The organism is Pseudomonas sp. SJZ131, assembly GCF_007828705.1.
Taxonomy (GTDB): domain Bacteria; phylum Pseudomonadota; class Gammaproteobacteria; order Pseudomonadales; family Pseudomonadaceae; genus Aquipseudomonas; species Aquipseudomonas prosekii.
Window position 1 is genome coordinate 740,528 of record NZ_VIVC01000003.1, and the last position, 56,021, is coordinate 796,548.

The 56,021-nt window shown below is 60.2% G+C and carries 53 protein-coding genes (1 of these 53 cut by a window edge); 24 read left to right on the forward strand and 29 right to left on the reverse strand.

Annotation, left to right across the window (positions count from 1 at the left end; all coding sequences use genetic code 11):
• Nucleotides 1–119: 119 nt before the first annotated feature.
• Together choX and betC are read right to left on the reverse strand one after the other, a co-directional pair.
• Complete coding sequence (gene choX, locus FBY12_RS17605; protein WP_145254375.1) at nt 120–1,040, reverse strand: choline ABC transporter substrate-binding protein; 921 nt, start codon at nt 1,038–1,040, stop codon at nt 120–122.
• Between the two features lie 16 nt (nt 1,041–1,056).
• Nucleotides 1,057–2,565 carry a choline-sulfatase gene (gene betC / locus FBY12_RS17610; protein ID WP_092275619.1) on the reverse strand — a complete coding sequence of 503 codons (1,509 nt, stop codon included), beginning with the start codon at nt 2,563–2,565 and terminating at the stop codon, nt 1,057–1,059.
• Between the two features lie 114 nt (nt 2,566–2,679).
• Between betC and FBY12_RS17615 the strand changes: the two genes are divergently transcribed.
• Nucleotides 2,680–3,630 carry a LysR family transcriptional regulator gene (locus FBY12_RS17615; protein ID WP_145254378.1) on the forward strand — a complete coding sequence of 317 codons (951 nt, stop codon included), beginning with the start codon at nt 2,680–2,682 and terminating at the stop codon, nt 3,628–3,630.
• 6 nt (nt 3,631–3,636) lie between these two features.
• Here FBY12_RS17615 and FBY12_RS17620 read toward each other — a convergent pair whose 3' ends face one another.
• Nucleotides 3,637–4,302 carry an NAD(P)-dependent oxidoreductase gene (locus FBY12_RS17620; RefSeq protein ID WP_145254381.1) on the reverse strand — a complete coding sequence of 222 codons (666 nt, stop codon included), beginning with the start codon at nt 4,300–4,302 and terminating at the stop codon, nt 3,637–3,639.
• Nucleotides 4,303–4,397: 95 nt separating this feature from the next.
• Here FBY12_RS17620 and FBY12_RS17625 point away from each other — a divergent pair, with 95 nt between their 5' ends.
• Nucleotides 4,398–4,724 carry a DOPA 4,5-dioxygenase family protein gene (locus tag FBY12_RS17625; protein WP_145254385.1) on the forward strand — a complete coding sequence of 109 codons (327 nt, stop codon included), beginning with the start codon at nt 4,398–4,400 and terminating at the stop codon, nt 4,722–4,724.
• Here the strand turns inward: FBY12_RS17625 and FBY12_RS17630 are convergent, their stop codons facing one another.
• Nucleotides 4,725–5,126, reverse strand: a complete 402-nt coding sequence (locus FBY12_RS17630) for a GFA family protein (protein WP_145254388.1) — start codon at nt 5,124–5,126, stop codon at nt 4,725–4,727. It lies immediately after the preceding gene.
• A 387-nt stretch (nt 5,127–5,513) separates the two neighbouring features.
• Here FBY12_RS17630 and FBY12_RS17635 point away from each other — a divergent pair, with 387 nt between their 5' ends.
• The 8 genes from FBY12_RS17635 to FBY12_RS17670 all read left to right on the forward strand — a co-directional run bounded on the left by FBY12_RS17635 (nt 5,514) and on the right by FBY12_RS17670 (nt 15,276).
• Nucleotides 5,514–6,821: a CitMHS family transporter gene (locus tag FBY12_RS17635; protein ID WP_145254391.1), complete on the forward strand. Its 1,308-nt coding sequence runs from the start codon at nt 5,514–5,516 to the stop codon at nt 6,819–6,821.
• Nucleotides 6,822–7,184: 363 nt separating this feature from the next.
• A complete protein-coding gene (locus FBY12_RS17640; RefSeq protein ID WP_121732579.1) occupies nt 7,185–8,843 on the forward strand; it encodes a Na/Pi cotransporter family protein in 1,659 nt (552 codons plus the stop codon).
• Between the two features lie 174 nt (nt 8,844–9,017).
• Entirely contained in the window at nt 9,018–10,406 is a 1,389-nt protein-coding gene (locus FBY12_RS17645) for a pitrilysin family protein (RefSeq protein WP_145254393.1), read from the forward strand.
• A gap of 275 nt (nt 10,407–10,681) precedes the next feature.
• Entirely contained in the window at nt 10,682–11,710 is a 1,029-nt protein-coding gene (locus FBY12_RS17650) for a DUF5924 family protein (RefSeq protein ID WP_121732577.1), read from the forward strand.
• Nucleotides 11,711–11,764: 54 nt separating this feature from the next.
• On the forward strand, nt 11,765–12,913 hold the full coding sequence (locus FBY12_RS17655) for an ABC transporter permease (RefSeq protein ID WP_145254396.1): 1,149 nt from the start codon (nt 11,765–11,767) through the stop codon (nt 12,911–12,913).
• 29 nt (nt 12,914–12,942) lie between these two features.
• Nucleotides 12,943–13,725 carry an ABC transporter ATP-binding protein gene (locus tag FBY12_RS17660; protein WP_145254572.1) on the forward strand — a complete coding sequence of 261 codons (783 nt, stop codon included), beginning with the start codon at nt 12,943–12,945 and terminating at the stop codon, nt 13,723–13,725.
• Between the two features lies 1 nt (nt 13,726).
• Nucleotides 13,727–14,665, forward strand: a complete 939-nt coding sequence (locus FBY12_RS17665) for an MlaD family protein (RefSeq protein WP_145254400.1) — start codon at nt 13,727–13,729, stop codon at nt 14,663–14,665.
• Nucleotides 14,662–15,276 carry an ABC-type transport auxiliary lipoprotein family protein gene (locus tag FBY12_RS17670; protein ID WP_145254403.1) on the forward strand — a complete coding sequence of 205 codons (615 nt, stop codon included), beginning with the start codon at nt 14,662–14,664 and terminating at the stop codon, nt 15,274–15,276. Before FBY12_RS17665 ends, FBY12_RS17670 begins: the two co-directional genes overlap by 4 nt.
• Nucleotides 15,277–15,418: 142 nt before the next feature.
• On the opposite strand, the gene FBY12_RS17675 is transcribed toward FBY12_RS17670, so the two are convergent.
• From FBY12_RS17675 to FBY12_RS17700, 5 genes are all read right to left on the reverse strand, one after another.
• On the reverse strand, nt 15,419–16,648 hold the full coding sequence (locus FBY12_RS17675) for a nucleoside recognition domain-containing protein (protein ID WP_121732573.1): 1,230 nt from the start codon (nt 16,646–16,648) through the stop codon (nt 15,419–15,421).
• 212 nt (nt 16,649–16,860) lie between these two features.
• Complete coding sequence (gene gltP, locus FBY12_RS17680) at nt 16,861–18,192, reverse strand: glutamate/aspartate:proton symporter GltP (RefSeq protein ID WP_092275575.1); 1,332 nt, start codon at nt 18,190–18,192, stop codon at nt 16,861–16,863.
• Nucleotides 18,193–18,967: 775 nt separating this feature from the next.
• Nucleotides 18,968–19,432, reverse strand: a complete 465-nt coding sequence (locus FBY12_RS17690; RefSeq protein ID WP_145254406.1) for an inhibitor of vertebrate lysozyme family protein — start codon at nt 19,430–19,432, stop codon at nt 18,968–18,970.
• Between the two features lie 2 nt (nt 19,433–19,434).
• A complete protein-coding gene (locus FBY12_RS17695; protein ID WP_003177151.1) occupies nt 19,435–19,599 on the reverse strand; it encodes a DUF1328 domain-containing protein in 165 nt (54 codons plus the stop codon).
• Nucleotides 19,600–19,683: 84 nt separating this feature from the next.
• Complete coding sequence (locus tag FBY12_RS17700; RefSeq protein ID WP_121732571.1) at nt 19,684–19,971, reverse strand: hypothetical protein; 288 nt, start codon at nt 19,969–19,971, stop codon at nt 19,684–19,686.
• Nucleotides 19,972–20,411: 440 nt separating this feature from the next.
• On the opposite strand from FBY12_RS17700, the gene algB reads away from it, so the two are divergent.
• Together algB and FBY12_RS17710 are read left to right on the forward strand one after the other, a co-directional pair.
• Nucleotides 20,412–21,758: a sigma-54-dependent response regulator transcription factor AlgB gene (gene algB, locus FBY12_RS17705; protein ID WP_092275566.1), complete on the forward strand. Its 1,347-nt coding sequence runs from the start codon at nt 20,412–20,414 to the stop codon at nt 21,756–21,758.
• A gap of 10 nt (nt 21,759–21,768) precedes the next feature.
• Nucleotides 21,769–23,559 (forward strand): KinB sensor domain-containing domain, encoded by a 1,791-nt coding sequence (locus tag FBY12_RS17710; protein WP_145254409.1) that lies wholly within the window; start codon nt 21,769–21,771, stop codon nt 23,557–23,559.
• A 6-nt stretch (nt 23,560–23,565) separates the two neighbouring features.
• On the opposite strand, the gene FBY12_RS17715 is transcribed toward FBY12_RS17710, so the two are convergent.
• The 7 genes from FBY12_RS17715 to FBY12_RS17750 form a co-directional block, all read right to left on the reverse strand.
• The gene (locus tag FBY12_RS17715; RefSeq protein ID WP_145254412.1) at nt 23,566–25,179 is read right to left on the reverse strand and encodes an EAL domain-containing protein; all 1,614 of its coding nucleotides are present in this window, start codon (nt 25,177–25,179) and stop codon (nt 23,566–23,568) included.
• A gap of 75 nt (nt 25,180–25,254) precedes the next feature.
• Nucleotides 25,255–26,034 (reverse strand): N-acetylmuramoyl-L-alanine amidase, encoded by a 780-nt coding sequence (locus FBY12_RS17720; protein WP_121732568.1) that lies wholly within the window; start codon nt 26,032–26,034, stop codon nt 25,255–25,257.
• A 103-nt stretch (nt 26,035–26,137) separates the two neighbouring features.
• Nucleotides 26,138–28,216 (reverse strand): diguanylate cyclase, encoded by a 2,079-nt coding sequence (locus FBY12_RS17725; protein WP_145254415.1) that lies wholly within the window; start codon nt 28,214–28,216, stop codon nt 26,138–26,140.
• Complete coding sequence (locus FBY12_RS17730) at nt 28,213–29,091, reverse strand: endonuclease/exonuclease/phosphatase family protein (protein ID WP_121732566.1); 879 nt, start codon at nt 29,089–29,091, stop codon at nt 28,213–28,215. Before FBY12_RS17730 ends, FBY12_RS17725 begins: the two co-directional genes overlap by 4 nt.
• Nucleotides 29,092–29,105: 14 nt before the next feature.
• Nucleotides 29,106–29,747, reverse strand: a complete 642-nt coding sequence (locus tag FBY12_RS17735) for a thiol:disulfide interchange protein DsbA/DsbL (protein WP_092275548.1) — start codon at nt 29,745–29,747, stop codon at nt 29,106–29,108.
• Between the two features lie 214 nt (nt 29,748–29,961).
• Nucleotides 29,962–30,573, reverse strand: a complete 612-nt coding sequence (locus FBY12_RS17745; protein ID WP_145254418.1) for a cytochrome c — start codon at nt 30,571–30,573, stop codon at nt 29,962–29,964.
• Nucleotides 30,574–30,619: 46 nt separating this feature from the next.
• Complete coding sequence (locus FBY12_RS17750) at nt 30,620–30,910, reverse strand: cytochrome c5 family protein (protein WP_008002190.1); 291 nt, start codon at nt 30,908–30,910, stop codon at nt 30,620–30,622.
• Nucleotides 30,911–31,101: 191 nt separating this feature from the next.
• Between FBY12_RS17750 and yihA the strand changes: the two genes are divergently transcribed.
• Nucleotides 31,102–31,743, forward strand: a complete 642-nt coding sequence (gene yihA, locus FBY12_RS17755; RefSeq protein WP_092275538.1) for a ribosome biogenesis GTP-binding protein YihA/YsxC — start codon at nt 31,102–31,104, stop codon at nt 31,741–31,743.
• A 309-nt stretch (nt 31,744–32,052) separates the two neighbouring features.
• Here yihA and polA read toward each other — a convergent pair whose 3' ends face one another.
• Complete coding sequence (polA, locus tag FBY12_RS17760; protein WP_145254421.1) at nt 32,053–34,830, reverse strand: DNA polymerase I; 2,778 nt, start codon at nt 34,828–34,830, stop codon at nt 32,053–32,055.
• A 74-nt stretch (nt 34,831–34,904) separates the two neighbouring features.
• On the opposite strand from polA, the gene FBY12_RS17765 reads away from it, so the two are divergent.
• Both FBY12_RS17765 and FBY12_RS17770 read left to right on the forward strand, forming a co-directional pair.
• Nucleotides 34,905–35,201, forward strand: a complete 297-nt coding sequence (locus tag FBY12_RS17765; RefSeq protein WP_092275532.1) for a DUF2782 domain-containing protein — start codon at nt 34,905–34,907, stop codon at nt 35,199–35,201.
• Nucleotides 35,202–35,261: 60 nt separating this feature from the next.
• Entirely contained in the window at nt 35,262–36,212 is a 951-nt protein-coding gene (locus FBY12_RS17770) for a homoserine kinase (RefSeq protein ID WP_145254425.1), read from the forward strand.
• Nucleotides 36,213–36,305: 93 nt separating this feature from the next.
• Here the strand turns inward: FBY12_RS17770 and FBY12_RS17775 are convergent, their stop codons facing one another.
• Nucleotides 36,306–37,244, reverse strand: coding sequence for a zinc ABC transporter substrate-binding protein (locus FBY12_RS17775; RefSeq protein WP_145254429.1), 939 nt, complete (start codon nt 37,242–37,244; stop codon nt 36,306–36,308).
• 57 nt (nt 37,245–37,301) lie between these two features.
• Between FBY12_RS17775 and zur the strand changes: the two genes are divergently transcribed.
• The 4 genes from zur to FBY12_RS17795 are packed head-to-tail and all read left to right on the forward strand — an operon-like array spanning nt 37,302 to nt 40,104.
• Complete coding sequence (gene zur, locus FBY12_RS17780; RefSeq protein WP_145254431.1) at nt 37,302–37,784, forward strand: zinc uptake transcriptional repressor Zur; 483 nt, start codon at nt 37,302–37,304, stop codon at nt 37,782–37,784.
• On the forward strand, nt 37,784–38,569 hold the full coding sequence (znuC, locus tag FBY12_RS17785) for a zinc ABC transporter ATP-binding protein ZnuC (RefSeq protein ID WP_145254434.1): 786 nt from the start codon (nt 37,784–37,786) through the stop codon (nt 38,567–38,569). Before zur ends, znuC begins: the two co-directional genes overlap by 1 nt.
• Nucleotides 38,562–39,350 carry a zinc ABC transporter permease subunit ZnuB gene (gene znuB / locus FBY12_RS17790; protein WP_121732559.1) on the forward strand — a complete coding sequence of 263 codons (789 nt, stop codon included), beginning with the start codon at nt 38,562–38,564 and terminating at the stop codon, nt 39,348–39,350. The genes znuC and znuB overlap by 8 nt, the downstream gene beginning before the upstream one ends.
• A gap of 37 nt (nt 39,351–39,387) precedes the next feature.
• Nucleotides 39,388–40,104: a PA5502 family lipoprotein gene (locus FBY12_RS17795; protein ID WP_145254437.1), complete on the forward strand. Its 717-nt coding sequence runs from the start codon at nt 39,388–39,390 to the stop codon at nt 40,102–40,104.
• A 133-nt stretch (nt 40,105–40,237) separates the two neighbouring features.
• Here FBY12_RS17795 and katE read toward each other — a convergent pair whose 3' ends face one another.
• A complete protein-coding gene (gene katE, locus FBY12_RS17800; protein ID WP_145254440.1) occupies nt 40,238–42,376 on the reverse strand; it encodes a catalase HPII in 2,139 nt (712 codons plus the stop codon).
• 262 nt (nt 42,377–42,638) lie between these two features.
• Here katE and FBY12_RS17805 point away from each other — a divergent pair, with 262 nt between their 5' ends.
• From FBY12_RS17805 to FBY12_RS17815, 3 genes are all read left to right on the forward strand, one after another.
• Nucleotides 42,639–43,646, forward strand: a complete 1,008-nt coding sequence (locus tag FBY12_RS17805; RefSeq protein WP_145254443.1) for a methionine ABC transporter ATP-binding protein — start codon at nt 42,639–42,641, stop codon at nt 43,644–43,646.
• Nucleotides 43,646–44,320, forward strand: a complete 675-nt coding sequence (locus FBY12_RS17810; RefSeq protein ID WP_092275508.1) for a methionine ABC transporter permease — start codon at nt 43,646–43,648, stop codon at nt 44,318–44,320. The genes FBY12_RS17805 and FBY12_RS17810 overlap by 1 nt, the downstream gene beginning before the upstream one ends.
• An 89-nt stretch (nt 44,321–44,409) precedes the next feature.
• Entirely contained in the window at nt 44,410–45,183 is a 774-nt protein-coding gene (locus tag FBY12_RS17815; protein ID WP_121732556.1) for a MetQ/NlpA family ABC transporter substrate-binding protein, read from the forward strand.
• A 149-nt stretch (nt 45,184–45,332) separates the two neighbouring features.
• On the opposite strand, the gene FBY12_RS17820 is transcribed toward FBY12_RS17815, so the two are convergent.
• Genes FBY12_RS17820 through FBY12_RS17840 form a run of 5 tightly spaced genes read right to left on the reverse strand, consistent with a single transcriptional unit; the run spans nt 45,333 to nt 49,258 of the window.
• Entirely contained in the window at nt 45,333–45,968 is a 636-nt protein-coding gene (locus FBY12_RS17820) for an SCO family protein (RefSeq protein ID WP_145254446.1), read from the reverse strand.
• A gap of 13 nt (nt 45,969–45,981) precedes the next feature.
• Complete coding sequence (gene cyoE / locus FBY12_RS17825; protein ID WP_145254449.1) at nt 45,982–46,881, reverse strand: heme o synthase; 900 nt, start codon at nt 46,879–46,881, stop codon at nt 45,982–45,984.
• The gene (locus FBY12_RS17830) at nt 46,869–47,948 is read right to left on the reverse strand and encodes a heme A synthase (protein WP_145254452.1); all 1,080 of its coding nucleotides are present in this window, start codon (nt 47,946–47,948) and stop codon (nt 46,869–46,871) included. The genes cyoE and FBY12_RS17830 overlap by 13 nt, the downstream gene beginning before the upstream one ends.
• Before the next feature lie 10 nt (nt 47,949–47,958).
• Nucleotides 47,959–48,552 carry a hypothetical protein gene (locus tag FBY12_RS17835; protein ID WP_121732553.1) on the reverse strand — a complete coding sequence of 198 codons (594 nt, stop codon included), beginning with the start codon at nt 48,550–48,552 and terminating at the stop codon, nt 47,959–47,961.
• On the reverse strand, nt 48,518–49,258 hold the full coding sequence (locus tag FBY12_RS17840; RefSeq protein WP_145254455.1) for an SURF1 family protein: 741 nt from the start codon (nt 49,256–49,258) through the stop codon (nt 48,518–48,520). Before FBY12_RS17840 ends, FBY12_RS17835 begins: the two co-directional genes overlap by 35 nt.
• Nucleotides 49,259–49,328: 70 nt before the next feature.
• Here FBY12_RS17840 and FBY12_RS17845 point away from each other — a divergent pair, with 70 nt between their 5' ends.
• Entirely contained in the window at nt 49,329–49,538 is a 210-nt protein-coding gene (locus FBY12_RS17845; protein ID WP_121732552.1) for a twin transmembrane helix small protein, read from the forward strand.
• A gap of 35 nt (nt 49,539–49,573) precedes the next feature.
• Here the strand turns inward: FBY12_RS17845 and FBY12_RS17850 are convergent, their stop codons facing one another.
• From FBY12_RS17850 to coxB, 4 genes are all read right to left on the reverse strand, one after another.
• Complete coding sequence (locus tag FBY12_RS17850) at nt 49,574–50,461, reverse strand: cytochrome c oxidase subunit 3 (protein ID WP_145254458.1); 888 nt, start codon at nt 50,459–50,461, stop codon at nt 49,574–49,576.
• Nucleotides 50,462–50,486: 25 nt separating this feature from the next.
• On the reverse strand, nt 50,487–51,038 hold the full coding sequence (locus tag FBY12_RS17855) for a cytochrome c oxidase assembly protein (RefSeq protein ID WP_145254461.1): 552 nt from the start codon (nt 51,036–51,038) through the stop codon (nt 50,487–50,489).
• 117 nt (nt 51,039–51,155) lie between these two features.
• Nucleotides 51,156–52,742 (reverse strand): cytochrome c oxidase subunit I, encoded by a 1,587-nt coding sequence (gene ctaD, locus FBY12_RS17860; protein WP_092275481.1) that lies wholly within the window; start codon nt 52,740–52,742, stop codon nt 51,156–51,158.
• 82 nt (nt 52,743–52,824) lie between these two features.
• Nucleotides 52,825–53,952, reverse strand: coding sequence for a cytochrome c oxidase subunit II (gene coxB, locus FBY12_RS17865; RefSeq protein ID WP_092275478.1), 1,128 nt, complete (start codon nt 53,950–53,952; stop codon nt 52,825–52,827).
• Nucleotides 53,953–54,322: 370 nt separating this feature from the next.
• On the opposite strand from coxB, the gene FBY12_RS17870 reads away from it, so the two are divergent.
• Complete coding sequence (locus FBY12_RS17870; protein ID WP_145254464.1) at nt 54,323–54,973, forward strand: hypothetical protein; 651 nt, start codon at nt 54,323–54,325, stop codon at nt 54,971–54,973.
• A 454-nt stretch (nt 54,974–55,427) separates the two neighbouring features.
• Here the strand turns inward: FBY12_RS17870 and FBY12_RS17875 are convergent, their stop codons facing one another.
• Nucleotides 55,428–56,021: the 3' end of a SulP family inorganic anion transporter gene (locus FBY12_RS17875; protein WP_145254468.1), read on the reverse strand. 933 nt of this gene lie beyond the right edge of the window; only the last 594 of its 1,527 coding nucleotides appear in the window; its start codon lies beyond the right edge, outside the window; its stop codon occupies nt 55,428–55,430.

The following is a 56,021-nucleotide window of genomic DNA, read 5'->3' on the forward strand; positions in this document are numbered from 1 at the left end:
GAGTCGAACTCAGGATTTGAAAAGCGTGGAGATCTGCTCCCTTTCCCCCTCTCCCCTCTGGGGAGAGGGCTGGGGTGAGGGGGCGATCTCCAGCCATACCAAAATCCAGGATCACCCAATCAAAGCTTGGCCTTCACCGCCCCCAACGCGTCTTTGCCGTCCAGCGTTTTCACGCCGTCCAGCCATTTATCCAGCACCGCCGGGTTGGCCTTGATCCACGCCTTGGCCGCTTCGGCGTTGCTGATCTTCTTGTTCACCACCTCAGCCATGATGCTGTTTTCCATGTCCTGGGTGAAACTCAGGTTCGTCAGCAACTTGCCAACGTTCGGGCACGCCTGTGCATAACCTTTGCGGGTCAATGTATAAACGCTGCCGGTGTCGCCGAAGTACTTCTCGCCACCCTTCAGATAATGCATTTTCAGTTGCACGTTCATCGGGTGCGGCGTCCAGCCGAGGAAGGTCACGAACTTCTGTTTCTTAACCGCGCGGGACACTTCTGCCAGCATCGCTTGCTCGCTGGATTCGACCAGTTTCCATTGGCCGAGCTCGAAATCGTTCTTCTTGATGATGTCCTGCAACGAAATATTCGCCGGCGCGCCGGAGCCGATGCCGTAAATCTTCTTGTCGAACTTGTCGGCGAATTTGTTCAAGTCGGCGAAATCATGCACGCCGGCGTCCCAGACGTAATCCGGCACCGCCAGGGTGAACTCGGTGCCGTCGAGGTTTTTCGCCAGTTGCGTGACATCGCCATTCGCCACGAACTTGTCGTAGAAGCCCTGCTGCGCCGGCATCCAGTTACCCAAAAACACATCGACCTGGCCGTCCTTCAACCCGCCAAAGGTGATCGGCACGGCGAGCGTGTCGACTTTGGCCTTGTAGCCCATGCCGTCCAGCAGAAACCCGGTGATGGCGTTGGTGGCGGCAATGTCGCTCCAACCCGGATCCGCCATTTTCACCGTCTCGCAGCTCTGATCGGCATACGCCGAAGCGCTGCCCAGAGCCAGCAGCCCGACCGTCACGACTGTGGATAACCTTTGCATGGACTTCCCCTTCACATTATTGGTTTTGGCAGGGTTGTGGATAACGTGCTTTGCGCTCCAGATCATCCAGGTCGATGTGGTTGCGCATGTACTGCTGACTGGCGTCGACCAGCGGCTGGTGATCCCAGCTCTTCAGCTTGCCGATGGTCAGGGCCTCGGCGACGAAACGCCGGCGCCGTTGGCTCTGCAGCACTTGTTGATGAATCTGCGGAATGTTCCATTTGGCCCGCGCCTCGGCGAGAAACTCGTCGAACAATGGCCGATGCGACTGGCTGAGTTCTTCCTGTTCGCGCGGGTCGTTGTGTACGTCGAAGAGTAGGCAAGGGTCGTCTTCGCTGTAGATAAATTTGTAAGCGCCGCGCCGAATCATCATCAACGGGCTGATGGTGCCTTCGGCCATGTACTCGCCAAACACTTCGTCATGCCCGCCCTGCCCTTGCAGATGCGACACCAGCGAACGGCCATCGAGCGGCAAACCCGGCTCCAGTGAACCGCCGGCCAACTCGACAAACGTCGGCAACAGGTCGGCGGTAGACACCGCAGCGCTGACCCGGCCCGCGCCGAACTGCCCCGGCGAGCTGATCAACAGCGGCACACGGGCGGCCATTTCGAACCAGTGCATTTTGTACCAGAGGCCGCGCTCGCCCAGCATGTCGCCGTGATCGCCGGAGAACACGATGATCGTGTCATCGATCAGCCCGGTTTCCTCAAGCGTTTGCAGGAGTTTGCCGACGTTGCTGTCGATATAGCTGCATGCGCCGAAATACGCGCGGCGCGCATCGCGAATCTTATCCACAGGCAATGGCTTATCCCACAGGTCGTAAACCTTGAGCAGGCGCTGCGAGTGCGGGTCGAGTTCGGATTGCGGCGGCGTTGTAGGCAAAGGGATGTCGGCGTCGTCGTACATATCCCAGAACGGCTTGGGAATCGTGTACGGATCGTGTGGGTGAGTCATCGACACGGTCAGGCAAAACGGCTGATCGCCATCCTCGCGGATGTGATCGAACAAGTATTGCTGCGCTTTGAACACCACTTCTTCGTCGAAATCCAGTTGATTGGTGCGCACGCACGGCCCGGCTTGCAGCACCGAGGACATGTTGTGGAACCAGGTCGGGCGTACGTCCGGTTCGTCCCAGTTCACCGACCAACCGTAATCGGCGGGATAGATGTCACTGGTCAGGCGTTCTTCATAACCGTGGAGCTGGTCCGGGCCGCAGAAATGCATCTTGCCCGACAGCGCCGTGCGGTAGCCGAGGCGGCGCAGATAGTGCGCGTAAGTCGGGACGTCGGCGGGGAAATCGGCCGCGTTGTCGTAAGCGCCGATCTTGCTCGGCAACTGACCGCTGACCAACGTAAAACGCGACGGCGCGCACAACGGGCTGTTGCAATACGCGGCGTCGAACACCACGCCTTCGGCGGCGAGGCGGCTGAGATTCGGCAGTTTGATAGGCGAAGGACCGTAGAACGGCAACATTGGCGCGGCCATCTGATCGGCCATGATGAAAAGAATATTCTTGCGCTTCATGTGATCGCGGCATTCCATAGTGAATATTTATGCGAGAGTGCTGCGACCGAGCATGGAGGCCATGCGATTTACGGTAAAGCCCACGCCAAGCAATGACTAGGATAAGCACAGCTTATGTATGACGCCCTCGGTGATTTGTCCCTCGACCTGCTGCGCGCCTTCGAAGCGGCGGCCCGTCAGCGCAGTTTTACCGCCGCAGCGGTGGAGCTCGGCACCACGCAACCGGCGATCAGTCAGCAGATCAAACGGCTGGAAGAGCAGCTCGGCACACGGCTGTTTGATCGGATTTACCGTGGCATCGAACTGACTGAATCCGGGACCATCCTGTTCGAGCAAGTTCAGCTCGGTTTGCAGAATATCGACGCAGGACTCACCGCGATCAGCGCGCAGCACTCCCACGAAGTGCTGCAAGTGGCCACCGATTTCGCCTTCGCCGCGTATTGGCTGATGCCGCGTCTGCACCGCTTTCACCAGGCCAATCCGCACATTGATGTCAGCCTCGTCACCAGCGAACGCAATCACAACATGCTGCGCACCGACATCGACGTCGCCGTGCTCTTCGGCGATGGCCGCTTCAAACAGGGCGAAAGTCATTGGTTGTTCAGTGAGGAAGTGTTTCCAGTGTGCAGCCCGCTGTTGTTGAAGGACCGCGCCCTGCCCTTGCCAGTGCCGGCGCTGCTCGACTTGCCGCTGCTGCATTTGCGCGGCGAAAACAGCAGTAACTGGTTCGACTGGAGCGGCGTGTTTCGCGAGTTGGGGATCACCTCTGCACCGGCGCCGGGGCAGTTGCGTTTCGACAATTACACCTTGCTGATCCAGGCTGCGATTGGCGGTCAGGGCGTCGCTATCGGCTGGCGGCACCTTGTGGATAACTTGCTGGCGCAAGGTTTGTTGTGTCGGCCAATCGCCGACACGCTGATTTCCCGATTGGGTTATTACGTGGTGTTGCCGCAACGCAAACGGCGCGGCGAGTTGATCCAGCAGTTTCTCGATTGGCTGATGGAAGAGCAGGCGACCAGCGCGCAATCGCTGACTGGCCTGCCCTTCCCGTCGATTGCGGTGTGAACGTTTCTAGTAATCCGTCGCCGCGACGAAGTTCACGTGTTCAGCGACGTGCAGATTCAATCGCAGCTCATCGGCGATGCCGACCGCCACGCGATTCAAGCGCTCAAGCGGTTCGGCCAGGCCCGGTTCCAGCGAGCTGCTGACCTGGCTGAAATGCTCGATGGTCAACCCGGCCACGCCACGCGGCGCGTCCACTAGCGTCCATTGCAAACCGCTGCCCTGCAGGGCTTCGAGGATTTCTTCGGCGGCGTGCAGTTGCAGGTTGTCCTCCACCTCCGGCTCGTCGAGCTCGGCGAAATCTCCTACGACAAACACTCGGGAAATACCGGCGGCCTGCATGCCGTCAATGAGCGCATCGACCGCCAGCACTTGCTCGACCGGGCCGGGGACGATGGTTTTTTCCACATGTTCGCTGCTGATCGGCAGCCCCGGCGCGTCCAACAGGCAAATCACCGCCGAACTGCCGGCGACACTTTGCTTGACCCGTTCGGAGTCAAACAGATCACCGTTTTTGGTGCGCAGACCGGGGCGTGGCGCGAGCGCCGTCAGGTCATCGAGAATCGCGATCACTTCATGCTGGCGCCGCAGCATTTCAGCCATCAGCGCACTGCCCAAGCTACTCATGGCACCATAGAGCACCACTTTGACCGTCGGGGTTTCGGCATTTTTCATGGCTGATCTCCTTATTCCTTCTTATAAGTTGTACGTATATGGCGTGTGACCTGTAGGAATCGGCGAGGGTTCGAACGAGTTTCCGAGAGGTGCAGATGCAACAGATCACCGGCTACCACGCCCACGTTTATTTCGACGCCCGCACCATCGATCAGGCGCGCGCCTTGTGTGAGCAAGCGGCTGCGCTGTTTGCGCTGAAAATGGGTCGCGTCCACGAACGCCCGGTCGGGCCGCACCCGGACTGGAGCTGCCAATTGGCCTTTGGGCCAGAGTTGCTTGGCCAGGTGCTGCCATGGCTGGCGCTCAATCGCCGCGGTCTGGTGGTGTTCCTGCACCCGGACACCGGCAATGATTTGCTCGATCACACTGAGCACGCGATCTGGATGGGCGCGGTCCGACCGCTGAACCTGTCTATTTTCTGATCAGATTTTTTCTTCGGCTTCGCTGGGCAAATGCTCGTCGAGGTGCAGCCACGGCAAGCGACTGTCGCTCCAGATATGCCGCTCGGCCGGGGCCTGTTCAGGGTGATCGAGGGTGGCAATGGTCACATCGATGCTCTGTGGGCTGAGCTGCGTGATCAGCGCGACTTGCGCCCCACAGGTCGGGCAGAAATATCGCACGCAACTCGCGGACGAGTCGTACCGCGATGGCGTCCCGCCCAGCCAGGCAAAGTCTGCTGCGGGCACGGTGATCCAAGTGGTGACAATGCCGCCGCTGACCCGCCGGCAAATCGAACAATGGCAATGCGCGATGTCGTGCAGCGGCCCGCTGAATTGATAGCGCAAGTGTCCGCAGTGGCAGCCGCCGGTGTGAATGTTTGCCATGTATTTCCCTCCTGATGCGTTCAGAGAGCAGGCTCGTTCCCGCACAACTGTGCGCGCCGCCGCTTCAAGGTAGGTCTGAGCCTACGCCTCATCCTCAATTGCCCACCTCGGCGCAGTCCGACGACCGGTGCCACAACCGCTCAATGCTTTCACCAGCGAAAGGTAGCTGAAAGCTTGGCCGATTAGGATCGCCCCACTGCCGGCAACAGACCGGTTGGCCATGCGCATCGTTCGCACGGTCCAATTAACAACAACAATGGTGATTCTGATGTCTTTCGTTACCCGCCCCCTCGCTACACCTCCGCCCGTACGCCTCGCGCCTCCCGTTCTGCGCTGACCCGACCCGGTTCGCCCATTCCCTAGCCGCGCTACGCCTGGAGTATTCCCATGCTGACTTTCCTTGGCTTCGCCATGGTCATCACGTTCATGTTCCTGATCATGACCAAGCGCTTGTCCGCGCTGATTGCCCTGATCATCATCCCGATTCTGTTTGCGCTGTTCGGTGGTTTCGCGCCGAAAATCGGCCCGATGATGCTCGAAGGCATCACCAAACTTGCGCCGACCGGTGTGATGTTGATGTTCGCCATTCTGTATTTTGCGCTGATGATCGATTCCGGCCTGTTCGACCCGGCCGTGCGCAAGATCCTCAAACTGGTCAAGGGCGACCCGCTGAAAGTGTCCGTCGGCACCGCTGTGCTGGCGCTGGTGGTTTCCCTCGACGGTGATGGCGCGACCACTTACATGATCTGCGTGGCCGCCATGCTGCCGCTGTACAGCCGCATCGGCATGAGCCCGCGAATCATGGCGGGCCTGATCATTCTGGCGGGCGGCGTGATGAACATGACGCCGTGGGGCGGCCCGACCGCACGTGCTGCGAGTGCGCTGCATGTCGACCCGTCGGACATTTTCGTGCCGATGATTCCGGCGATGCTCGCCGGCGTGGTGGCGATCCTGGCGATTGCCTATTTCTACGGCAAACGCGAACGTGCGCGTCTCGGTGAATTGCACTTGGCGGGCGATGAAGTGGATCACAGCGAGATCAGTGTTTCGCAGTTCCCGGATGCGCGCCGTCCGAAGTTGATCTGGTTCAACGGCCTGCTGACGCTGGGCCTGATGTGCACGTTGATTGCCGGCCTGCTGCCACTGCCAGTGCTGTTCATGGTGGCGTTCAGTATCGCGATGATCGTCAACTACCCGTGCCTGCAACAACAGAAGGACCGCGTGGCGGCGCATGCCGGCAGCGTGTTGGCGGTGGTCGGGTTGATCTTCGCGGCGGGGATCTTCACTGGCATTCTGTCGGGCACCGGTATGGTCGACGCGATGTCGAAAAGCTTGCTGGCGGTGATTCCGGAATTCCTCGGCCCGTACCTGGCGGTGATTACTGCGCTGGTAAGCATGCCGTTCACCTTCTTCATGTCCAACGACGCGTTTTACTACGGCGTATTGCCGGTGCTCGCCGAGGCCGCCAGCCACTACGGCATTACCCCGATGGAAATGGCCCGCGCCTCGATCGTCGGTCAGCCCGTGCACCTGCTGAGCCCGCTTGTGCCATCGACCTATCTGCTGGTCGCGCTGGCCGGAATCGAATTCGGCGACCATCAGCGCTTCACCCTCAAATGGGCCGTGCTGGTGTGCCTGTGCATCATGGTTGCCGCGTTGCTGATGGGGATCTTCCCGCTATTCAGCACCCTGTAAATCAGCGCACATACCCAGCCACCACCACGACCCTGTAGCAGCTGCCGAAGGCTGCGTCCGGCTGCGAAGCAGTCGCCAAACCTGACGACGCGGTTCTTCAGCGAGACCGCGTTGAATGGATCAGCGACTGCTGCGCACTCGAACGCAGCCTTCGGCAGCTGCTACATGGAGCGAGTCGTGGCATCTGGGTTTGTATCGGCGCATCAAGCTGTTTTTATGACAGTTTTGTTTCAATCACTTATTCAGCTATGCGATGCTGGCGCCCAGACCGTTAGCCAACTACAGCTTAAGTACAGAACGTAGATCGTTGCGCGGCACCGTCAATTTGCCTTTTTGGGGCGCTACCACCACAGGGGGCCGAGCATGCTGACCCTGCTCAATTTGCTATCCGCCGTGACCTTGCTGATCTGGGGCACGCACATCGTTCGAACCGGCATCCTGCGGGTTTACGGTTCCAATCTGCGCCACGTGATTGGCCAGAACATGTCCAAACGCGGCTTGGCGTTTATCGCCGGCATCGTCGTTACCGCCATGGTCCAGAGCAGCAACGCCACGGCCATGCTCGTCACTTCCTTCGTCGGCCAGGGCCTGATGGCACTGACCCCCGCGCTGGCGACCATGCTCGGCGCCGACGTCGGGACCGCGCTGATGGCGCGGGTGCTGACGTTTGATCTGTCGTGGCTGTCGCCGCTGCTGATCTTCCTCGGAGTGATATTTTTCCTCTCGCGCAAACAGACGCGCATCGGCCAGATGGGCCGGGTCAGCATCGGCCTCGGGCTGATTATTCTGGCATTGCAACTGATCGTCGAAGCCGCCGCACCGATCACCCAGGCGCAAGGCGTGAAGGTGATTTTCGCCTCGCTGACCGGCGACATCCTCCTCGACGCCCTGGTCGGCGCGCTGTTCGCGATGATTTCCTATTCCAGCCTTGCCGCCGTGCTGCTGACCGCGACCCTGGCCGGCGCCGGCGTGATCAGCCTGCCGGTAGCGATTGGCTTGGTGATCGGCGCCAACATCGGCAGCGGCATTCTGGCGTTCATGAGCACCAGCATGCAGAACGCTGCGGGTCGCCAAGTGGCGCTGGGCAGCCTGCTCTACAAGCTGATCGGGCTGCTGCTGATTATTCCAGTGCTCGACCCGTTGGTGCACTGGATCGACAGCCTCGATTTCAGTCCGCAGGAAATGGTCATCGGTTTCCACCTGCTCTACAACACCGCGCGTTGCCTGATCCTGCTGCCGAGCGTGGGGCCGATGGCCAGACTCTGCGCCTGGCTGCTGCCCGAGCGGCCGGAACTCAACGGCATGGCCAAACCGCGTCATCTCGATGCGACGGCGCTGGTCACCCCCGGCCTCGCGCTGGCCAACGCCGCTCGGGAAACCCTGCGCATCGGCGACCTGATCGACAACATGCTCGAAGCGATGCTCGACGTTCTGCGCGGCAAACAGACCGCCGTCACTCAGGAAATGCGTCGCCTCACCGATGATGTCGAAGCGCTCTACAGCGCGATCAAACTGTACCTGGCGCAGATGCCGCGCGAAGACCTCAGCGAGCAAGACAGTCGGCGCTGGGCGGAAATCATTGAGCTGGCGATCAACCTCAAACTCGCCAGCGACCTGATCGAACGCATGCTGCGCAAAGTGCAGCAGCAGAAGACTTCGCAACGCCGCTCGTTTTCCGAAGTCGGCCTGGAAGAGCTGGCGGGGCTGCACAGTCAGCTGATTTCCAACCTGCGATTGGGCTTGTCGGTGTTCCTCAGCAGCGATCCGGAAAGTGCCCGACAGTTGCTGCGCGAGAAACGTCGTTTCCGCGCGCAGGAACGCCGTTTGGCTCACGCGCATGTCAGCCGTTTGCAACGCAAGATTGTGCAAAGTATCGAAACCAGTTCGCTGCACCTTGAGCTGATTGCCGACATGAAACGCCTCAACTCGCTGTTTTGCAGCAGCGCCTACGCGGTGCTGGAAACCGCCGACACCGGCGCGCTGGCGGCGGACGATTTGGCCGACATCACGCATTCGCCTTGAACGTCTGGGTGCGTGGCCAGTCAGTAACAGAGGTTCTGGTTCAAGATCATCGCGAGCACGCTCGCTCCCGCAGGTGATTGGCGTCGTAGACGAAACCAATGTGGGAGCGAGCTTGCTCGCGATGGCTGCCTGGAAAGCGCCACGGATCTCCAATCAGCCGTATGGAAGCCTGTTATGCGTTGTCTGTTATTCGCCTGTCTGTTGCTCGGTTCATTGCCCGCGTTTGCCCTGGATCGTTTTCAGGTCGAAGGCTATGCCCTGCCCAATGGCCTGCAATTGCTGCTCAAACCCGGCACCGACCGTGGGCATGTGGCGATTCGGCTGGTGGTTGGCGTCGGCCTCGACGACTTCCGTTGCGAGGAAAAGGAGCTGCCGCACCTGCTCGAACACTTGCTGTTCAGCGGCATCGACGCCAGTGGCGAAGGTGGTCTGGAAGAACGCATGCAGGCCTTGGGCGGTGAATGGAACGCCTTCACCAGCAACGCCGACACCACATTCGTGATCGAAGCCCCGGCGAAAAACCAGCGCAAAGTCCTCGACCTGCTGCTGGCGCTGCTGACCCAGACCCAATTCGACGACAACGCGATCAACGCCGCCAAGCAAGTGGTGGAGCGCGAGGACGGCGGCCATTATTCGCACTTGCAACGCTGGATGGACCGGCAGGACCTCGGGCACACCGCGAGCAATCAATTGGCGGTGGAGCTGGGCCTGAAATGCCCGCAACGCGCCGAAGTCGATGGCCTGACCCGCGAGCAACTGGATAAGGTGCGCAAGGCTTGGTACGCGCCGAACAACATGACGCTGATCGTCGTCGGCGACCTCGACAAATTGCTCCCGGCGTATCTGGAACGGGCCTGGGGGCCGCTGGAACCGGTCGATCCCACCGAGCATTTGGCGTTGCCGGAAGTCAACGCCAGCGCCGCGCATGAGCGCAGTCTGATTCACGGATTTGTCGGCGGCGGGGCGAAGCTGCACTGGCTGGTGCCGGAGCCGGTGCTCGAAGATGTGCCGGACCAGACGTTCGACCTGCTCAAGGATTATCTGGATTGGGCGCTGTATCGGCAGATGCGCCTGAATCACGGTTTGTCCTATGGGCCGTGGGCCGAGCGCGAGTTGTTTGGCAGCGTCGGTTTCATGAGCCTGAACGCTGACCTTGAGCGCGAGAATATCGATGAGGCCAAGCAGGTGCTGGAGGATTTGAAGGCTGACCTGCTGAAGAATGGCCTCGATGTCGACACCTTCGACCGCCTCAAGCAAGCCGCCATCGCCCGCCAATCCTGGGCCGTGCAGGGCAACAGTGCGCTGGCCGACTATTATTGGAGCGCGCTGGGCGATTATCAGGACGGGCGCTTCACCAACCCGGCCAGGGAACTGCAAGGCGTGACGCTGGCAGAAGCCAACAAAGCCATGCGCGAGTTGTTGTTGCAGCCGGGGTATCTGCGCATCGAGAAACCGCTGCTCAGCGATGATCAGTTGTTGTGGGTGCTGGGCGGAGTGTTGGGCTTGATCGTGCTGGGCTTGCTGGCATTGCGCGCCCACCGAAAACCCACCGCGCCCGTGTAGCAGCTGCCGAAGGCTGCGTTCGGCTGCGAAGCAGTCGTCAAACCTGGCGATGCGGTTTTTCAGGAAATACCGCGTTGCCCGGACCAACGACTGCTGCGCAGCCGAACGCAGGCTTCGCCAGCGGCTACAAAGGTTCTTTGGGATTCGGGAAGGTTTTGCGGGTTTCGGGAGTTGTTACAAGGGTTTCGCGGAATTGAAATTTGCTCCACGCTTCTCCGGTTCTCGCCAGCGTTAGCCTGTCGAGGCTTTTTCCCACGACTAATGTGAATCGCCGAATGCCGACCCTGACCGTTTTTGTCCAGCGCATCATTGACTTGATGAAACGCTATCCGGGGGTTATCGCGCTCGGTGGTTTTGTCTCCGGGGTCGGCAGTTTCATGCTGGTCGATCGTCAGCAAGGGCTGGCGACGTGGATCACCATCATCATGCTGATCAGTTGGGTCTGGCTGATGCTGGAAAACAGCCTGACCAAGCTCTTCGCCCGCATCTTCAAACGCGAAATCCCCCAGCCGCTGCTGCGTTACGCCACGCAGATGATTCACCAGGAAAGCCTGTTTTTCGTCCTGCCGTTTTTCTTCATCACCACCACCTGGAACAGCGGCCAACTGTTCTTCACCGGGCTGCTGAGCATCGCCGCGCTGATCTCCATCACCGACCCGCTGTACTACAAATGGCTGGCGCCGCGCCGTTGGGCGTTTCTCGCGTTGCACACGCTGACGCTGTTCGCCGCGCTGCTCACCGCCCTGCCCGTGATCCTGCACCTGACCACCTCGCAGAGTTTCAAACTGGCGCTCGGCATCGCCATGGTCCTGTCGTTCCCGAGCCTGGCGTCGATCTTCCCGATCCGAACCGTGCGCAACGCGCTGGCCATCCTCAGCATCACGCTGGGCATCGGCGCGCTCGGCTGGGTGCTGCGTTCGTGGGTGCCGCCGGCGACGTTGTGGATGACCGATGTGGCGATCAGCACACAAATGCAGGACCGCACGCCGGGCAAAAGCCTCGACGAAGTCAGCGCCGAGCAGATTCGCGGTGACGGGCTCTACGCCTACACCGCGATCAACGCGCCGCGCGGTCTGGACGAGCGGATTTATCACGTGTGGAAATTCAACGGCAAAGAGGTCGACCGCATTGCGCTGGATATCCACGGCGGGCGCAAGGAAGGCTATCGGGCGTGGACGCACAAGCAGAACTTTCCCGGCAATCCGGCGGGCAAATGGCAGGTCCGGGTGCTGACCGAGGACGGCCAGGTGATCGGCGTGCTGCGTTTTGTGATCACCGACAGCACACCGACCAAAGAAAAGTAATCCGCTTCGTGCTATTACGTAGCGCTGCGAAATAGCCGAACAAGCACGGAGCTTATGAGCAGCAGCACGATGGCCGGCACTGCCCGACTGGACACTTCCAGCACCCCCGCGAATTTGCGCGTGACGGGTGACTGGACGCTCGCCCATTACGCCGACCTCAAGCGGCTGGGCGACAGCCTTCGCGGCCAATACGACGACAGCACCGCGATCGACCTCAATGGCCTCGGCGCGCTGGACACCGCCGGTGCCTCGCTGCTGGTCGAGCTGCTCGGCTCCGAACGCCTCGGCAAGTCCGCCGAACACCCTGACTGCACGCTGTCCGGCGCTGATCGCGCGTTGCTGCAAACCGTCTATTGCTCGATGACCGACTTCTGCGTGCCGATCAAAGAGGCCGAAGTCGGCGTCGGCATCCAATTGCTCACGCGCATTGGCCGCGCCGTCGACACCGTGTGGCAAGACACCCTGCAACTGCTGGGTTTCGTCGGGCTGATCCTCGAAACCATCGCGCGCGGATTGCTCCGGCCGAAACGCTGGCGCATCACGCCGATGGTCGCGCACATCGAGCAAACCGGCCTCGACGCCGCGCCCATCGTGGCGTTGCTGACGTTCCTGGTCGGCGCCGTAGTCGCGTTTCTTGGGGCAACGGTGCTCGCCAGTTTTGGCGCGAGCATTTTCACCGTAGACCTCGTGGCGTTCTCGTTCCTGCGCGAATTCGGCGTGTTGCTGACCGCGATCCTCATGGCCGGGCGCACCGCCAGTGCGTTCACCGCACAAATCGGCTCGATGAAGGCCAACGAAGAGATCGACGCGATTCGCACCTTGGGCCTCGACCCGATGGAATTGCTGGTGGTCCCGCGCGTGTTGGCGCTTTTGGTGGCGCTGCCGATGCTGACCTTTCTGGCGATGCTTTCCGGGATTATCGGCGGCGGCGTGGTTTGCGCCGTATCGCTGGGAATTTCCCCGGCGATGTTCCTGTCGCTGCTGCAAACCGACATCGGCGTTCAGCATTTTCTGGTGGGGATCGTGAAAGCGCCGATCTTCGCATTCCTCATCGCCGCGATTGGTTGCCTCGAAGGCTTCAAGGTCAGCGGCAGCGCGGAATCGGTCGGCGCGCACACCACGTCGAGCGTGGTCCAGTCGATTTTTGTGGTGATCGTTCTCGACGCCGTGGCCGCGTTGTTTTTCATGGAGATGGGCTGGTGAGTGGTTTACCCCGAGCGCCCGACGCGGCGATGACCGACGCGGTGATCGAAGTCCGTGGACTGTGCAACCGTTTCGGCAGCCAGAGCGTGCACGAGAACCTCGATCTGGATTTGTACAAGGGCGAAATCCTCGCGGTGGTCGGCGGCTCCGGCAGCGGCAAATCGGTGTTGCTGCGCAGCATCGTCGGTTTGCGCCAGCCCAGCGAAGGCGTGGTCGAAGTCTTCGGCAAGAACCTGCCGACGCTGTCCGAGCATGAGCGTTCGCTGGTCGAACGGCGCTTCGGTGTGCTGTTCCAGAAAGGCGCGTTGTTCTCGTCGCTGACCGTGACCGAAAACGTCGCCCTGCCGCTGATCGAACACGCCGGCCTCAGCCGCGCCGACGCCGAGCACCTGGCGGCGGTGAAACTGGCGCTGGCCGGTTTGCCGCTGTCGGCGGCGGACAAATACCCGGCGTCGCTGTCCGGCGGCATGATCAAGCGCGCCGCACTGGCGCGAGCGCTGGCGCTGGACCCGGACATCCTGTTTCTCGACGAACCCACCGCTGGCCTCGACCCGATTGGCGCGGCGGCGTTCGATCAACTGATCCTGACCCTGCGCGATGCGTTGGGCCTGAGCGTATTCCTCGTGACCCACGACCTCGACACCCTCTATACCATCACCGACCGCGTGGCAGTGCTGGCGCAGAAAAAAGTGCTGGTGGCCGACGCCATCGACGTCGTCTCGGAAACCGATGACGCGTGGATTCACGAATACTTCCATGGCCCCCGTGGCCGCGCGGCGCTGACGGCCGCTCAACAGCTAAACGAGGTCTGACATGGAAACCCGAGCCCATCATGTATTGATCGGCCTGTTCACCGTGCTGGTGGTGGCGGGCGCCCTGCTCTTCGGTTTGTGGCTGGCCAAGTCCAGCGTCGACACCGAGTTCAAGGATTACGAAATCGTCTTCAACGAGGCGGTCAGCGGTTTGTCCAAGGGCAGCGCCGTGCAGTACAGCGGGATCAAGGTCGGCGACGTCGTGACCCTGCGCCTCGACCCCAACGACCCGCGCCGGGTGCTGGCGCGGATTCGCCTCGGCGGCGAGACGCCGATCAAGGAAGACACCCGCGCGATTCTGGCGCTGACCGGGATCACCGGCACCTCGATCATTCAGCTCAGCGGTGGCACGCCGCAGAGTCCGACGCTCAAGGGCAAGGGCGGCGATCTGCCTACAATCGTTGCATCGCCCTCGCCCATCGCCCGTTTGCTCAACGACAGCGGCGACTTGATGGCCGGGGTGACCGCGTTGATGCACAACGCCAATCAGATGTTTTCGCCGGACAACGTCGAACGCATCAGCAAGACCCTCGAACACTTGGAGCAGACCACCGCGACGATTGCCGATCAGCGCGGCGATATTCGTCAGGCGATGCAGCAATTGGCCTCGGTCGGCAAACAGGCCGGCGCCATGCTCGAACAGACCTCGGCGCTGATGCGTAACGCCAACGGCCTGCTCAACGATCAGGGCAAACAGATGTTCGGCAGCGCCGAGCAGGCAATGAAGTCGCTGGAACAGAGCAGCGCGACCATCAACAGCCTGCTGACGAGCAATCAGGATTCCCTCAACAACGGCATGCAAGGCCTCAATGGCCTGGCCCCGGCGGTGCGTGAATTGCGCGAAACCCTGAGTTCGCTGCGGGCGATTTCCCAACGCCTGGAAGCCAACCCCAGCGGTTATTTGCTGGGCAGCGACAAGAACAAGGAATTCACTCCATGAAACTGAATCACCTCGCCCTCCTCGCTGGTTTTGCGCTGCTCGGTGCCTGCTCGATCTTGCCCAAGTCCGAGCCGTCGGATGTTTATCGTTTGCCCTCGGCGCAGAGCGGCGCGGCGGGCAAAACCGGCGCAGCGCAAGCGTGGTCGCTGCGTCTGGCCAAACCGCAGGCCAGCGAAATATTGAACAGCCCGAAAATCGCGGTGATCCCGCAGGGTGATGTGATCAGCAGCTACAAGGCGTCGCGCTGGAGCGATCCGGCGCCGGTGCTGCTGCGCAACCGCTTGCTTGATGGTTTCCAGCGCGATGGCCGGGTGACGTTGTTGAGCACCGACGACAGCAATTTCCAGGCAGATCTGGAGTTGGGCGGCAATCTGCAGGCGTTTCAGACCGAATATCAGGGCACTGCGGCCAGTGTGGTGATTCGGCTGGACGCGTTGCTGGTGCGCGGTTATGACCAGCGCATCCTCGCCAGTCGCCGCTTCGAAGTGCGCCAGCCGCTGAACGATGTGCAAGTCCCGGCGGTAGTCACCGGGTTTGGCCAGGCCAGCGATCAACTGACCGCGCAAGTGGTGAACTGGGCGGTTGAGCAAGGGCAGAAAACCCAACCGTAATACCGGCACACATCCCAGTGTAGGAGCGAGGCTTGCCCGCGAATGCGAACTGTCAGCCAAGTTGATTTTGGATCTGCCTGCCCCTTCGCGGGCAAGCCTCGCTCCTACAAGGGGATCTTTGTTCGCAAGTGAATTGCTGGGGTTAACCAAAGAACCAGTAGCAAACAAAAATCGCGCCCACCACGCCAGCAAGCTCCGCCAACAACGCACACCCCACCGCGTGCCGTGCGCGCTGGATGCCGACTGCGCCGAAGTACACCGCGAGCACGTAGAACGTGGTTTCGGTGCTGCCCTGAATCGTCGCCGCGACCAGTGCCGGGAAGCTGTCGACCCCCGAGGTCTGCATCGTTTCAATCAGCATCGCCCGCGCGGCGCTGCCGGAGAACGGCTTGACCATCGCCGTCGGCAGCGCGTCGACGAAGCGCGTGTCCCAACCGGCCCACTCGACCAGATGCCGAATGCCGTCGAGGCCGAAATCCAGCGCGCCCGAGGCCCGCAACACGCCTACCGCACAGAGCATCGCCACCAGATACGGCAGCAGATTCCTGGCGACGTCGAAGCCCTCCTTCGCGCCTTCGACAAACGCTTCGTAGACCTTCACTTTGCGCAGCGCGCCGATCAGCAGAAACAGCATGATCAGCCCGAACAGCGTCAGGTTGCCGAGGATCGAGGACAACCCCGCCAGCGCCGTGGCTGAGAGCGTCGCCAGCAGCGCCATGAAGCCACCCAATGCCAGCGCACCGGGAATCAGATACGCAAGCACCACCGGGTCCCACAGGCGCAGGCGTTGCATGAACGCCACCGACAGCAGCCCGACCAGCGTCGAACAACTGGTGGCGAGCAGGATCGGCAGGAACACCAGCGTCGGGTCGGGCGCGCCTTGTTGCGCGCGGTACATGAAAATCGTCACCGGCAGCAGGGTCAGCGACGAGGCGTTGAGCACCAGAAACAGAATCTGCGCGTTGCTGGCGATGGTAGGGCTGGGGTTGAGCTCTTGCAGCGCCTTCATCGCTTTCAGGCCGATGGGTGTTGCAGCGTTGTCCAGACCGAGGCCGTTGGCGGCGAAGTTGAGGGTGATCAGGCCGATGGCCGGGTGTCCGGCCGGGACTTCCGGCATCAGCCGCAGGAACAGCGGGCCCAAGGCCTTGGCCAGCCAATCGACAATCCCGGCCTTCTCGGCGATCCGCAGAAAACCCAGCCACAGGGTCAGCGTGCCGAACAGCAGGACCATGACTTCGACCGACAACTTGGCCATGGCGAAGATGCTTTCGACCATCGCCGCGAAGATCCCGGCATTGCCGCCGATCAGCCACTGCGCCATTGCCGACACGGCTGCGACGATAAAGAAGCCAAGCCACAGGCCATTGAGCATCAGTTAAATCCCCCGAAGAATGCGGCGAATGATAGCGGGGTCGCCAGAAACGACAAACCCCGGATTTCTCCGGGGTTTGTTTTAACGCGCGCTGGTAGCACCTGAACCCTGTAGGAGCGAGGCTTGCCCGCGAAGAGGCCGGAACATTCAACATTTATGTTGATTGATACACCGCCTTCGCGGGCAAGCCTCGCTCCTACAAGGGCAAAGCATCAGTTTTTGGAAATCTCGCCGGCCGGCAATTTTTCCTTGCTGCGCCAGTGCGGCAGCGAGTTCCAGTAGCGCTCGCCCTTCGCGTCGTCGTACATGCCTTCCCAGCGCGAAATCACCAGCACTGCCAAGGCATTGCCGATCACGTTCAACGCGGTACGCGCCATGTCCATGATGCGGTCGACACCGGCGATGAACGCCAAGCCTTCCAGCGGAATCCCGACGCTGCCCAAGGTTGCCAGCAACACCACGAACGACACGCCCGGCACGCCGGCAATGCCTTTGGACGTGACCATCAACGTCAGCACCAGCAGCAATTGCTGGCTGATCGACAGGTCGATGCCGTAGAGCTGGGCAATGAAGATCGCCGCGATGCTCTGGTACAGGGTCGAACCGTCGAGGTTGAACGAGTAACCGGTCGGCACCACGAAGCTGCAAATCGCTTTCGGTGCGCCGTAGGCTTCCATTTTCTCGATCACGCGCGGCAGCACGGTTTCCGAACTGGCGGTGGAGTAAGCCAGCACCAACTCATCCTTGAAGATGCGCATCAGCTTGATCACCGAGAAACCGAACAGCTTGGCAATCAAACCCAACACCACAAAAGCGAAGAACGCGATGGCGAAGTACACCAGCACCACCAGCTTGGCCAGCGGCAGCAGCGAGGCAAAACCGAAGTTGGCCACGGTCACCGCGATCAGCGCGAACACGCCGATCGGCGCGTAATTCATGATCATGTGGGTGACTTTGAACATGCTCTCGGAAACGCCCTGGAACATCTTCACCAGCGGCTCGCGCAGGTCCGATTGCAGGCTCGACAGACCGAGACCGAACAACACGGAGAAGAAGATGATCGGCAGCATTTCGCCGCGGGCCATGGCCGCGAAGATGTTCGACGGGATCAGGTTGAGAATGGTTTCGATGAACGCGTGTTCATGCTGAACCTCGGCGGCAGTCGCCTGGTACTTGGAAATATCCACCGTACCCAGCGTGCTCATGTCGATGCCGGTGCCCGGATGGACCACGTTGGCCAACACCAGACCGACCAGAATCGCGATGGTGGTGACGACTTCGAAGTAAAGGATGGTTTTGAGGCCGATACGACCGAGTTTTTTCGCGTCACCGACGCCGGCGATACCGACGATCAGCGAAGAAATCACAATCGGGATCACGATCATCTTGATCAGACGGATAAAGATGTCACCCGCCGGTTGCAGGACGTTGGTGATCCACCAGGCTTTTTCGGCGCTGAAATGGTTCAGCAGCGCACCGATTGCTATCCCCAATACCAGACCGATGAGGATCTGCCAGGCGAGGCTAAGCTTTGCCTTCTTCATATCTTTACCCTTACTTCAGTTTGACTCGGGCAGGTGCGCGAACTGGAACGCTCAGTGGCGGAAAAGTCTGTGCATCTGCCCCCGTATAAGGTGCCCCGAAAGCGCTGATTTACGGCTCTTCGGCAGGCGAAAAAAGGCGCAACTATTCCGATGCAAGGAAGCGACGTCTAATGCCGTAAACGCCTACCCTATGCCGAATCGGCATGAGCTTTTTTAAATGAAACCGGCGTCCCAACCGGTTCGAATACGACATTTCGGCAGGCATAAGTGCCGTGAACCGGCCATTTCAGAGCAAGTTGGTTGTTTTTTGAACAGGTGATTTCGGGGTGAAACTTGGGAAATTGCCTACGAATGCCTCGGAAAATTCCTCAACAAAAACAAAGTGCTTTCTCGATATACGGTCGCGAAGAAACACCGCGAAACGGTTTTGCGGGGAATATGCAGCAGAGGGGATTCAGCGAAGTGCTCTGGATCAACGTTTTGCGCGTTGAGGCATTAGCAGGAGATAGCAGCAGATACGCTTCTTGGGAGGAAGCTCTTCGCAAGTCCGTCGAGCCGCTATGGATCGGCGAACTTGCGTCGCAGCTTTTTACCTACCTGACCCGGCCCTTGCGCAAGCACTCCATGTGCCCGTAGGTCACTCCGACTCTGAAGCAGTCAGAACGTCCCGACCCCCTGGTCATGCGCCGGCCCTCCTCGAGTGGCGCACTGGAAAGAAGCAAGGCTGCTCCTTTCTTGTTTCAAACTTATGTCTGCAACGCAGAACCACTTTGGATCAGTACCAATGTGGATCTTTTTTCAGCGTTTCCATCAGCAGCTTTTGCATGCCTTCATCAGGCTTGCCGAGGAAACGGTAATCAGCGTGGCGCGTCGGGGACTTGTCGGCGGGCAGACCCGCTGGCACTTGCACCCACATCGCGTACGCGTCTTCCTTGTCGAAACTGAAAGCTACGATCAAGCGATTGTTCAGGCAGGTTTCCTGTTTTTCGCACAGTTGCCCGACCAGATACTTGTCGCCATCTTCAGTCACAGCAGTCATTTGTTCGGAGGTGCCGCTCAGGTTCATCACCCATTCCGGCAATCGCTCTTCCTTTTTGACGACTTGAGTCCATGTTTCACGATACTGCGGGTCAGCGTTAAGCAACTCGCTGGCCCGCGTCTGGCCATCATTGGCCGCCATCGTCATGGCACTGCCGCCCATAAGCAGGGCGGCCGCCATCGTCTTGAACAAGACGTTCATGGTCAGCCTCGACCGCGACGGCCGAAGAAGAACGAAGCGATAAACATCACCAGGAACACAACGAACAGGATCTTGGCGATACCCGTAGCGGTGCCCGCGATACCACCGAAGCCCAGAACAGCGGCGATGATGGCGATAATCAGGAAAGTGATTGCCCAACTCAACATGGTGATTCTCCTTACTTCTATTTAGGGGTCGTGTCCGTAGTGCTTTTTACGGCGCTGCAAACACGCCGTTACAAGTGTGATGCTTTAAAACACCCAACGTTCCTGACGCGGCATCTGATCCACAGGCTGAGCCTGGTCGACGTCCATCATGCGCATTGGGGCGCTGTCAGCCTGGTTGCTGCTGACGGCACTGAAATGAGTCTGGGTGGCGTGTTGAATCGACAAACGCGGCGCTTCCGGCTGCTGGCTTTGTTCCCAACGTGCATATTGCTGCCCGCCGATCAAAGTGATCGAAAGAGCGAGCATGGCGAACAAACCTTGCTGGATGTGCAGAGGCGAGATACGCAGTTGTGCGGCACGTTGACGATTCATCCTGTAGCTCCTCCACCTGGGTGGTCATCTTGTTGAGGACGCTCATTCCATGAATGCCCTGCGTTAACGAGACTATTGCAGCCTGCGTGCCAGCTTTTTCGAAGAAAAAAAACCAGCAAAATCAACAAGTTACAGATGCGATGAAAATCACTTCGGACGCATCCTGCACGATGGGTCTCTGAGGGTCGTGCGTAATGCACGATAAATTCGTAGGAAATTTCAAACTTTTTGAATTGAATGGAGGTCGCGGATGTCAGACATTCACGTAGGCAATCGCCCAAACGTTCAGTTTCCTGTAAAAAACCAACAAAATCAGTTCATTAGCAATCAGGCCTGTAGATAACTACCCGGCCGGTGCTGGAATGGACCAGAATAAACCATGCAACTTGCCCGATTTATCCGGGACTAACCTAATATCTTTCAGTAAGGAGCGTAGGAAAATGGAATCAGCCACTGAGCAACAAGGCCGAATTCTGCTGGTGGACGACGAATCCGCCATCCTTCGTACCTTCCGCTATTGCCTCGAAGACGAGGGCTACACCGTCGCCACTGCCAACAGCGCCGCCCAGGCTGATGCATTGTTGCAGCGTCAGGTGTTCGACCTGTGCTTCCTGGATTTGCGTCTGGGCGAAGACAATGGCCTCGATGTACTGGCGCAAATGCGCATTCAGGCGCCGTGGATGCGTGTCGTAATAGTCACTGCGCATTCGGCCGTGGACACCGCCGTCGATGCGATCCAGGCTGGCGCCGCCGATTACCTGGTCAAACCGTGCAGCCCCGATCAATTGCGTTTGGCCACCGCCAAGCAACTGGAAGTGCGCCAACTCTCGGCACGTCTGGAAGCGCTCGAAGGTGAAGTGCGCAAACCCAAGGATGGCCTGGACTCGCACAGCCCGGCGATGAAAGTCGTGCTGGAAACCGCCCGCCAAGTCGCCGGCACCGACGCCAACATCCTGATTCTCGGCGAGTCCGGTACCGGTAAAGGTGAGCTGGCCCGCGCCATTCACGGCTGGAGCAAACGCGAGAAAAAATCCTGCGTGACAATCAACTGCCCGTCGCTGACCGCTGAATTGATGGAAAGCGAATTGTTCGGCCACAGTCGCGGCGCGTTCACCGGCGCCAGCGAAAGCACTTTGGGCCGCGTCAATCAGGCCGATGGCGGCACACTGTTTCTCGACGAGATCGGCGACTTCCCCCTGACATTGCAGCCCAAATTACTGCGCTTTATTCAGGACAAGGAATACGAACGCGTCGGCGACCCGGTCACGCGCCGCGCTGACGTGCGTATTTTGGCTGCGACCAACCTCAATCTCGAAGACATGGTCCGCGACGGTCGCTTCCGTGAAGATTTGCTCTATCGCCTCAACGTCATCACCTTGCACCTGCCGCCATTGCGCGAACGCACCGAAGACATCCTCACCCTCGCGGATCGTTTTCTTGCGCGTTTCGTCAAGGAATACGCCCGACCGGCACGCGGGTTCAGCGACGAGGCGCGCGAAGCGCTGCTCAGCTATCGATGGCCGGGCAACATTCGTGAACTGCGCAACGTGGTCGAACGGGCGAGCATTATCTGCCCGCAGGAACGCGTGGAAATCAGCCACTTGGGCATGGCCGAACAACCGGCCAACAATTCGCCACGGGTCGGCGCTGCGCTGAGCCTGGACGAGTTGGAAAAAGCCCACATCGGCGCCGTTCTGGCCACGGCGGGCACCCTTGATCAGGCGGCCAAGACGCTTGGCATCGACGCTTCGACGCTGTATCGCAAACGCAAGCAGTACAACCTGTGAGCGATGTCCGATGAAATTGGCGATGAAGTTGCGGACCCGGCTGTTTCTGAGCATTTCCGCACTCATCACGGTGGCGCTGCTCGGGTTGATGTTGGGTTTGGTCAGCGTCATGCAAATGGCCGGCAGCCAGGAAGCCGTGGTTCGCAGCAACTTCGTCAACCTCGACCTCGGCCTCAAGCTGCGCCAGACCCTGGGCGATCAGCTGATCATCATGCTCAGCGAAAAGCCTGATCCGGCTGCGTTCGAGGCGTCCAAGCAGCATTATTTCCAGTTGCTCGACGAAGGCATCGCCCATGAACAAGTGGGCGACGCCGTGCAATACGGTTTCAGTCAGGCGAAAAAGGATTACCTGAGTTTCCTCCAGGCGTTCAGCGATTCACGCGAGCCAACGCATGTGTTGAGCGGCAATCAGGTGCTGACGGAGAAATTCAACGCGCTGCGCAACGGTTTGATCACCGAACACAAACGCGCACTCGACAACATCAACAACACTCAGCGCAAGGCCCGGGATCGCGCGTTGCTGATCGCCGGTCTGCTTGGATTTGTCGGGCTGGCGGTGCTGATCATCGGTTTCATCACGGCGCACGCGATTGCCCGGCGCTTCGGCGCGCCGATCGAAGCCTTGGCACAAGCGGCGGACAACATCGGCCAAGGCAATTTCGAAGTGACGCTGCCGATTTCCTCAGCTGCAGAAATGAACCAGCTGACCCGCCGTTTCGGCATCATGGCCGAAGCCTTGCGCGAGCATCAGGCGACCAACGTCGACGAGTTGCTCGCCGGTCAGCAACGCCTGCAAGCGGTGCTCGACAGCATCGACGACGGTTTGCTGATGATCGATCGCGCGGGTCATCTGGAGCACCTGAACCCGGTGGCGCAACGACAATTGGGTTGGGACAGCGATCGACTCGGCCAAGGTTTGGGCACCGCACTCGAACGGCCGGAACTCGATGAACAACTGCAATTGGTGCTGCGCGGCGGCACGCTGGAGCGCGCGCCCGAAGATCTGGCCATCGAAGTCGATGGCGAGTCGCGGTTGCTTACGTACAGCCTGACTCCGGTCAGCCACACCCAAGGGCACATCCTCGGCGCAGTGATGGTGTTGCACGACGTTACCGAGCAGCGCGCGTTCGAGCGGGTGCGCAGCGAGTTTGTGTTGCGCGCCTCGCACGAATTGCGCACGCCGGTCACCGGCATGCACATGGCGTTCGGCTTGTTCCGCGAGCGGGCGAAGTTTCCCGAGGATTCGCGCGAAGCCGATCTGCTCGACACGGTTAATGAAGAAATGCAGCGCTTGATGCAGTTGATCAACGACTTGCTGAATTTCTCGCGTTACCAGAACGGCCTGCAAAAACTCACGCTGGCGCCGTGCTCCATCGAAGATTTGCTGGCGCAGGCACAGGACCGATTTGCCGCAACGGCAGCCGAGAAGGGCATCGAGTTGCTGGTCGAAGTGCAGGGGCCATTGCCGCGCTTGCAGGCAGATCAGGCGCAATTGGATCGCGTGCTCGACAACCTGATCGACAACGCCATGCGCCATACCGCCGAGCAAGGGCAGATTCGCTTGCAGGCGCGGCGCCACGGCGAGCGGGTGATTATCAGCGTCGAGGACAATGGCGAAGGCATCGCCTACGGCCAGCAAGGACGGATTTTCGAGCCGTTTGTGCAGGTCGGGCGGAAGAAGGGCGGCGCCGGGCTGGGCTTGGCGTTGTGCAAGGAAATCGTGCAGCTGCACGGCGGGCGGATGGGCGTTTATTCGCGGCCGGGGCAGGGCACGCAGTTCTACATGGCGCTGGCAGTCTGAGCGGATTTACGCTTCGTCATCGATGCGGCGACCGTTTTGTCGTCGACCACGGGTGATCAGTTCGATGAACTGCACCGCGCTCAGCGCATGGGCGAACAGCCAGCCCTGACCGTATTTGACGCCTTCGCTGCTGAGAAACTGCGCCTGCGCTTCATGCTCGATGCCCTCGGCAATCACCTTCAGTTGCAGGGCCTGGGCCATGTGAATTATGTGCGGCGCGACCCCGCTGCTGGCAGCGTCATGGCCCAGCGCATCGATAAACGCCTTGTCGATTTTCAGGCAATCCACCGGCAGGGTTTGCAGGTAGGCGAGGCTGCAATAGCCGGTGCCAAAATCGTCGATCAGCACCTGATGGCCAACATTGCGCAGCGCTTGCAGGTTTTCCCGCGCCACCACCACGTCAATCAATCCGCGTTCAGTCACCTCAAAAGCAATCTGCCTGGCCGCGACCCGGTGCACCGTCAGCAGGCGCGCCATCACTTGGCCGATGCGCGGCACCATGACGTCGCAGGCGGCCAGATTGACCGAAATATAGAGTTGCGGGTTGGCCCGTAGCAACTGACCGAGCTGTTCCAGCAGCCGTTGCAGGACGAAGTCGGTCATTTGCCGGATCTGCCCGGTGTTCTCGGCCATCGGGATAAACAGGTCCGGACTGGTCAGCGTGCCGTCCGGCCTGCGCCACCGCAGCAGGGCTTCGGCACCCACGCAGTTACGGCTGTCGAGGTCGAAGATCGGTTGATACAGCACTTGCAACTCGCCACGGCGGATCGCGCCTTGCAGTTCGGCGTCCAGCGACTGGCGCTGGCGCACCAGCAGAAACACCAGGAAACCGACGAAAATACCCAGCACCAGACTGCCCGGCAGCAGCCACCACCAAGCGGCGGGCACATGCGTGCCGGTGCGCGGAGTGATCAGCACCAGTTGGTATTCCGGATTATCGGTCGGCATGCGGTAGATCAGGCGAGTGTGGGTGACTTGCAGCGCGTCGCGGCTTTTTGGTGGCCACGGTTCAGTAGGCGGCCAGATTTGCTCCAGGCCCAATACCGGAATCGCCCGTTGCCCGTGGTCGAGCACCACCAGCAGGCTGCTGCCGGGCGAGAGGTCGACCATGTCGGTCAAATGCCCGCGCGAGGTCGCCACGCGAAAATTGCCGCGACCGAGCATCAACGCGGCGCGGTTTTCATCCGGTTCGGTGGTGGTGTTCAGCCAATAACTGTAGGTCGGGCCTTTGATGTCCGGCGGGCGAATCAGCGACAAGCCTTCCTGGCGCGGCCGGTTCGAGCAAATGCGGCTGGCGTCCATATAAGCGGCTTCATACACGAAGCGATAGCTGAAGCTGACTTGCTGCAACGTCGCGATCATTTCGTCATCGCAGCCGCGCAATGGCTGCGCCTCCAGATCGTCGAGGCTTTCGCGTAGCTGGCCGAAGAGTTGTTCGAGGCGGGCGAGAAAGCGTTCACCCTGAGCGTTCATTTCGCGGCTTTCGTTCTGCTCAACCTGATGCAGCGCGATGAACAGACTGGCGGCCATCAGCAGCGTTGCACTGAAGACAGCAGCGAGCATCGCCAAAAACCAAGGGCGATAGAACCAACTTCGCAACCTCTCGCGCGTAGCAGCCATTTGGGAACATCCGAAGAATTACCAATGAGTTATAGCTGCTGTTTGAGAAAAAGCGCGACCGTCGGGCGGGCGTCATTATTTTGTCTGATTGAGTACCAATAACATCGCCGCAGTCTGCGCGTCCGGCGTGCCGTCGAAACGGCTAGGGCGGTAATGCATCTGGAAAGCCGCGATTACGTGGCGAGTAGCGACATCCAGTTCACCGGTTTGCGGCGTCGCGTAACCGAGGCGCGCGAGCTGTTCCTGGAACCAGCCGACGGTGGGCAGGTGCTCGGTGTATTGCGCCTGCCGGGCGGCGACCGCCTGTTCGTTGGGCCATGCGCCCAGGCCGGCGGCGGCCAGGCGTTTCCACGGGAACAGCGGGCCGGGATCGAGTTTGCGCAACGGCGCGATGTCACTGTGGCCGATGATGTGTCGAGGGCTGATGCCGTGGCGTTTGCTGATGTCCTTGAGCAGCACGATCAGCGCTTGAATCTGATCTTCGCTGTACGGATACCAGAGGCGCCCGGTCGGCGTGTCGCGGAAACCCGGATTGACGATTTCGATGCCGATCGAGCTGGAGTTCAGCCAGGTCCGGCCTTGCCATTCGCTTTCACCGGCGTGCCAGGCGCGCATATTTTCATCGACCAGTTTGTAGATGGTCGCGCCTTTGTCGTCACCAATCAGGTAATGGCTGCTGACCTCGCCGTGGGTCAACAATTGCAGCGAGCGCTCCAGCGACGCCGAGGTGTAATGCAGCACCACAAACGGCGTGCGGCTGTCGAAATTGGCGGAAGGATGGCTGGTGTCGAAACGCGGACCGCTGGCGCAACCGGCCAGCAGCAAAAAACAGGCAACGAAGGTGAGAAATTTCATGGCAGATGGCAATACACGATGGACGATAATGCAACAGTGTAACGTAATCGCCCGAATGATGACGGCGACGGCGCTGGATTAAACAAAATGGAACAATTGGCTCTCAGGCCAATTCCACCCGGTTTCGCCCGGCATGTTTGGCTCGATATAACGCCTGATCGGCTCTTTTAAGCACCATATCGCTATGTTCGCCGGGTTTGAATGCCGCCAGTCCCATGGACACGGTGATGGTCACGCGTTCGCCCTTGAAGTGGAAAGGGCAGGCTTCGATCGCTGCGCGCAGGGTTTCCAGCAGTTTCGCGCCGACGGCCGGCACGGTGGCAGGCATCAACAGCACAAATTCTTCGCCGCCGAATCGAGCGATGAAGTCCGAGCCGCGCAGGCGTTTGCGCAACACGCTGGCGATGATCTTCAGCACTTTGTCGCCGGCGAGGTGGCCGTAGTTATCGTTGATCCGTTTGAAATGGTCGAGATCGAGCATGGCCAGCATCAGCGTGTTGCCGTGTTGCTGCCACTCGCTGATCTCGTGTTCCAGCCGTTCGCTCCAGGCTGCGCGGTTGGGCAGGCCGGTCAGCGGATCGATCAGGGCCTTCTGCCGTTGTTCTTCAAGGTGCTCGCGATAGCCCATGGCTTCCTGCTCCATGTGCGCGACCCGTTCGGCCAGGCTGTGCAGGCGCGCGGCGACTTCCTGTTCACGTTCGTCGCGCTGTTTTTGGTGCTGGTCCATGGTCCCGAGCAAGCCTTCGAGATGGTTTTCGAGGACGTGCTTGAGGTCGTCGAGGTCGGCGGCGTCCTGCATGCTGGTGTGCAAACCGTCGACCTGCTCGCGGATCTGCGTGTCCATCTCGCGCGCGGCGGAGCGGTTGTCTGCGTGCCCGGCGCTGGCGGCTTGCAGATTGCTCTGGAACGACTCGAGACGTTCGTTGAGCTGCTGCAAATACGCTTCAAACTCATGCTGGCCGCTGTCGGTGATCGCCAGCATCAACGTCGCCAGATCGTCGAGGATCGGCAGCAATTCGTACCAGTTCAAGCCATTCTTCAAGCGTTCGCGCATCGCCTCGGCCTGCGGGCGATGGCGTTCGGGCAGGGTCAGGTCATCGAGCAGACCCAGCAGCGTTTGCTCGATGTGCGCGGCCACGGAACTGTAAGACGGCTCGGGTGAGTCCGGCAGCGCGTAGAGAATGTCTTGCTCGGGGTGTTCCGGATCGATGGCCGCCAGTGCCTGGGCCATGACGGCGGGCAAGGGCAGGGTGTCGAGCAATAGTGGCGTTTCGGGTGGCGGCGCCGGGGTCAGTTCATCTGGATTGAAGATAGATTGGGCGGGCGGCTCGGGCGCGATGACTTGCGCTTGAGGTAGTTCGGGAGCGGATTGCGCGATGGGGGCGCTTTCGACTTGCGGCTCCAGGCCCGGTGGGGCGAATGCCACGACTTCCGGGAGCGGTGCTGCATCAACGGGTGCTTCGAGGATTGGTGTTTCTGAGATTGGTGTTTCGGGAATTGACGCTTCAGTAGCTGGTTGCTCAATAACCGGTGCAGAAGTTTGCGACGCGACGGGTGCTGGTTTTTCGGCCTCGGCGATTGATACTTCGGCAGCGGGCGCTGGTTGTATCGGTGCCTGCACTGTCGGCGCAACGTCTTGTGCTGCCGATTCCTCTGCCTCGCGGCTACCAAACAACCGCTGCAGCAAACCCGGGCGCCCGGGCTCGGCGGGGCTCTCGAGTTGGTGCAGGGCTTTGCCTTGCAGGCCGCTCAGTTCGCTGAGCAGCAAGGGAATCTCGCGGGCCTGGCCGACGCGTCCATCGAGTTGTTTGGCGAAGGCCTTGAGCGGTTTGCTGACCTCTCGCGGCAATGGCAATGCCTGCAACTGCGAGACCAGCGCATTCAGCGCGGCGCTGACTTGATCGACCCGGGTTTCGCGGCGCTGCTCGGAGTCGAGCACGGCTTTTTCCAGGCGTGGCAGAAGGGCGGCGAGGCCTGCGTCCATGTCATCGGTGCGCACTACTTCGCGCATTTCCTTCATGCACAAGTCAACAGCGCGGTCGGTACCTTCGGCCGCCAATGTGCTGCGCACCAGCCCACGGCGCAGCAGGTCGAGCCGGGCGTCCCAGCGACGCTCGAGTTTTTCCTGTTGTTCGATGCTTTTAAGGTATTTCTCTTTCCAGCGCTGTGCTTCGTCGCTCATTCATCGGGTCCGCGAGGGTCGGGTCTCAACGCGGGTAATGAATCGGCCGTGAGCGAACCCGGCAAACGAATCTCTACCGCGACGGGCAGGTGATCGGAAATCGGTTGTGCCAGCACTTCGACTCTTTCCAGGGTCAGGGTCGGGCTGAGCAGAATGTGGTCGAGGCAGCGTTGCGGGCGCCAGCTGGGGAAGGTTGCTTCGAGTTGCGGCGCCAGCAGGCCGAGGTCACGCAACGGCGAGTTTTGCAGCAAGTCGCTGGCGTGGGTATTCATGTCGCCCATCAGAACCTGATGCTTGTAGCCGCCGATCAATTCGCGGATATAGGCCAATTGCATGCTGCGGGTACGAGCGCCGAGCGCCAGGTGCATCATCACCACGATCAGCGCTTCCGGACCTTCGCCAAAACGCACCAGGATTGCCCCGCGCCCCTTGGGTCCCGGCAGCGGATGATCTTCAATCGCCCACGGGCGCAGGCGGCTGAGCACGCCATTGCTGTGCTGGCCGAGGCGACCGAGGTTGCGATTGAGTTGTTGATACCAGTAAGGGAAGGCCCCGAGCTGGGCCAGGTGTTCGACTTGGTTGACGTAGCCTGAACGCAGGCTGCCGCCATCGGCTTCCTGCAAGGCGACCAGATCGAAGTCGCCGAGCAGATTGCCGATCTTTTGCAGGTTGTCGGCACGCCCGGTGTGCGGCAACAGGTGTTGCCAGCCACGAGTCAGGTAGTGCCGATACCGCTCGGTACTGATGCCGACCTGGATATTGAAGCTGAGCAAACGCAGACGACTGTCTGCGGGCAGGCCCGTTGATTCCAGATGATGCGAATTGACCCGCGCTTCGTGCAGGCCAACAACGCGTTCAGTACCCCAGCGGCGCATGGCGGGGCCCGGCCTTAGTTGGCGGCAGCCTTGGTAGCCGCTCGCTCTTGATCGACCAGTTTATCGGCCAGCTTCAAAGCATTTTCGGCACCGCCGGCAGAACCGACGTCAAAGCGGTACTTGCCGTTGACGATCAGGGTTGGGACGCCGCTGATTTCGTATTTCTTCGCCAGTTCTTTCGCTTTGGTCATCTGACCTTTGATTGCGAAGGAATTGAAGGTCGCGAGGAACTTGTCCTTGTCGATGCCCTGAGTGGCGAGGAATTCTGCCATTTCTTCAGGCGTGACCAATTTCTTGTGTTGTTTCTGGATCGCTTCGAACACGGCGGCGTGAACCTTGTGCTCGACACCCATGCTTTGCAGGGTCAGGAACATTTGACCGTGGGCGTCCCATGGGCCACCAAACAGGGCAGGAATGCGCACGAAATTGACGTCGGAAGGCAGTTTCTCAACCCAAGGATTGATCACCGGTTCAAAAGCGTAGCAATGCGGGCAGCCATACCAGAACAGCTCCACGACTTCGATCTTGCCAGGGACTGCAACCGGTACAGCGTTGGTCAGTTCGACGTAAGGTGCGGCGGGTGCTTCAGCGGCTTGAGCAGTCACGCCGAACAGGCTGGCAGCGACGAGTGCGGCGCTGATGATCAGATTACGCATGCTTTACTCCTGGACAATTTTGGTCGCCTCGCGCGACCTGAGTTTCAGACAGGTCATGGCGGGCGTGAGTTCTGTAGTGTAACGGCAGCGGCCACAAAAAAGGGCGGCCAAAGCCACCCTTTTTATGCTTGCAGCGTCGGATTAATCGAGCGTTAACGTTGCAGGGGATGTCCGTCCCCCGCAATGCTCGATCCGCTACGCCAAATCCCGGCGCTTAGTGCAGACCCTGAATGTAGCTGGAGACGGCGGCGATATCTTCGTCGCTCAGCCGTTTGGCGATGGTCTGCATGGTTTTGGTGTCGCCGTCGTTGGCGCGGCCACCTTCTTCCTTGCGGAAATCGGTTAGCTGCTTGGCGATGTATTGAGCGTGCTGGCCACCCAGATGCGGGAAACCGGCGGCGGCGTTGCCCGAGCCGTCTGGCGAGTGGCAACCGGTGCAGGCCGGCAGGCCCTTGGCCAGGTTGCCACCACGGAACAACGCTTCACCTCGATCCACGATTTTCGGGTCGGCGGCGCCAACGCTGCTTTTCTGGCTGGCGAAGTAGGCGGCGAGATCGGCCAGGTCCTGATCGCTCAGGTTGGTCAGCAGGCCGGTCATTTCCAGTACCGTGCGTTTGCCGGACTTGATGTCGTGCAACTGCTTGTTCAGATAACGCTCGCCCTGACCCGCCAGTTTCGGAAAGTTTGGCGCCATGCTGTTGCCATCCGGGCCATGACAGGCGCCACACACTGCGGCTTTCGCCTCACCAGCTTTTGCATCACCCGCAGCATGGGCAATGCCGGAGATCCCCACGGTCAACAGCAGACTCACGATCAATTTGTTCATCAGCTAATCCAACTACGGCTAAGGGTTAAAGAGTTATGGGCCGGGCTTACTCGCTCATCCAAAGGATGATGGCTTGGTAATCCTCGGCACTGCAGTCCATGCACAAACCACGCGGCGGCATCGCCTTGAAACCCTGGGTCACGTGTTGCACCAGCGTCTCCATACCTTTCGCCAACCTCGGCGTCCAGGCTTCCTGATCGCCCTTTTTCGGCGCCATCGGGAGTTGGCCGGAATGACAGGCACCACAAACACGGTTGTACACAGCTTCCGGATCCTGTGTAGCCTGAGCGCTGTAAAGCGGCATCAAGACACCGGCAGCTAGCAGCCATTTCGTCATAAAACGACCTTTTCAGGGTAGAGAGCGTTTTGCGTTCTAATGCGCAATCAAGGTCAATCGCTCTCGTGAACTTCATCCTACGCTGGGACAAAGCGCACACAAAATCTGCGGCATTATATACTGGCGCTACTGAAACGGAAACGACACCGCTTGCCGCGTCCATTCCCGGCGCCGCCCACATCGGAAATCCCATGCAACTCAAGAACCCCATCCTTGGCCTGTGCCAACAGTCCACCTTCATGCTCAGCGCTGCCAAAGTCGACCAATGCCCGGACGACGAAGGCTTTGAAGTCGCCTTCGCCGGTCGTTCCAACGCCGGTAAATCCAGCGCGCTGAACACTTTGACTCACGCCAGCCTGGCGCGGACCTCGAAAACTCCGGGTCGCACGCAACTCTTGAACTTCTTCAAGCTAGACGATGATCGTCGTCTGGTCGACCTTCCGGGTTACGGTTACGCGAAAGTACCGATCCCGCTGAAGCTGCACTGGCAGCGTCACCTGGAAGCTTATCTGGGTGGCCGCGAGAGTTTGAAAGGTTTGATCCTGATGATGGACATCCGTCATCCAATGACCGACTTCGACCTGTTGATGCTCGATTGGGCCGTCGCCAGTGGCATGCCGATGCACATTCTGCTGACCAAGGCTGACAAGCTGACCTACGGCGCAGCAAAAAACGTTCTGCTCAAGGTTCAGGCCGATATCCGTAAAGGATGGGGCGATACCATTACCATCCAGCTGTTCTCGGCGCCGAAACGCCTGGGCCTGGAAGACGCTTACACGGTACTGGCGGGCTGGATGGAATTGGCGGACAAGGGCGCCGAGATTGCCGAGTAAGGCTTTCTCGCGGGCAAAAAAAACCCCGGACTTCGTATGGGGAGGGGGAAGTTCCGGGGTTCAAGTTCCGGACCGTTAGGGCGGGGTCCAGATATCTGCCAACACTTAACACAACATAGGAGCATCGAAGGGCTTCACCAGCCTTTCAGAAACTCTGAGTGGCAATTTGGCAGATTAGTTCAGAATTTTTTTCAATGCCTTTGGAATAACCGGACACACTTTTTGAGCTAAGCCCCATTTAGCGAGCGCCCTTCGATTACTTATCTGCCGCGGCACTATGCCGCAGCAGAAATCCCCTGTTCAAACGGCTCAGTGAGCTTCATCCCAGTTATTGCCGACCCCGACTTCAACCAGCAGAGGCACGTCCAGCTGCACCGCGTCGCTCATGTGCGCGCGGATCTCGTCGCGAACCTGGTCCACCAGATCTTCGCGCACCTCAAGCACCAATTCATCGTGCACTTGCAGGATGACCTTGGCGTCCAGCCCCGAGGCCGTCAGCCAGTTATCCACCGCCACCATGGCTTTCTTGATGATGTCCGCCGCCGTGCCTTGCATCGGCGCGTTGATCGCCGTGCGCTCGGCGCCTTTGCGCAGCGACGGGTTCTTCGCGTTGATGTCCGGCAGGTACAGACGCCGACCGAAAATGGTTTCGACGAAACCCTGCTCGGCCGCTTGATTGCGCGTGCGCTCCATGTACGCCAGCACACCCGGATAACGCGCGAAATAACGGTCGATGTACGCCTGCGATTGCTTGCGATCGACACCAATCTGCTTGGCCAGGCCAAATGCGCTCATGCCGTAGATCAAACCGAAGTTGATTGCTTTGGCGCTGCGCCGCTGATCGGTGGTGACGTCGGCCAGCTCAACGCCAAACACTTCCGCCGCCGTGGCTTTGTGCACGTCCAGATCATTGCGGAAGGCGTGCAGCAAGCCTTCGTCCTTGGCCAGGTGCGCCATGATTCGCAGTTCAATTTGCGAATAGTCCGCCGCCAGCAGTTTGTAGCCTTTCGGCGCGACGAACGCCTGACGAATCCGCCGACCTTCCGCCGTGCGGATCGGGATGTTCTGCAGGTTCGGATCGCTGGATGACAAACGCCCGGTGGCCGCCACGGCTTGATGATACGAAGTGTGCACGCGCTTTGTGCGCGCGTTGATCTGCTCAGGCAAGCGGTCGGTGTAGGTGCTTTTCAGCTTGCTCATCGAGCGGTACTGCATCAGCACTTTCGGCAGTTGGAAATCCTGCTCGGCCAGTTCCGCGAGCACCGCTTCAGCAGTGGATGCCTGGCCCTTGGCGGTTTTGCTGAGGATCGGCAGGCCCAGTTTGTCGTACAGAATCGCGCCCAGTTGCTTCGGCGAACCGAGGTTGAACTCTTCCCCGGCGAGGACATAAGCCTCGCGCTCCAGCTCGACCATTTTCTTCCCGAGCTCGATGCTCTGGATGCCCAACAGGTCGGCATCGACCAGCGCACCCTGGCGCTCGATCCGCGCCAGCACCGGCACCAGCGGCATTTCGATGTCGCTGAGGACTTTGCTCAAACTCGGGATTGCGTTGAGTTTGGCCTGCAAAGTCTGGTGCAGACGCAGCGTGATGTCGGCATCTTCGGCGGCGTACGGCCCGGCCAGCTCCAACGGAATCTGATCGAAGGTCAGCTGCTTCGCGCCTTTGCCGGCGATGTCGGTAAAACCGGTGGTGGTGTGATTCAGGTACTTGAGCGCCAGGCTGTCCATGTCGTGGCGGGTCGCCGTGGAATCGAGCACGTAGGATTCGAGCATGGTGTCGAAAGCGATGCCTTGCACGCTGATGCCACAGCTCTGATCGCCGCCGATTGCGCAGTTGGCGAGGATGTTCATGTCGAACTTGGCGTGCTGGCCGACCTTGAGTTTGCTTGGGTCTTCAAGGATCGGTTTCAGCGCGCGCAACACCGTGTCGCGATCCAGCTGTTCCGGCGCGCCCATGTAGGAATGCGTCAGCGGAATGTAGGCCGCTTCGTAGGCCTGGACGGCAAACGACAACCCGACCAATTGCGCTTTTTGCGCGTCGATGCCGGTGGTTTCGGTGTCGAAGGCGAACAGTTTGGCGTCTTGCAGCTTCTTCAGCCAAAGGTCGAAATCGGCCTGGGTGAGAATGGTCGTGTAGTTGATTTCAGCAGCAGCAGCGGCAGGTTCTTCCTGCGCAACCGGCGCGGCGACTTGCTGGCCGGAGCGCTTGGCGTCGCGCTGGTTGTCTTCGAACCAGCTCTTGAACTCCAACAGCGTGTACAGCTCGGCGAGTTTGTCGTGATCCGGTTCGCGCATTTGTAAATCATCGAGGCCGATGTCGAGCGGCACGTCGATCTTGATGGTTGCCAGACGATAGGAGAGGAACGCCATCTCCTTGTGTTCTTCAAGCTTGGCGGCCAGGGTTTTGGCGCCGCGAATCGGCAGGGTCGGGACGATGTCGAGCTGCGCGTAGAGCTCGGTCAGGCCACCGTTAACCCCGACCAGCAGGCCGGAAGCGGTTTTCGGGCCGATGCCCGGAACGCCCGGAATGTTGTCGGACGAATCGCCCATCAGCGCCAGATAATCGATGATCTGCTCGGGAGCGACGCCGAATTTCTCCTTCACGCCCTCCACGTCCAGCGCGCTACCGGTCATGGTGTTGACCAAGGTAATGTGCCCGTCGACCAGTTGCGCCATGTCCTTGTCGCCAGTGGAAATCACCACCGGGCGGTCGGCGGCCGCGCTGCTGCGGGCCAGCGTGCCGATCACGTCATCGGCCTCGACGCCATCGACGCACAGCAACGGGAAGCCAAGGGCCATCACGCTTTGGTGCAGCGGCTCGATCTGTACGCGCATGTCGTCGGGCATGCTTGGGCGGTTGGCCTTGTATTCGGCGAACATTTCGTCACGAAAGGTCCCGCCCTTGGCGTCGAAAACCACCGCGAACGGGCTTTCCGGGTACTGCTTGCGCAGACTCTTGAGCATGTTCAACACACCTTTGACCGCGCCGGTCGGCAGGCCTCGGGAGGTGGTCAGCGGTGGCAGCGCGTGAAAGGCGCGATAGAGGTAAGAAGAACCGTCCACCAGGACGAGGGGGGCTTGGCTCATGAGCACGATCAACCTTTTCGGCGGGTCCGGCGCTAGAATAGCGGGACCATTGACGACAAAGGGACAAGGTTATCATGCGCACGTTAAATCGCCTGTTGCTGGCTGGGTTGTTTGCCACCGTTCCACTGGCCGTCATGGCGGCGGATGATGCGCCGACCTCGGAGCCGGAAGTTACCATCAGCACACACACGGAAGGTGACAAGGTCATTCAGGAATACAAGAAGGGCGGGTTTACCTACGCCATCAAGGTGACGCCGAGCGTTGGCAAACCGTATTTCCTGGTGCGCGCGGACGGCACGGACGCGAATTACATCCGTTCGGACCAGCCGGATATGCTGATTCCCGCGTGGGAAATCTTTACCTGGAAGTAGTTTCTTAACTTTAATCGGCGCCGTTTTGATAGCGGCGCCCGAACTGAGCAGTTTTTAACCATGTCTGTGTTTACTCCCCTGGCTCGGCCCGAGCTGGAAACCTTTCTCGCCCCATACGGGCTCGGCCGCCTGCTTGATTTCCAGGGGATTGCCGCCGGTAGTGAAAACACCAATTTCTTTATCAGTCTGGAGCAGGGCGAGTTTGTCCTGACCCTGGTAGAGCGCGGTCCGGTTCAGGAAATGTCGTTTTTCATCGAATTGCTCGACGTGCTGCACGACGCCGACCTGCCAGTGCCGTACGCGCTGCGCACCAAGGACGGCGTGGCGTTGCGCGAACTGGCCGGCAAACCGGCGTTGCTCCAGCCACGCCTGCCGGGCAAACACATCAAGCAGGCCAATGCCCAGCATTGCACGCAGGTCGGCGAGTTGCTCGGCCATCTGCATCTGGCGACCCAAGCCAACATGATCAAGCGCAAGACTGATCGCGGCCTCGACTGGATGCTGGAGGAGGGCACGCAACTGCTCTCGCACCTGAACGCCGAGCAAAGCGATCTGCTGCAACGGGCGTTGGAAGAAATCAGCGAGAAAAAACAGAAAATTCTCGCGCTGCCACGCGCCAACATCCACGCCGACCTGTTCCGCGACAATGCGATGTTTGAAGGCACGCACCTGACCGGGTTGATCGACTTCTACAACGCCTGTTCCGGGCCGATGCTGTACGACGTGGCGATTGCCTTGAACGATTGGTGTTCGGACGACGACGGGGTGATTGACGGGCCGCGTGCCCGGGCGCTGTTGGGCGCTTATGCGGGGTTGCGCCCGTTCACGGCAGCGGAAGCCGAGTTGTGGTCGACCATGCTGCGTGTGGCGTGCGTGCGCTTCTGGTTGTCGCGGTTGATTGCTGCAGAGTCTTTTGCCGGGCAGGACGTGTTGATCCACGATCCGCTGGAATTCCAGCAGCGCTTGGCGCAACGGCAGAAAATCAGTACGCCGTTGCCTTTCGCGCTTTAAAAGCTTCGCGGGCAAGCCTCGCTCCTACAGGAAATTGCACCCTCCCTGTAGGAGCAAGGCTTGCCCGCGAATGGGTCGACACCGATGTCCGGGTTACAACGCCTCCAGGCACCCGGCCAGGTCATTGCCCAGTTTCTCCAACACCTGCTCATAACCCTGAGCAGTCGCGGGTGTGTAACCGCCCAGCGCATCCAGTTCTGCCAGTTTTACCGGCAAGCCCGCCACCAGGGTTTCCGCCAGTCTTGGCCGCAACGGCGGTTCACTGAACACGCAGGTCTTGCCGACTTCCTGCAAGCGCGCGCGCATCGCCGCGACATGCTGGGCGCCGGGCTGCACTTCCGCAGCAACGCTGAACACGCCTGCATGCTTGAGCCCGTAAGCGTCTTCGAAATAATCGAACGCTTCGTGGAACACAAAATAAGGTTTGCCCGAGATACCCGCCAGCCGTGCCTTCAGTCGCGCGTCCAGCGCATCCAGGCGCTCATCGAAGGCCTTGAGGTTGCTCTGATAACGTGGCGCGTTGGCCGGATCGGCATCGCTCAAGTCAGCGGCCATTTTCGTCGCGATCACCCGTGCGTTGACTGGCGACAGCCACAAATGCGCGTCCAGCGTGCCGGGACGATGATCGTGGTCATGTTCGTCCGCCTGCCCGGCTTCTTCGGCATGGGAATGGCTGTCTTCGGCGAAATGCCGCAATTTCAGCCCCGGCAGATCCTGCACGGCGACGCTCGGCGCTGTACGACTTTTCAGCACGCGCGGCAGGAAACCTTCCATGTCCGGACCGATCCAGTACAGCAGATCGACCGATTGCACCTTCCGTACGTCGGACGGGCGCAGCGCGTAGTTATGCGGCGAGGCACCCGGTGGCAGCAACACTTCCGGGACTGCCACACCGTCCTGCACGGCAGCGGCAATCAGCTGTAGCGGCTTGATGCTGGTGAGCACTTTGACCTCGGCGTGCGCTGATCCGATCAGTAGGAGACCGGCGAAAAATACGAAACACTTTGAAAAAAGTCGGGACACGATGACCACTCGAAGAGGCGAGAACGGGTAACATAATAACGTCTCTCACAAAAATCGTCGCCGCTCATGCCTATTACACCGATTGCCAGCCGTCCCCACGACCACTCTCATTGCGTGCACAGCGCATTGTCCGAGGCCGACGCCTTGTGCGCCCGTCAAGGCTTGCGCCTGACGCAACTGCGCCGGCGCGTGCTGGAACTGGTGTGGCAAAGCCATAAACCGCTGGGCGCCTACGACATTCTGGCGGTGCTCAGCGAGCAGGACGGCCGCCGCGCCGCGCCGCCAACCGTGTACCGCGCGCTGGATTTCCTGCTGGAAAACGGCCTGGTGCACCGCATCTCTTCGCTCAATGCCTTTGTCGGCTGCAATCACCCGGAGCATGCGCACCAGGGCCAGTTCCTGATTTGCCGCGAATGCCACGCTGCCATTGAGCTCGAACAAAAAGCCATCAGCGACGCGATTGTCCTCAGCGCCAAAGACGTCGGTTTTATCGTCGAAGCGCAAACCGTCGAAGTGGTCGGATTGTGTTCGGGTTGCCAGGGGGCTTGATGAGCAACGCGCTGATCCGTCTTGAGCAAGTGGCCGTAACGTTTGCCGGCCAACCGGTGCTGGAAAGCATCGACCTCAGCGTCGAGCCTGGGCAGATCGTCACCCTGATCGGCCCCAATGGCGCCGGCAAAACCACGCTGGTACGCGCCGTGCTCGGTTTGTTGAAGCCGGACAGCGGCAGCGTCTGGCGTAAACCCAAGCTGCGCGTCGGTTACATGCCGCAAAAACTCCACGTCGATCCGACCTTGCCGCTTTCGGTGTTGCGCTTCCTGCGGCTGGTGCCGGGTGTTGACCGTGCGCGAGCCTTGGCGGCGCTCAAGGAAGTCGGCGCCGAACAGGTGATCGACAGCCCGGTACAAAGTGTTTCCGGCGGCGAAATGCAGCGGGTTTTGCTCGCTCGCGCGTTGTTGCGTGAGCCGCAATTGCTGGTGCTCGACGAGCCGGTGCAGGGCGTCGATGTCGCTGGCCAAGCCGAGCTGTACAGCCTGATCACCCGCCTGCGCGACCGCCATGGTTGCGGCGTATTGATGGTTTCCCACGATTTGCATTTGGTGATGAGCACCACCGATCAAGTGGTGTGCCTGAACCGCCACGTCTGCTGCTCCGGGCACCCGGAACAAGTCAGCAGCGACCCGGCGTTCGTCGAGTTGTTCGGCAAAAACGCGCAGAGCCTGGCGATTTATCACCACCACCACGACCACGCCCATGATTTGCATGGCTCCGTGGTCGCCGCCGCCCCGTCGGCACAACCTCACGTTCATGGAGATGGCTGCAAGCATGGCTGATTTTCTGCTTTACGCCCTGCTTGCAGGTCTGGCCCTGGCAGTGGTCGCGGGCCCGCTGGGTTCGTTTGTGGTGTGGCGGCGCATGGCCTATTTCGGCGACACCTTGTCCCACGCCGCATTGCTCGGCGTGGCGCTGGGCTTTTTGCTGGATGTCAGCCCGACTGTGGCGGTCACCGTTGGCTGCCTGCTGCTGGCGGTGTTGCTGGTGACGTTGCAGCAGCGCCAGCCGCTGGCGTCCGACACGCTGTTGGGAATTCTCGCACCGAGCACGCTCTCGTTGGGCCTGGTGGTACTAAGCTTCATGCACGAAGTGCGGATCGACCTGATGGCGTATCTGTTCGGCGACCTGCTGGCGATCAGCCCGACCGATCTGGCGTGGATCCTCGGCGGCAGCGCGGCGGTGCTGGCGTTGCTGCTGACGTTGTGGCGGCCGTTGCTGGCGATCACCGTCCACGAAGAATTGGCCAGGGTCGAAGGGTTGCCGGTGGCGGCGTTGCGCCTGACCCTGATGTTGCTGATCGCCGTGGTCATCGCCGTAGCAATGAAAATTGTCGGTGTGTTGCTGATTACGTCACTGTTGATCATTCCGGCGGCTGCGGCACAGCGTCACGCCCGTTCGCCGGAGCAGATGGCACTGGGTGCGAGCCTGCTGGGCATGCTCGCGGTGTGTGGCGGGCTGGCGTTGTCATGGTTCAAGGACACCCCGGCGGGCCCATCGATTGTGGTGGCGGCCGCCGCGCTGTTTCTGCTGAGTTTTGTCCTGCCCCGTCGAGGGGTGTAGACTTGCTCGTTTTTTGCGCAAATAGAGAGTCGCAGGAATGAAGCCGTTCGCCTCCCGTTATCTGCTCCTTGTCGCATTTTCTCTGCTGCTCGGCGCTTGCCAAAGCACGCCACCGGCAGCCACTCAGGCTACCGACGGTCGGGCTGCGGCGATTGCACAGCTTGAACAAAACCTGGCCAGCAGCGAGCTGGCCACCGCCGAAGATCAACTGGCAACCTTGCAGGTCCAGTCGCCAGACGATCCAACGCTGGTGCAATACCAACGGCAATTGGCCGAAGCCTATCTGCAACGCAGCCAAATCGTGTTGCAGAAGGGTGATGTCAACGCCGCCGCCACTGCGCTCAGCCGTGCGCGGGCGCTGATGCCAAAAGCGCCAGCGCTGACCGGTGGCGTCAACAATGCCATCGTCAATGCGCGCAAAGCCGAGCTGGACAAGGCCGAAGCCGCGTTGCTGGCGGCCGAAGCCCGGCCAAAAGCCAAAGTGATTGATCCGGCGGCGGAAAGCACCACGGTCGCGTTGAACCTCACCGATATGAGCAAACTTCGCCATCAACTGGATGCGATTGCCTTCGATGTGGTGAATTACGACTGTGCAGTAGTTATCCAGGCACCGCGCACGCAGGATTACCCATGGCTGGCCACATTGCTGACCAAACGGGTGAAGAAACTCGATTCAGGTTTTGAGCTGAAATTGCACAAGCAGATCGTGCGCCACGTCCCGGCGCAGGTGGTTTTGAGCCCGCGTAAGCCTTGAAAACTTTGTAAGCCTTGAAAACCTTGTAAGACCTTAAAAGCATCGCGAGCAAGCTCGCTCCCACATTTGGAATGCATTTCCAATGTGGGAGCGAGGCTTGCTCGCGATAACGTCCTGACTATCGAGATAAACCTTAAGCCGGAATTGCCTTGGCTTTAGGCTCGCGATCCCAAACCCGATGCTGTCCAATCGCCGCGAAGAACGGCTTGATCAGCGTCTTGTCGGTCCCGACGATCAACCCCGCATCAGCCTCCAGCTTCAGCACATCCAGCAACTGCTTGGCTTCGCCGTGCAGCGCGATTGCCTTCAAGTGCTTGTACGCTTCGAGCACGTAATGCAGGGCCACGCCGTCACCGCTCAATGCCTTGATCGAGTCCGCGCCACCCGGCACGAACACCGCATCGAAAGCTACCGACGGCAAGCCTTCCATCGACGCATCGACGGGTAGCGATTTGCCGTCAGCCGTGGTCACCGGCGCCGAAGTCGGGCCGAGCAACTTGGCGTGTGCGCCTTCAGCCGCCAGCGCCGCCTTCATTGCATCGATTGCTTTGCCGTCAACGCCGTTGGCCGCCAGGATCGCGACTTTGCGAGTCTTGATGTTTTCCGGCAGCAGGTTGGCCTGGCTCAGCGCTGGCGAACGGTCCAGCGAGGTTTTCGGCACGTCTACGGTGCCAGCCTTCGGTGCTGGCAGACCCAGATTTGCCGCAACGCGAGCAGCCAGTTCCAGATCGATGTTGGCGAGGATCTCATTGACCTGGCGCTCACGAATCCACAACCGGTCAACCTTGCCCAGCTCGAAGCTGTACGCGGCGATGATGTGTTCCTGCTCGTGCTTGCTCATGCTGTTGAAGAACAAGCGCGCCTGCGAGAAGTGATCACCGAACGACTCGCTGCGCTGACGAATCTTGTTCGCGTCGATGCGTTCCGGGTAAGTCTCGAAGCCACCGTTTTGCGCGGCGGGCGGAGTTTCTTTCGGCCAGCCACCGTCAATCGAGTTCGGCTCGTAGGAGGCGCGGCCCTTGTCGATGGTCATGCGGTGAATGCCATCGCGCTGACCATTGTGGTACGGCGCCACCGGACGGTTGATCGGGATTTCGTGGAAGTTCGGCCCGCCGAGTCGGCTGATCTGCGTGTCGGTGTAGGAAAACAGCCGACCTTGCAGCAGCGGATCGTTGGAGAAGTCGATGCCTGGGACGATGTGGCCCGGGCAGAACGCGACTTGCTCGGTTTCGGCGAAGAAGTTGTCCGGGTTACGGTTCAGGGTCATTTTGCCCAGTGGCGTAATCGGCACGATTTCTTCAGGAATGATCTTGGTCGGGTCGAGCAGGTCGAAATCGAAGTCGTGTTCGTTTTCTTCCTCGACGATTTGCACGCCCAATTCCCATTCCGGGTAGTCGCCCATCTCGATCGATTCCCACAGGTCACGACGGTGGTAATCGGTGTCTTTACCGGCGAGTTTCTGCGCTTCATCCCACACCAGCGAGCAGGTGCCGGCGGTTGGGCGCCAGTGGAATTTGACGAAACGCGACTTGCCTTCGGCGTTTACCAGACGGAACGTGTGCACGCCGAAACCTTGCATGCTGCGCAGGCTTTTCGGGATCGCGCGGTCGGACATCGCCCAGATCACCATGTGCGCCGATTCAGGCTGCAGCGAGACGAAGTCCCAAAAGGTGTCGTGGGCCGAGCCGCCGGTAGGGATTTCGTTGTGTGGCTCCGGTTTCACCGCGTGGACGAAATCGGGAAACTTGATTGCGTCCTGGATGAAGAACACCGGCATGTTGTTGCCGACCAGGTCGAAGTTGCCTTCGTCGGTGAAGAACTTCACGGCAAACCCGCGCACGTCACGCACGGTATCGCCCGAGCCGCGTGGGCCCTGCACCGTGGAGAAACGCACGAATACCGGAGTTTGTTTACCCGGATCCTGCAGGAAACCGGCCTTGGTCAGCGCGGCATGGTTTTCGTAAGTCTGGAAGAAACCATGAGCGCCAGTGCCGCGCGCATGGACGATGCGCTCCGGGATGCGTTCGTGGTCAAAGTGCGTGATTTTCTCACGCATGATGAAGTCTTCCAGCAGCGACGGCCCGCGGGCGCCGACTTTCAGGGTGTTCTGGTTGTCCGACACCTTGACGCCCTGGTTGGTGCGCAGGGCTTGTTCGGTGGCGTCGGAACGGAATTTTTCCAGGCTTTCGAGCTTGGTATTGGTGTTGCCACGGTCCAGGGTGTCAGTCCCGGCCAGTGCGCTTTTGGGGGCGACAGGTTTCTTGGTACTCATCAGTCGTAAACTCCTCGTTGCGATCTCGTCCTAGCCGGACTTGTGAGCAATTTTCCAGGCACGGCACCTGGCGGTAATCACGTTGCTTAAGTAGTGACTAATGAGGATTTCAGCCGTTCCTTTTTTATGACCTTTGATCGCGTTATTGCCAAATCAAAGGTTGCATGCCGAATAAATGCTAATACCCTCTATACGGACAGGCTAAAATGCGCGCCCGGCTAACCGCTGACCCTTTTCCAACGCGCCCCACAAGGTTCGCTACGTGATCGAGTTTCAAAACGTCCATAAGACTTACCGCGTCGCCGGTAAGGATATTCCCGCCCTGCATCCGACCAGTCTGACGATTGAGAACGGCCAGGTCTTCGGCCTGATCGGCCATTCCGGCGCGGGAAAAAGTACCCTGCTGCGTCTGATCAATCGCCTGGAGGAATCCACTGGCGGCAAGATCTTCGTCGATGGCGAAGAAGTCACCGCGCTCGATGCCAGCAGCCTGCGGCGCTTCCGCCAGCAGGTCGGGATGATCTTCCAGCACTTCAACCTGCTGGCCTCCAAGACGGTCGCCGACAACGTTGCGCTGCCGCTGACCCTCGCCGGTGAGCTCTCGCGCAGTGAAATCGAGCAGCGCGTCGCCGAGCTGCTGGCGCGGGTCGGTTTGTCCGACCACGCCAAAAAGTATCCGGCGCAATTGTCCGGTGGCCAGAAGCAGCGCGTCGGCATTGCCCGCGCCCTGGCGACCAAGCCGAAAATTCTCCTGTGTGACGAAGCCACCAGCGCGCTGGACCCGCAGACCACTGCGTCGGTCCTGCAATTGCTCGCCGAGATCAACCGCGAGCTGAAGCTGACCATCGTGCTGATCACCCACGAAATGGACGTGATCCGCCGCGTTTGCGATCAGGTCGCGGTGATGGACGCCGGGGTAATCGTCGAGCAAGGCTCGGTGGCCGATGTGTTCCTGCATCCCAAGCACCCGACCACCAAGCGCTTCGTCCAGGAAGACGAGCAGATCGACGAAAGCGAACAGCGTGATGATTTTGCGCATGTGCCGGGGCGGATCGTGCGTCTGACGTTCCAGGGCGAAGCGACCTACGCGCCGTTGCTCGGCACCGTCGCGCGGGAAACCGGCGTCGACTACAGCATCCTTGCCGGGCGCATCGATCGGATCAAAGACACGCCGTACGGCCAATTGACCCTGGCGGTCACCGGCGGCGACATGGAGGCGGCGTTTGCCCGCTTCACCGCAGCAGACGTCCACATGGAGGTGCTGCGCTGATGGAGGCCCTGATGAGTTTCTTCGCCAATATCGACTGGTTCGAAATCTGGCTCGCTACCGGCGACACCCTGCTGATGCTCGGCGGTTCACTGCTGTTCACAATTTTGCTCGGCCTGCCGCTGGGCGTGCTGCTGTTCCTGTGCAGCCCGCGCCAGTTGCTGGAATCGCGCGGCGTTTATGCGGTGCTGTCGCTGGTGGTGAACATTCTGCGTTCGCTGCCGTTCATCATTCTGCTGATCGTGATGATCCCGTTCACCGTGTTGATCACCGGCACTTCGCTCGGCGTAGCCGGTGCGATCCCGCCATTGGTGGTGGGCGCCACGCCGTTCTTCGGGCGTCTGGTGGAAACCGCGTTGCGCGAAGTCGATCGCGGCATCATCGAAGCGACCCAGGCGATGGGCGCGACGACCAAGCAGATCATCATCAATGCGTTGCTGCCGGAAGCCCGTCCGGGCATCTACGCAGCGATTACGGTGACGGCGATTACACTGGTTTCCTACACGGCAATGGCCGGTGTGGTCGGCGCCGGTGGTTTGGGTGACTTGGCGATCCGTTTCGGCTACCAGCGTTTCCAGACCGATGTGATGATCGTCACCGTCGTGCTGTTGCTGGTGCTAGTGCAAGTGCTGCAAATGGTTGGCGACAAACTGGTCGTACACTTTTCCAGAAAATAAATGTTTCGCGTAGCCCGGCGCTGAGCCGGCCATTCGCTGGCAGGCGCCAAACGGGCGCCTCATGCGGTTAAACACAAGGAGTTAGCTGAATGAAAAAACTACTCGTCGCATTGGCCGCTGTTGCGGCGTTCTCCGCCCAGGCTGATGAAACCCTGACCGTCGCCGCGTCGCCGGTGCCACATGCGGAAATTCTCGAATTCGTGAAGCCGACCCTGGCCAAAGAAGGCGTGACGCTGAACGTCAAGGTGTTCACCGACTACATCCAGCCGAACGTGCAGGTTGCCGAGAAACGTCTGGACGCCAACTTCTTCCAGCACCAGCCGTACCTGGATGAGTTCAACAAGGCCAAGGGCACCAATCTGGTCGCCGTTGCCGGTGTGCATCTGGAACCGCTGGGCGCTTACTCCAGCAAGTACAAAGCGCTGACCGAACTGCCAGGCGGCGCCAACGTGGTGATCCCGAACGACGCCACCAACGGCGGCCGTGCGCTGTTGCTGCTGGCGAAGGCTGGCCTGATCAAGTTGGAGGATTCGAACAACATCCTCTCGACCACCAAAGACATCACCGAGAATTCCAAGGACCTGAAATTCCGTGAGCTGGAAGCCGCGACCATCCCGCGTGTACTGACCCAGGTCGACCTGGCGCTGATCAACACCAACTACGCGCTGGAAGCCAAGCTTGATCCGTCCAAAGACGCGCTGGTGATCGAAGGCAACGACTCGCCTTACGTGAACATCCTCGTCGCGCGCCCGGACGACAAGGACAGCGACGCGATGAAGAAACTCGTCGCCGCGCTGCACAGCCCGGAAGTCAAAGCGTTCATTCTCGAGAAGTACAAAGGCGCGGTACTGCCGGCGTTCTGATCTGATCCGCTGGACTGAAAGGGGCGCATTCGATGCGCCCCTTTTTTATGCCTGAAACACCGGCCTCGTAGGAGCCAGGCTTGCCGGCGAAGGCGTCAGTGAAATCGCCTTCGCCGGCAAGCCTGGCTCCTACAGGGAGGTGTGGTGATTCACTTGCGCTTGAGCATCACCGGCAATTGCTGGATCAGTTTGGCGTTGTTCAGCGGTGCGCGGATGAACCCGCGTTGCGTGCCGTCCGGGCCGATGACCGCGAGGTTGCCGCTGTGGTCGACTGTGTAATTGGGCTTGCTGGTGTCCGCCGGAATAAACGGAATGCTCACCGCGTTCGCCAGTTTCTGGATGTCTTCGACCGACGACGCGGTCAAACCCTGAAACTGCGGATCGAAATAACCCAAATATTGTTTCAGCTGCTTCGGCGAATCGCGGTTCGGGTCGACGCTGACCAGAATCACCTGCAACCTCGCTGCGGCTTCCGGCGGCAATTCACTCTTGATCTGCCGCAGCTGCGCAAGGGTGGTCGGGCAGATGTCCGGGCAGAAGGTGTAACCGAAGAACAGCAGACTCCACTTGTCTTTCAGCGCATTGACCGCGACCGGTTTGCCGTCCTGATCAGTCATCGTCACGTCTGGCAGATTACGGCTTTGCGGCAACAGGATGATCCCGGCGTCGATCAGCGCAGTCGGGTCGCCCTGACCTTTGCCGGACAGCACTTTGTTGACGGTCAGGCCCAGAATCAACGCAATCAGGGCAACGAGGACAAAGACGGTTTTCTGAGTTCGAGTCATAGGTTCATTTTGGTCAAAGGTTCAACAGCAGGTAGTGATCCACCAGCAGCGCGATAAACAGCAGGAACAAGTACCAAATAGAGTACTTGAACGTATTGATCGCCGCGTGCGGCCGAGTGCCACGGTACAGCACCACGGCCCATTGCAGAAACCTCGCGCCCAGCACCAGCGCACAAACCAGATAAAGCATGCCGCTCATGTGAATCACGTAAGGCATCAGGCTGACCGCCAGCAGCGCGAAGGTGTAAAGCAGGATGTGGATTTTGGTGTAGTGCTCGCCGTGGGTCACCGGCAACATCGGGATATCGGCCTTGGCGTATTCCTCTTTGCGATGAATCGCCAATGCCCAGAAGTGCGGCGGGGTCCAGGCAAAAATGATCAGCACCAGCAGCAATGGCTCAGCGCTGACATGCCCGGTGGCCGCGACCCAACCGAGCAGCGGCGGGGCCGCGCCGGCCAGTCCGCCGATGACGATGTTCTGCGGCGTCGCGCGTTTGAGAAAACCGGTGTAGACCACCGCGTAACCGAGCAACGAGGCGAGGGTCAGCCACGCGGTCAGCGGATTGGTGAAGGCCAGCAGCAGGGCTTGCCCGAGCACCGCCAGTACCAGCGCAAAGGTCAGCGCCGCCGTCGGCGACACACGGCCCTCGGCCAGTGGCCGCTTGTGGGTCCGCGCCATCACCGCATCGATGCGCCGGTCCACCACATGATTGACCGCCGCCGCGCCACCGGCACACAGCGCGATCCCCAGGTTGCCAAACACCAGCACCGTCCACGGCACCCCGGCGCGGGTCGCGAGGAACATCCCGACCAGCGAGGTGATCAGCATCAGCACCACCACTTTCGGTTTGGTCAGCTCCAGATAATCGCGCCAGATCGCCTGACTGTGACGTTCGCCGATCAGAGTCGCCATGGCATTTCTCCTTTTATTGTTATGGGCCCGGCGGAATGTTTACGCGGGCTGAAACGCCAGCGCGCAGGGGATTGCTGCTTGACCCGAACCAGACTGGTGCGCGCGTGATAATTGACCAGCACCAACGTCAGCAACAGCGCCGCGCCACCCGCGTTATGGGCGACGGCGATCGGCAGCGGCAAGTGCAACAACACGTTGCTGATGCCCAAGGTGATTTGCGCGGCGAGGGCGATCAGCACCAGACCGGCGAGGCGGGTCATGCCGACCACTTTCAATTGCCACGCAAGCCCGAGCAGCACCAGCGTGACCAAAAGCGCCCCGATGCGATGGGTCAGGTGAATCGCCGTGCGCGCGTCGCTGTCCAGTTGCCCGCCGAGGTAATTCGGGCCGATGTGCTGAGTCAGGTGAAAACCATTGGCGAAATCGGCGGGCGGCAGCCATTGGCCGTGGCAGGTCGGGAAGTCGATGCACGCCACCGCCGCATAGTTGGAACTGACCCAGCCACCGAGGGCGATTTGCCCGATCACCAGCAGCAAACCGGCAGTCGCCCAGTACTGCAAACGTCGCGGCACGGTCAGCGCCGGCAATACGCCGGACAAGCGCAGCGTCAGCAAAAACAACAAGCTCAAAGTGGCAAAACCGCCGAGCAAATGCCCGGTCACCACTTGCGGCCATAGCTTGAGCGTCACCGTCCACATACCGAACGCCGCTTGCGCAATCACCACCGCCAAGAGGAACAGCGGCAACTTCACCGGTTGCCCCGGATGCCGACGATGGACCCAGGCGCGCCCGGCCAGCACCGCGATCAGCAACCCGAGCGTGCCGGCGAAGTAGCGGTGAATCATCTCGTTCCAGCCCTTGTGCGCTTCGACCGGGGTGTCGGGGAAATGCAATTCGGCATGCGCCAGTTGGGCTTCGCTTTTCGGCACGCTGATAAACCCGTAACAGCCCGGCCAGTCCGGGCAACCGAGGCCGGCGTGGGTCAGGCGCGTGTAGGCGCCGAGCAACACCACAATCAGTGCCAGCAACGTGGCAAACAGCGCGAGGCGAAATCCAGGTTTGGCCATGACGATGCCCTTATCCGATGTTCGACAGTTTCAACAGGTGACGCAGGTCGTTGAGCAGGTCCTTGCCCTTGACGCTCGGGTCGTAGCGCAGCACCAGATTGCCGTGCGGGTCGATAATCCACAGCTGCGGCGCGGTGTTGTCGCCCGTGGTCTTTTTGAACGTGGTCAGGTCCATGGGGTAGCGTTGCAGCTGCGGGTATTCACGATTGAGCTTGGCCTCGTAATCGCTGCCCAGCGGTTGCGCGGCGGCCAGTGCGTGGCTGGCGCGGGACGCTTCGCGGCCGAGGCCGATCTGGATCTGCCGCGCCAGATACACCAGTTGCTGGCAGTCCACCGAACAATCCTTCGGCGCAGTCACCAGCATTTGCCAACGCTGCTCCTGGGCCTGCACGCCGAGGTCGGCGCGGGTCTGGCCGTTGCCGATCAGTTCGCCGTGATAGCTGCGCCCGTCCGGCACCCAGAACTGCAATTTGTACATGCCGGTGGCGAGGATCATCGGGCCGATCACGCCCAACACGATCAGCAGCAGTTGCAAACGCCCCTTGCGCCGACTGGCCGGGGTTTTCGCCTCAGACATGCTGGGTGGATTCATGGCCGCTCCCATGGTGTTTCTCCTTTGCGTTGTGCCAGCCGAGGTAGATAAAGAGGCCGAGCAGGGCGATCGCCATGGCGAACCACTGCACGGCGTAAGCGATGTGTTTTTCCGCGCCCATGGCGACTATCGGCCAATCGGCCTGATACGCAGCGGGGCCGTTTTCGAGGCGTAATTCGTAAGCGAAACCGTCACGCTCGAGCGCCGTCCACAGCCGCGCCGGTTCGACCGCTGTCACCAGTTGCGGCCACGTCGTGGCGTTCGGGTCGGCGTGCAACTGGAACGTCGCGCCGGGCGCCACATAGACCCACGCCTCGACGCTCAACGGCTGTTTCGGCGTGGTGAATTGCGGCGGCGTGCGCCGATCCGGCCACGCCAGCCAGCCGCGATTGACCAGCAGCCACAACCCGCTCGCCTGATCCTGAAACGGTTGCAGCAACTCGACGCCGACCTTGCCGTCGCGCTGACGGTTGTCCAGCAGCACGCTGTGCTCGGGGTCGAATTGGCCGAGCAGGCGCACGCGGCGAAACGCCGGGTCCTGGGTGTTTTGCAGCTCGGTGCTGGCCATCGGCTCGGCCGCGCGGCGTTCGGCGTAGGTGTTCAGCAGCGCGCTTTTCTCCGCGCCCCGGCTCAACTGCCAGAACCCCAGTGACGCCAGCATCGGCAACAGCAGCGCGACCACCAGGGTCGGCACGATGCCCGGCCGGAAGCGCTTCATGGCGTGGCCAGAAAGTCGCTGGACGCGGTAGCTATACTCAAGTGCATTCGCCTTCCCCCGGAGTCTTGCCATGCTCAAAGCAGCCATCGTCCTGATGCTGATTGCCACGGTTGTCAGCCTGTTCAGCGGCCTGTTTTTTCTGGTCAAGGACGACAGCAGCTCAAACCGCCTGGTCATTGCCCTGAGCGTTCGCGTGGCCCTGGCGGCCGGCACCGTCGGCCTGATCGCCTGGGGTTTTTACAGCGGCCAATTGGTTGCCCACGTTCCGTGGGAGCTATAAGCGCCAAGCTTCAAGCTTCAAGCTCGGCGCTGCTTTCAGAGCACGTAGACGAAGACAAACAGACCCAGCCAAACCACATCGACAAAGTGCCAATACCAACTCGCCGCTTCGAAGGCGAACTGGTGCTCGTTGTCGAAATGCCCGCGCATGATCCGCATCAGCATCACAAACAGGATGATCGTGCCGATGGTCACGTGCGCACCGTGGAAACCGGTGAGCATGAAGAACGTCGCGCCGTAGATGCCCGAGCCCAGGGTCAGGCCCAGTTCGTGGTAGGCGTGGATGTATTCCTCGGCCTGAAAACCGAGGAACGCGCAGCCCAGCAGCACGGTGATCGCCAGCCAGATTTTCAGCGCGCCGCGATGACCTTTTTTCAGCGCATGGTGGGCGATGGTCACGGTCACGCTGGAACTGACCAGCAGCACCGTATTGAGCAGCGGCAGGCCCCACGGGCTGATCACGTCCTTGGGCGCCGGATAGAGTTTCGGGTCAGGGTTATTCAGCAGCGGCCAGGTGAATTCGAACGTCGGCCAGAGCATGTGCGCCAGACCTTTCGGGCCTTCGCCGCCGAGCGCCGGGCCGGACACGTGGCGCACATAAAACAGCGCGCCGAAGAACGCGATGAAGAACATCACTTCCGAGAAAATGAACCAGCTCATGCCCCAGCGGAACGAGCGATCCATCTGCGCGCTGTACAGCCCTTGGCGGCTTTCCTTGATCACCGTGCCGAACCAGCCGAACAGCATGTACGCGACCATCAGGCCGCCGACGAAAAAGATCAGCGGGCCATGGGATTCCGGGCGCGCGGCTTTCAGGTCGTTGAACCAGGTGGCCAGGCCGAACACCGTGACCAGCATGCCGACCGTGGCGATGATCGGCCATTTGCTCTGGGCCGGGACGTAATAGTGTTCATGAGTTGCCATTTATTGTTCTCCTTATCGGGCACGCTCAACCGCCAGTGTTTACAGCGACCGGTGGATGTCGGGCGGTGATATCGAACAGCGTGTAGGACAGCGTCAGGTGCTTCACTTCCTTGGGCATGTCGCGGTCAACGATGAAACGTACCGGCATCTCGATCCGTTGACCGGGCTGCAGCACTTGCTGGGTAAAGCAGAAACATTCGGTCTTGTGGAAGTAAGCGGCGGCGGCGCTGGGCGCGATGCTCGGCACGGCTTGCGCGCTCATCGGCCGATCGGTCGGGTTGTGCGCGATGAAGATCATCTCGTTGACCGCGCCGGGATGGGCGGTCAGTTCATCGCTCTTCGGATAGAAATCCCAGGACATGTCCGCCGAATTGGTTGAAAGAAACTGCACGCGCACCTGCCGCGAGGCATCGACGGTTTGCTCGCCCTCGTACTGCCCGGAGGATTTGCCGTTGATGCCGAACGCCTTGCACATCACGTCGTAGATCGGCACCAGGGCAAAGCCGAAAACGAACATCGCCACCACCACCAGCAGCAGGCGCGTGACCAGCTTCTTCAGCGAAATCGAATCAGCCATGACTTTGAACCTCTCCACCCAACCCTGTAGGAGTGAGCCTGCTCGCGATGGCGGTGTGTCTGGCACACCGCAGTGAACCCCTCGCGAGCAGGCTCACTCCCACAAAGGCCAGGCGTTTCATTTCACTTCCGGTGGCGTGGTGAAGGTGTGATACGGCGCTGGCGACGGAATGCTCCACTCCAGCCCTTCGGCGCCATCCCACGGTTTGGCCGGGGCCGGCTCGCCGCCGCGAATGGTCTTGATGACGATGAACAGGAAGAAAATCTGCGTGGCGCCGAACATGAATGCGCCAATCGACGACACCATGTTGAAGTCGGCGAATTGCAGGTTGTAGTCCGGAATCCGCCGCGGCATGCCGGCCAGCCCGACAAAGTGCATCGGGAAGAACGCCATGTTCATGCCGATGAACGAGAGCCAAAAGTGCAGCTTGCCGAGGGTTTCGTCGTACATGTGGCCGGTCCACTTCGGCAGCCAGTAATACGCCGAAGCGAAGATCCCGAAGATCGCCCCCGGCACCAGCACGTAGTGGAAATGCGCGACCACAAAGTAGGTGTCCTGGTACTGGAAGTCTGCCGGCGCGATGGCCAGCATCAGCCCGGAGAAACCGCCGATGGAGAACAGGATCACGAACGCCACCGCAAACAGCATCGGCGTCTCGAAGGTCAGCGAGCCTTGCCACATGGTGCTGGCCCAGTTGAACACTTTGACCCCGGTCGGCACCGCGATCAGCAGCGTCGCGTACATGAAGAACAACTCGCCCACCAGCGGAATGCCGACCACGAACATGTGGTGCGCCCAGACAATAAACGACAGGAACGCGATGCTCGCCGTGGCGTAAACCATCGACGTATAGCCGAACAGCGGCTTGCGCGAGAAGGTCGGGATGATCGAGCTGACGGCGCCGAAGGCCGGCAGGATCATGATGTACACCTCGGGGTGGCCGAAGAACCAGAACACATGCTGGAACAAAACCGGGTCACCGCCACCGGCAGCACTGAAGAAACTGGTGCCGAAGTGGATGTCCATCAGCATCATCGTCACGCACCCGGCCAGCACCGGCATCACTGCGATCAACAGGAACGCGGTGATCAGCCAGGTCCAGACGAACAGCGGCATTTTCATCAACGTCATGCCGGGTGCGCGCAGGTTGAGAATGGTCGCGATCACGTTGATCGCGCCCATGATCGAGCTGATACCCATCAAGTGAATGGCGAAGATAAAAAACGTCACGCTTTCCGGCGCGTAAGTCGTCGACAGCGGTGCGTAGAAGGTCCAGCCAAAGTTTGGCCCGCCACCGGGCGTGAACAGTGTCGAAACCAACAGCAGGAATGCCGCCGGCAGCAGCCAGAAACTGAAGTTGTTCATCCGTGGCAGGGCCATGTCCGGCGCGCCGATCATCAACGGGATCATCCAGTTGGCGAGGCCGACGAACGCCGGCATCACCGCGCCGAACACCATCACCAGACCGTGCATGGTGGTCATCTGGTTGAAGAACGCCGGTTCGACGATTTGCAGGCCTGGCTGGAACAGCTCGGCGCGAATCACCATCGCGAACGAACCGCCGAGCAGGAACATGCAGAACGCAAACCACAGGTACAGCGTGCCGATGTCTTTGTGGTTGGTGGTCAGCACCCAACGCATCAGGCCTTTGGCGGGACCGTGGGCGTGGTCGGCATGACCATGGTCATCGATGACGGCGCTCATGGCTGGTCTCCTGCAAACAGGTGGGCTGGGCAGGCCGGGGCGTGTTGCCCCGACCGGTGGCTTGGGTGCGCAATAGACCGGCTCATTTGCTTTCCGCCTGTTTCAGCTCCAGCACTTCTTTAGGAGTGACCATGTCGCCCTTGTTGTTGCCCCAGGCGTTACGTTCGTAGGTCACGACCGCCGCGATATCGACTTCCGACAGCTGCTTGCCGAACGCCGCCATGGCGGTGCCGGGTTTGCCGTGGAAGACAATGCTCAGGTGATCCTTGATCGGGCCGGTGGCGATTTTCGAGCCTTTGAGCGCCGGGAACATCGGCGGCAGGCCCTGGCCTTCAGCCTGGTGACAGGCCACGCACGTGGTGTGGTAAACCTTGTCGCCGCGCTCCTTGAGTTCGTCGAGGGTCCATTCCTTGCTGGTCAGCTCCTTGAGCTGCAGCGCCTCGGCTTTGCGTTCGCCGAGCCAGGTGGCGTAATCGGCCTGGGTTTTGACCTCGACCACAATCGGCATGAAACCGTGGTCCTTGCCGCACAGCTCGGCGCACTGGCCACGGTAGATGCCGGGCTTGTCGATGCGCGTCCAGGCTTCGTTGACGAACCCCGGAATGGCATCGCGCTTGACCGCGAAGGCCGGCACCCACCACGAGTGAATGACGTCGGCGGAGGTCACGAGAAAGCGCACCTTCGCGCCAATCGGCAGCACCAGCGGCTTGTCGACCTCCAGCAAGTAATGCTCGCCTTTGGTTTCCTTGTTGTGGATCTGGTCGGCGGGGGTGGCCAGGTTGCTGAAGAACTCGACGTCCTGGCCCAGGTATTTGTAGTGCCACTTCCACTGATAGCCGGTGATCTGCACATCGATGTCCGGCTCACTGGCGTCGTACATCTTGATCAGGGTCGCGGTCGCCGGCACCGCCATCGCCACCAGAATGATGAACGGCACGATGGTCCAGAGGATTTCGACGGTGGTGCTTTCGTGAAATTTGGCGGCCACCTGCCCGGTCGAGCGACGGTGGACCATCATCGACCAGAACATGGCGCCGAAGACGATGATGCCGATCACCACACAGATCCAGAAAATGGTCATGTGCAGGTCAAATACTGCGTGACTGATTTCAGTCGCTCCCGGCGCCATGTTCACAGTCCAGGCGGCTTGCGCCTGGCTGAAAAATGACCACAACAGGAGGCCCATCCAGACGTGTGGATGTCGCATCATTGCGGGTTCCCCTTATCGTTCTTGTTATCCCGCCGGCTAACACCAGCGGCAAGGGAGCGGCTTTTTCAGACTACGAACTTGAATTGCCGAGCCTTGCTGCACAGGCAGTCGGGCGTCATCAGCTAACTCCATTCAAAACCGAGTATAGACAGCGACTGGCACCTCGCAACGCGATGGCGTAAATGAGCTGAAACAGCGAGTACTTGCGTGCAAGACCACGAATGGAGAACGATGCGCACCCTACGGTGGCTGGCCGATATAACTTTGATGTCTCACGGATGAAACATTTATGACAAATGCGTCTTAGCAGTTTTCATAAGCCAGCTAACTTATGTCTTCCTATTTCATTGCCTTGTTTCCTGGAGTTTTCATGAACACCGCCGCATTGCGCGAGCAGATCCAAAAAGCCCTGCAGCATGAGGCCGAAACTGGCCTGCTGACTCGTCAACTGGAAACCCAATTACCGCACTTGCACCCTGCCATCCAATTGCCGGAGGCTGATGCCAACGGCGTGCTGACCCGTTTTGTCACGGCTTACATCGAAGAAGTGCCTGATCTGCTGGAAGCCGCCAACGAAGTCGCGAGGGAAGCGGGTATCGAATCGCAGATCAAACCGGTACTGAAAATCGCCGAGCAATACTTCCTGCAACCGCCAGCGATCATGGCCGGGCACGTCGGCCTCGACGGTCTGCTGGACGAAGCGTATCTGGCGCATCGGTTTGTGGAAGAGGTCAACGACCTGTACATCAAGCATTTCGGCCAGCCACTGATCCCTCTGGACATGACGGTCGCCAACCTGATCGCCCATCAATTGATCGGCGAAGCGTTCGCCAATCAGCTGGATGAGGCCGTGCATCACGCCGTCGACGAGATGCTCAACGAAGAAAGCTTCGCCCTGGAATCGGTCGAAGCCTACCGCGATAAACTCAACAACCCGGACACCGGCGCTGCGTGGAAACGCTGGCCCTGCATGTCCCGCCGCCTCGGCGTAGGCCTGGAACTGGACCAGCCAGCCGCCTGATCGCCTTTTGTGTACGGCGCAAATCCTGTAGGAGCTGAGCTTGCTCGCGAAAGCGGTCTATCAGCTGACATCGCTATCAACTGACACGGCCCCTTCGCGGGCAAGCCTCGCTCCTACAGGTTCTGTGCATGACGCAAATTCCGTGGGGGCTGAGCTTTGCTCCCACAGGTTCTGTGCATGGCGCTAAAACCTGTAGGAGCTGAGCTTGCTCGCGAAAGCGGTCTATCGGCTGACATCTGCATCAACTGACACGGCCTCATCGCGGGCAAGCCTTGCTCCCACAGGTTCTGTGTATGACGCAAATTTCATGGGGGCTGAGCCTTGCCCCACAAGTTTTGTGTATGGCGCTAAATCCTGTGGGAGCTGAGCTTGCTCGCGATGGCGGCCTATCGGCTGACATCTGCATCGACTGACACGGCCTCATCGCGGGCAAGCCTTGCTCCTACAGGTTTTGCTATGCGGCGGAGCCGATGCCGGTGGTGGTGCGCAAGCGGCCTTCCAATCGGCGTTTCAAGCCGCGCGGTTCGATCAGCAACTTCGAACCTTTCGCCGCATTCGCCCGACCCCACTCTTCAAGCAGTTCCAGACACGAATGGTCGATGTAGCTGAGGTTATTCAGCGGCACATGCACGGTCACGCCCGGTGGAATGGTCGCCAGCACCTGGGTCAGCGCCGGCACTTTGAGGAAAGTCCCCGCGCCGATCAGACGCAACTCCATCTCGCCGTCCCGCGGCAGGTCGATCAGGCTGATCTTCAGGCGCGAGGCTTTCCACGCCAGTTTCGCCAGGGTCAAACCGAAGCCGATCAGCACGCCGGTCAGCAGGTCAGTGAAGATGATCGCCAGCGCGGTGGCCGCGTAGGTGAACATCGGCATCCGCCCGTAACGGCCCAAACCCCGAAAAGCCTTCATATCGACCAGTTTGAAACCGGTGTAAACCAACACACCCGCGAGGCTCGCCACCGGAATGCTTTGCAACACACTCGACAGCAACAGCACGAAACCGAGCAGCCACAAGCCGTGGAAGATCGTCGACATGCGCGTGGTGGC

Excerpts from the sequence above, each read along its gene's own strand:
- choX (WP_145254375.1), bottom strand. The coding sequence starts at position 1,040 with ATGCAAAGGTTATCCACAGTCGTGACGGTCGGGCTGCTGGCTCTGGGC.
- betC (WP_092275619.1), bottom strand. The coding sequence starts at position 2,565 with ATGAAGCGCAAGAATATTCTTTTCATCATGGCCGATCAGATGGCCGCG.
- FBY12_RS17615 (WP_145254378.1), top strand. The coding sequence starts at position 2,680 with ATGTATGACGCCCTCGGTGATTTGTCCCTCGACCTGCTGCGCGCCTTC.
- FBY12_RS17620 (WP_145254381.1), bottom strand. The coding sequence starts at position 4,302 with ATGAAAAATGCCGAAACCCCGACGGTCAAAGTGGTGCTCTATGGTGCC.
- FBY12_RS17625 (WP_145254385.1), top strand. The coding sequence starts at position 4,398 with ATGCAACAGATCACCGGCTACCACGCCCACGTTTATTTCGACGCCCGC.
- FBY12_RS17630 (WP_145254388.1), bottom strand. The coding sequence starts at position 5,126 with ATGGCAAACATTCACACCGGCGGCTGCCACTGCGGACACTTGCGCTAT.
- FBY12_RS17635 (WP_145254391.1), top strand. The coding sequence starts at position 5,514 with ATGCTGACTTTCCTTGGCTTCGCCATGGTCATCACGTTCATGTTCCTG.
- FBY12_RS17640 (WP_121732579.1), top strand. The coding sequence starts at position 7,185 with ATGCTGACCCTGCTCAATTTGCTATCCGCCGTGACCTTGCTGATCTGG.
- FBY12_RS17645 (WP_145254393.1), top strand. The coding sequence starts at position 9,018 with ATGCGTTGTCTGTTATTCGCCTGTCTGTTGCTCGGTTCATTGCCCGCG.
- FBY12_RS17650 (WP_121732577.1), top strand. The coding sequence starts at position 10,682 with ATGCCGACCCTGACCGTTTTTGTCCAGCGCATCATTGACTTGATGAAA.
- FBY12_RS17655 (WP_145254396.1), top strand. The coding sequence starts at position 11,765 with ATGAGCAGCAGCACGATGGCCGGCACTGCCCGACTGGACACTTCCAGC.
- FBY12_RS17660 (WP_145254572.1), top strand. The coding sequence starts at position 12,943 with ATGACCGACGCGGTGATCGAAGTCCGTGGACTGTGCAACCGTTTCGGC.
- FBY12_RS17665 (WP_145254400.1), top strand. The coding sequence starts at position 13,727 with ATGGAAACCCGAGCCCATCATGTATTGATCGGCCTGTTCACCGTGCTG.
- FBY12_RS17670 (WP_145254403.1), top strand. The coding sequence starts at position 14,662 with ATGAAACTGAATCACCTCGCCCTCCTCGCTGGTTTTGCGCTGCTCGGT.
- FBY12_RS17675 (WP_121732573.1), bottom strand. The coding sequence starts at position 16,648 with ATGCTCAATGGCCTGTGGCTTGGCTTCTTTATCGTCGCAGCCGTGTCG.
- gltP (WP_092275575.1), bottom strand. The coding sequence starts at position 18,192 with ATGAAGAAGGCAAAGCTTAGCCTCGCCTGGCAGATCCTCATCGGTCTG.
- FBY12_RS17690 (WP_145254406.1), bottom strand. The coding sequence starts at position 19,432 with ATGAACGTCTTGTTCAAGACGATGGCGGCCGCCCTGCTTATGGGCGGC.
- FBY12_RS17695 (WP_003177151.1), bottom strand. The coding sequence starts at position 19,599 with ATGTTGAGTTGGGCAATCACTTTCCTGATTATCGCCATCATCGCCGCT.
- FBY12_RS17700 (WP_121732571.1), bottom strand. The coding sequence starts at position 19,971 with ATGAATCGTCAACGTGCCGCACAACTGCGTATCTCGCCTCTGCACATC.
- algB (WP_092275566.1), top strand. The coding sequence starts at position 20,412 with ATGGAATCAGCCACTGAGCAACAAGGCCGAATTCTGCTGGTGGACGAC.
- FBY12_RS17710 (WP_145254409.1), top strand. The coding sequence starts at position 21,769 with ATGAAATTGGCGATGAAGTTGCGGACCCGGCTGTTTCTGAGCATTTCC.
- FBY12_RS17715 (WP_145254412.1), bottom strand. The coding sequence starts at position 25,179 with ATGGCTGCTACGCGCGAGAGGTTGCGAAGTTGGTTCTATCGCCCTTGG.
- FBY12_RS17720 (WP_121732568.1), bottom strand. The coding sequence starts at position 26,034 with ATGAAATTTCTCACCTTCGTTGCCTGTTTTTTGCTGCTGGCCGGTTGC.
- FBY12_RS17725 (WP_145254415.1), bottom strand. The coding sequence starts at position 28,216 with ATGAGCGACGAAGCACAGCGCTGGAAAGAGAAATACCTTAAAAGCATC.
- FBY12_RS17730 (WP_121732566.1), bottom strand. The coding sequence starts at position 29,091 with ATGCGCCGCTGGGGTACTGAACGCGTTGTTGGCCTGCACGAAGCGCGG.
- FBY12_RS17735 (WP_092275548.1), bottom strand. The coding sequence starts at position 29,747 with ATGCGTAATCTGATCATCAGCGCCGCACTCGTCGCTGCCAGCCTGTTC.
- FBY12_RS17745 (WP_145254418.1), bottom strand. The coding sequence starts at position 30,573 with ATGAACAAATTGATCGTGAGTCTGCTGTTGACCGTGGGGATCTCCGGC.
- FBY12_RS17750 (WP_008002190.1), bottom strand. The coding sequence starts at position 30,910 with ATGACGAAATGGCTGCTAGCTGCCGGTGTCTTGATGCCGCTTTACAGC.
- yihA (WP_092275538.1), top strand. The coding sequence starts at position 31,102 with ATGCAACTCAAGAACCCCATCCTTGGCCTGTGCCAACAGTCCACCTTC.
- polA (WP_145254421.1), bottom strand. The coding sequence starts at position 34,830 with ATGAGCCAAGCCCCCCTCGTCCTGGTGGACGGTTCTTCTTACCTCTAT.
- FBY12_RS17765 (WP_092275532.1), top strand. The coding sequence starts at position 34,905 with ATGCGCACGTTAAATCGCCTGTTGCTGGCTGGGTTGTTTGCCACCGTT.
- FBY12_RS17770 (WP_145254425.1), top strand. The coding sequence starts at position 35,262 with ATGTCTGTGTTTACTCCCCTGGCTCGGCCCGAGCTGGAAACCTTTCTC.
- zur (WP_145254431.1), top strand. The coding sequence starts at position 37,302 with ATGCCTATTACACCGATTGCCAGCCGTCCCCACGACCACTCTCATTGC.
- znuC (WP_145254434.1), top strand. The coding sequence starts at position 37,784 with ATGAGCAACGCGCTGATCCGTCTTGAGCAAGTGGCCGTAACGTTTGCC.
- znuB (WP_121732559.1), top strand. The coding sequence starts at position 38,562 with ATGGCTGATTTTCTGCTTTACGCCCTGCTTGCAGGTCTGGCCCTGGCA.
- FBY12_RS17795 (WP_145254437.1), top strand. The coding sequence starts at position 39,388 with ATGAAGCCGTTCGCCTCCCGTTATCTGCTCCTTGTCGCATTTTCTCTG.
- katE (WP_145254440.1), bottom strand. The coding sequence starts at position 42,376 with ATGAGTACCAAGAAACCTGTCGCCCCCAAAAGCGCACTGGCCGGGACT.
- FBY12_RS17810 (WP_092275508.1), top strand. The coding sequence starts at position 43,646 with ATGGAGGCCCTGATGAGTTTCTTCGCCAATATCGACTGGTTCGAAATC.
- FBY12_RS17815 (WP_121732556.1), top strand. The coding sequence starts at position 44,410 with ATGAAAAAACTACTCGTCGCATTGGCCGCTGTTGCGGCGTTCTCCGCC.
- FBY12_RS17820 (WP_145254446.1), bottom strand. The coding sequence starts at position 45,968 with ATGACTCGAACTCAGAAAACCGTCTTTGTCCTCGTTGCCCTGATTGCG.
- cyoE (WP_145254449.1), bottom strand. The coding sequence starts at position 46,881 with ATGGCGACTCTGATCGGCGAACGTCACAGTCAGGCGATCTGGCGCGAT.
- FBY12_RS17830 (WP_145254452.1), bottom strand. The coding sequence starts at position 47,948 with ATGGCCAAACCTGGATTTCGCCTCGCGCTGTTTGCCACGTTGCTGGCA.
- FBY12_RS17835 (WP_121732553.1), bottom strand. The coding sequence starts at position 48,552 with ATGGGAGCGGCCATGAATCCACCCAGCATGTCTGAGGCGAAAACCCCG.
- FBY12_RS17840 (WP_145254455.1), bottom strand. The coding sequence starts at position 49,258 with ATGAAGCGCTTCCGGCCGGGCATCGTGCCGACCCTGGTGGTCGCGCTG.
- FBY12_RS17845 (WP_121732552.1), top strand. The coding sequence starts at position 49,329 with ATGCTCAAAGCAGCCATCGTCCTGATGCTGATTGCCACGGTTGTCAGC.
- FBY12_RS17850 (WP_145254458.1), bottom strand. The coding sequence starts at position 50,461 with ATGGCAACTCATGAACACTATTACGTCCCGGCCCAGAGCAAATGGCCG.
- FBY12_RS17855 (WP_145254461.1), bottom strand. The coding sequence starts at position 51,038 with ATGGCTGATTCGATTTCGCTGAAGAAGCTGGTCACGCGCCTGCTGCTG.
- ctaD (WP_092275481.1), bottom strand. The coding sequence starts at position 52,742 with ATGAGCGCCGTCATCGATGACCATGGTCATGCCGACCACGCCCACGGT.
- coxB (WP_092275478.1), bottom strand. The coding sequence starts at position 53,952 with ATGATGCGACATCCACACGTCTGGATGGGCCTCCTGTTGTGGTCATTT.
- FBY12_RS17870 (WP_145254464.1), top strand. The coding sequence starts at position 54,323 with ATGAACACCGCCGCATTGCGCGAGCAGATCCAAAAAGCCCTGCAGCAT.